This is a genomic window from Roseibium album (genome assembly GCF_001404515.1).
GTDB classification, from domain to species: domain Bacteria; phylum Pseudomonadota; class Alphaproteobacteria; order Rhizobiales; family Stappiaceae; genus Roseibium; species Roseibium album.
On the sequence record NZ_CXWE01000004.1, the window covers coordinates 171,413 to 227,392 of the forward strand.

57 protein-coding genes (1 of these 57 running past the window's edge) are annotated in these 55,980 nt (G+C 55.7%); 29 read left to right on the top strand and 28 right to left on the bottom strand.

The features are described 5' to 3' along the window. Together LA5095_RS14055 and LA5095_RS14060 are read right to left on the bottom strand one after the other, a co-directional pair. Positions 1–1,264: the 5' portion of a sugar ABC transporter ATP-binding protein gene (locus LA5095_RS14055; protein WP_055115981.1), read on the bottom strand. Its footprint begins 254 nt before the window's first position; 1,264 of the gene's 1,518 nt are visible here — the first part of the coding sequence; its start codon is at positions 1,262–1,264; the stop codon falls past the left edge of the window. Between the two features lie 56 nt (positions 1,265–1,320). Then, the gene (locus LA5095_RS14060; RefSeq protein WP_159100743.1) at positions 1,321–2,400 is read right to left on the bottom strand and encodes a sugar ABC transporter substrate-binding protein; all 1,080 of its coding nucleotides are present in this window, start codon (positions 2,398–2,400) and stop codon (positions 1,321–1,323) included. A gap of 144 nt (positions 2,401–2,544) precedes the next feature. On the opposite strand from LA5095_RS14060, the gene LA5095_RS14065 reads away from it, so the two are divergent. Beyond that, on the top strand, positions 2,545–3,570 hold the full coding sequence (locus tag LA5095_RS14065; RefSeq protein WP_055115985.1) for a LacI family DNA-binding transcriptional regulator: 1,026 nt from the start codon (positions 2,545–2,547) through the stop codon (positions 3,568–3,570). Positions 3,571–4,004: 434 nt separating this feature from the next. Here the strand turns inward: LA5095_RS14065 and LA5095_RS14070 are convergent, their stop codons facing one another. Beyond that, positions 4,005–4,193, bottom strand: a complete 189-nt coding sequence (locus tag LA5095_RS14070; protein ID WP_144435990.1) for a hypothetical protein — start codon at positions 4,191–4,193, stop codon at positions 4,005–4,007. 134 nt (positions 4,194–4,327) lie between these two features. Between LA5095_RS14070 and LA5095_RS14075 the strand changes: the two genes are divergently transcribed. The 6 genes from LA5095_RS14075 to LA5095_RS14100 all read left to right on the top strand — a co-directional run bounded on the left by LA5095_RS14075 (position 4,328) and on the right by LA5095_RS14100 (position 10,235). Beyond that, positions 4,328–5,164, top strand: a complete 837-nt coding sequence (locus LA5095_RS14075) for a MurR/RpiR family transcriptional regulator (RefSeq protein WP_055116833.1) — start codon at positions 4,328–4,330, stop codon at positions 5,162–5,164. A 65-nt stretch (positions 5,165–5,229) separates the two neighbouring features. Next, positions 5,230–6,312: an ABC transporter substrate-binding protein gene (locus LA5095_RS14080; protein WP_408008777.1), complete on the top strand. Its 1,083-nt coding sequence runs from the start codon at positions 5,230–5,232 to the stop codon at positions 6,310–6,312. A gap of 90 nt (positions 6,313–6,402) precedes the next feature. Beyond that, on the top strand, positions 6,403–8,133 hold the full coding sequence (locus tag LA5095_RS14085; RefSeq protein WP_235808756.1) for an ABC transporter permease: 1,731 nt from the start codon (positions 6,403–6,405) through the stop codon (positions 8,131–8,133). Positions 8,134–8,142: 9 nt separating this feature from the next. Further along, a complete protein-coding gene (locus LA5095_RS14090; protein ID WP_055115992.1) occupies positions 8,143–9,201 on the top strand; it encodes an ABC transporter ATP-binding protein in 1,059 nt (352 codons plus the stop codon). Then, positions 9,201–9,800 carry a histidine phosphatase family protein gene (locus LA5095_RS14095; protein ID WP_196876669.1) on the top strand — a complete coding sequence of 200 codons (600 nt, stop codon included), beginning with the start codon at positions 9,201–9,203 and terminating at the stop codon, positions 9,798–9,800. Before LA5095_RS14090 ends, LA5095_RS14095 begins: the two co-directional genes overlap by 1 nt. Positions 9,801–10,016: 216 nt before the next feature. Then, the gene (locus LA5095_RS14100; RefSeq protein WP_055115997.1) at positions 10,017–10,235 is read left to right on the top strand and encodes a hypothetical protein; all 219 of its coding nucleotides are present in this window, start codon (positions 10,017–10,019) and stop codon (positions 10,233–10,235) included. A gap of 329 nt (positions 10,236–10,564) precedes the next feature. Here LA5095_RS14100 and LA5095_RS14105 read toward each other — a convergent pair whose 3' ends face one another. Continuing rightward, positions 10,565–10,960 carry a nuclear transport factor 2 family protein gene (locus LA5095_RS14105; protein WP_055115999.1) on the bottom strand — a complete coding sequence of 132 codons (396 nt, stop codon included), beginning with the start codon at positions 10,958–10,960 and terminating at the stop codon, positions 10,565–10,567. A gap of 285 nt (positions 10,961–11,245) precedes the next feature. Between LA5095_RS14105 and LA5095_RS14110 the strand changes: the two genes are divergently transcribed. Continuing rightward, complete coding sequence (locus LA5095_RS14110; RefSeq protein ID WP_055116837.1) at positions 11,246–11,890, top strand: LysE family translocator; 645 nt, start codon at positions 11,246–11,248, stop codon at positions 11,888–11,890. A gap of 128 nt (positions 11,891–12,018) precedes the next feature. Here the strand turns inward: LA5095_RS14110 and LA5095_RS14115 are convergent, their stop codons facing one another. From LA5095_RS14115 to LA5095_RS14140, 6 genes are all read right to left on the bottom strand, one after another. After that, the gene (locus LA5095_RS14115; protein ID WP_055116001.1) at positions 12,019–12,537 is read right to left on the bottom strand and encodes a ricin-type beta-trefoil lectin domain protein; all 519 of its coding nucleotides are present in this window, start codon (positions 12,535–12,537) and stop codon (positions 12,019–12,021) included. A gap of 27 nt (positions 12,538–12,564) precedes the next feature. After that, entirely contained in the window at positions 12,565–13,146 is a 582-nt protein-coding gene (locus LA5095_RS14120; protein ID WP_063832825.1) for a cupin domain-containing protein, read from the bottom strand. Between the two features lie 10 nt (positions 13,147–13,156). Next, complete coding sequence (locus LA5095_RS14125) at positions 13,157–15,049, bottom strand: TRAP transporter permease (protein WP_055116004.1); 1,893 nt, start codon at positions 15,047–15,049, stop codon at positions 13,157–13,159. Between the two features lie 77 nt (positions 15,050–15,126). Next, complete coding sequence (locus LA5095_RS14130) at positions 15,127–16,053, bottom strand: TAXI family TRAP transporter solute-binding subunit (protein ID WP_055116006.1); 927 nt, start codon at positions 16,051–16,053, stop codon at positions 15,127–15,129. A gap of 128 nt (positions 16,054–16,181) precedes the next feature. Then, entirely contained in the window at positions 16,182–16,451 is a 270-nt protein-coding gene (locus tag LA5095_RS32405; RefSeq protein WP_144435991.1) for a hypothetical protein, read from the bottom strand. A gap of 149 nt (positions 16,452–16,600) precedes the next feature. Next, the gene (locus LA5095_RS14140; protein ID WP_055116009.1) at positions 16,601–16,981 is read right to left on the bottom strand and encodes a tautomerase family protein; all 381 of its coding nucleotides are present in this window, start codon (positions 16,979–16,981) and stop codon (positions 16,601–16,603) included. Positions 16,982–17,075: 94 nt separating this feature from the next. Here LA5095_RS14140 and LA5095_RS14145 point away from each other — a divergent pair, with 94 nt between their 5' ends. Together LA5095_RS14145 and mscL are read left to right on the top strand one after the other, a co-directional pair. After that, positions 17,076–17,933 carry a LysR family transcriptional regulator gene (locus LA5095_RS14145; protein ID WP_055116011.1) on the top strand — a complete coding sequence of 286 codons (858 nt, stop codon included), beginning with the start codon at positions 17,076–17,078 and terminating at the stop codon, positions 17,931–17,933. A 242-nt stretch (positions 17,934–18,175) separates the two neighbouring features. Beyond that, the gene (gene mscL / locus LA5095_RS14155; protein ID WP_029061701.1) at positions 18,176–18,610 is read left to right on the top strand and encodes a large conductance mechanosensitive channel protein MscL; all 435 of its coding nucleotides are present in this window, start codon (positions 18,176–18,178) and stop codon (positions 18,608–18,610) included. Between the two features lie 66 nt (positions 18,611–18,676). On the opposite strand, the gene adhP is transcribed toward mscL, so the two are convergent. The 5 genes from adhP to cyoA all read right to left on the bottom strand — a co-directional run bounded on the left by adhP (position 18,677) and on the right by cyoA (position 23,695). Next, positions 18,677–19,693: an alcohol dehydrogenase AdhP gene (gene adhP / locus LA5095_RS14160; protein ID WP_055116839.1), complete on the bottom strand. Its 1,017-nt coding sequence runs from the start codon at positions 19,691–19,693 to the stop codon at positions 18,677–18,679. Between the two features lie 122 nt (positions 19,694–19,815). Further along, the gene (gene cyoD, locus LA5095_RS14165) at positions 19,816–20,121 is read right to left on the bottom strand and encodes a cytochrome o ubiquinol oxidase subunit IV (protein WP_082442405.1); all 306 of its coding nucleotides are present in this window, start codon (positions 20,119–20,121) and stop codon (positions 19,816–19,818) included. A gap of 9 nt (positions 20,122–20,130) precedes the next feature. Then, the gene (gene cyoC / locus LA5095_RS14170) at positions 20,131–20,736 is read right to left on the bottom strand and encodes a cytochrome o ubiquinol oxidase subunit III (RefSeq protein WP_055116015.1); all 606 of its coding nucleotides are present in this window, start codon (positions 20,734–20,736) and stop codon (positions 20,131–20,133) included. Beyond that, positions 20,736–22,775, bottom strand: coding sequence for a cytochrome o ubiquinol oxidase subunit I (gene cyoB / locus LA5095_RS14175; RefSeq protein ID WP_055116017.1), 2,040 nt, complete (start codon positions 22,773–22,775; stop codon positions 20,736–20,738). Before cyoB ends, cyoC begins: the two co-directional genes overlap by 1 nt. Further along, entirely contained in the window at positions 22,775–23,695 is a 921-nt protein-coding gene (gene cyoA, locus LA5095_RS14180) for a ubiquinol oxidase subunit II (RefSeq protein WP_055116019.1), read from the bottom strand. Before cyoA ends, cyoB begins: the two co-directional genes overlap by 1 nt. Before the next feature lie 496 nt (positions 23,696–24,191). Between cyoA and LA5095_RS14185 the strand changes: the two genes are divergently transcribed. The 4 genes from LA5095_RS14185 (at position 24,192) to LA5095_RS14200 (ending at position 28,180) form a co-directional block, all read left to right on the top strand. After that, positions 24,192–25,691: a sulfatase-like hydrolase/transferase gene (locus tag LA5095_RS14185; RefSeq protein WP_055116021.1), complete on the top strand. Its 1,500-nt coding sequence runs from the start codon at positions 24,192–24,194 to the stop codon at positions 25,689–25,691. Positions 25,692–25,771: 80 nt separating this feature from the next. Beyond that, the gene (locus tag LA5095_RS14190) at positions 25,772–26,602 is read left to right on the top strand and encodes a trypsin-like serine peptidase (protein WP_055404271.1); all 831 of its coding nucleotides are present in this window, start codon (positions 25,772–25,774) and stop codon (positions 26,600–26,602) included. Positions 26,603–26,734: 132 nt separating this feature from the next. Next, complete coding sequence (locus LA5095_RS14195; protein WP_055116025.1) at positions 26,735–27,547, top strand: NAD kinase; 813 nt, start codon at positions 26,735–26,737, stop codon at positions 27,545–27,547. A 42-nt stretch (positions 27,548–27,589) separates the two neighbouring features. Beyond that, on the top strand, positions 27,590–28,180 hold the full coding sequence (locus LA5095_RS14200) for an Hpt domain-containing protein (RefSeq protein ID WP_208992693.1): 591 nt from the start codon (positions 27,590–27,592) through the stop codon (positions 28,178–28,180). 5 nt (positions 28,181–28,185) lie between these two features. Here LA5095_RS14200 and LA5095_RS14205 read toward each other — a convergent pair whose 3' ends face one another. The 5 genes from LA5095_RS14205 to LA5095_RS14225 form a co-directional block, all read right to left on the bottom strand. Continuing rightward, positions 28,186–29,079, bottom strand: a complete 894-nt coding sequence (locus tag LA5095_RS14205) for a DMT family transporter (protein WP_055116030.1) — start codon at positions 29,077–29,079, stop codon at positions 28,186–28,188. A 144-nt stretch (positions 29,080–29,223) separates the two neighbouring features. Beyond that, a complete protein-coding gene (locus LA5095_RS14210; protein ID WP_055116032.1) occupies positions 29,224–30,378 on the bottom strand; it encodes a DUF2336 domain-containing protein in 1,155 nt (384 codons plus the stop codon). Between the two features lie 100 nt (positions 30,379–30,478). Further along, complete coding sequence (locus LA5095_RS14215; protein ID WP_144435992.1) at positions 30,479–31,765, bottom strand: transglycosylase SLT domain-containing protein; 1,287 nt, start codon at positions 31,763–31,765, stop codon at positions 30,479–30,481. A 308-nt stretch (positions 31,766–32,073) separates the two neighbouring features. After that, on the bottom strand, positions 32,074–32,676 hold the full coding sequence (locus LA5095_RS14220; protein ID WP_055116034.1) for a flavin reductase family protein: 603 nt from the start codon (positions 32,674–32,676) through the stop codon (positions 32,074–32,076). A gap of 1 nt (position 32,677) precedes the next feature. Beyond that, positions 32,678–33,274: a nitroreductase family protein gene (locus LA5095_RS14225; protein ID WP_055116845.1), complete on the bottom strand. Its 597-nt coding sequence runs from the start codon at positions 33,272–33,274 to the stop codon at positions 32,678–32,680. Between the two features lie 318 nt (positions 33,275–33,592). Between LA5095_RS14225 and LA5095_RS14230 the strand changes: the two genes are divergently transcribed. Next, the gene (locus LA5095_RS14230; protein ID WP_055116036.1) at positions 33,593–34,690 is read left to right on the top strand and encodes an RgsD C-terminal domain-containing protein; all 1,098 of its coding nucleotides are present in this window, start codon (positions 33,593–33,595) and stop codon (positions 34,688–34,690) included. Positions 34,691–34,749: 59 nt separating this feature from the next. Here LA5095_RS14230 and LA5095_RS14235 read toward each other — a convergent pair whose 3' ends face one another. The 3 genes from LA5095_RS14235 to LA5095_RS14245 form a co-directional block, all read right to left on the bottom strand. Then, positions 34,750–35,598, bottom strand: coding sequence for a lysophospholipid acyltransferase family protein (locus tag LA5095_RS14235; protein WP_055116846.1), 849 nt, complete (start codon positions 35,596–35,598; stop codon positions 34,750–34,752). Positions 35,599–35,746: 148 nt separating this feature from the next. Further along, positions 35,747–37,717: a threonine--tRNA ligase gene (gene thrS, locus LA5095_RS14240; RefSeq protein ID WP_199485837.1), complete on the bottom strand. Its 1,971-nt coding sequence runs from the start codon at positions 37,715–37,717 to the stop codon at positions 35,747–35,749. 160 nt (positions 37,718–37,877) lie between these two features. Further along, positions 37,878–38,324: an Lrp/AsnC family transcriptional regulator gene (locus LA5095_RS14245; RefSeq protein ID WP_055116041.1), complete on the bottom strand. Its 447-nt coding sequence runs from the start codon at positions 38,322–38,324 to the stop codon at positions 37,878–37,880. A gap of 130 nt (positions 38,325–38,454) precedes the next feature. Here LA5095_RS14245 and LA5095_RS14250 point away from each other — a divergent pair, with 130 nt between their 5' ends. After that, the gene (locus tag LA5095_RS14250) at positions 38,455–39,354 is read left to right on the top strand and encodes a DMT family transporter (RefSeq protein ID WP_055116044.1); all 900 of its coding nucleotides are present in this window, start codon (positions 38,455–38,457) and stop codon (positions 39,352–39,354) included. On the opposite strand, the gene LA5095_RS14255 is transcribed toward LA5095_RS14250, so the two are convergent. The 3 genes from LA5095_RS14255 to LA5095_RS14265 all read right to left on the bottom strand — a co-directional run bounded on the left by LA5095_RS14255 (position 39,349) and on the right by LA5095_RS14265 (position 42,068). Further along, on the bottom strand, positions 39,349–41,130 hold the full coding sequence (locus LA5095_RS14255; RefSeq protein ID WP_055116046.1) for a B12-binding domain-containing radical SAM protein: 1,782 nt from the start codon (positions 41,128–41,130) through the stop codon (positions 39,349–39,351). The genes LA5095_RS14250 and LA5095_RS14255 overlap by 6 nt on opposite strands. Positions 41,131–41,228: 98 nt before the next feature. Then, positions 41,229–41,585: a membrane protein insertion efficiency factor YidD gene (gene yidD, locus LA5095_RS14260; protein WP_055116048.1), complete on the bottom strand. Its 357-nt coding sequence runs from the start codon at positions 41,583–41,585 to the stop codon at positions 41,229–41,231. A 30-nt stretch (positions 41,586–41,615) separates the two neighbouring features. After that, positions 41,616–42,068, bottom strand: coding sequence for an iron-sulfur cluster assembly scaffold protein (locus LA5095_RS14265; RefSeq protein ID WP_055116050.1), 453 nt, complete (start codon positions 42,066–42,068; stop codon positions 41,616–41,618). Between the two features lie 287 nt (positions 42,069–42,355). Here LA5095_RS14265 and folE point away from each other — a divergent pair, with 287 nt between their 5' ends. The 10 genes from folE (at position 42,356) to LA5095_RS14315 (ending at position 50,493) form a co-directional block, all read left to right on the top strand. Beyond that, positions 42,356–42,991: a GTP cyclohydrolase I FolE gene (gene folE / locus LA5095_RS14270; RefSeq protein WP_055116052.1), complete on the top strand. Its 636-nt coding sequence runs from the start codon at positions 42,356–42,358 to the stop codon at positions 42,989–42,991. A gap of 43 nt (positions 42,992–43,034) precedes the next feature. After that, on the top strand, positions 43,035–43,502 hold the full coding sequence (hisI, locus tag LA5095_RS14275; RefSeq protein WP_055116055.1) for a phosphoribosyl-AMP cyclohydrolase: 468 nt from the start codon (positions 43,035–43,037) through the stop codon (positions 43,500–43,502). Between the two features lie 398 nt (positions 43,503–43,900). After that, positions 43,901–44,422 carry a ferredoxin-type protein NapF gene (gene napF / locus LA5095_RS33520; protein WP_055404274.1) on the top strand — a complete coding sequence of 174 codons (522 nt, stop codon included), beginning with the start codon at positions 43,901–43,903 and terminating at the stop codon, positions 44,420–44,422. Next, on the top strand, positions 44,419–44,721 hold the full coding sequence (locus LA5095_RS14285) for a chaperone NapD (RefSeq protein ID WP_055116058.1): 303 nt from the start codon (positions 44,419–44,421) through the stop codon (positions 44,719–44,721). Before napF ends, LA5095_RS14285 begins: the two co-directional genes overlap by 4 nt. Further along, positions 44,708–47,200: a nitrate reductase catalytic subunit NapA gene (gene napA / locus LA5095_RS14290; RefSeq protein ID WP_055116060.1), complete on the top strand. Its 2,493-nt coding sequence runs from the start codon at positions 44,708–44,710 to the stop codon at positions 47,198–47,200. The genes LA5095_RS14285 and napA overlap by 14 nt, the downstream gene beginning before the upstream one ends. Positions 47,201–47,229: 29 nt before the next feature. Then, positions 47,230–48,042, top strand: coding sequence for a ferredoxin-type protein NapG (gene napG, locus LA5095_RS14295; RefSeq protein WP_055116062.1), 813 nt, complete (start codon positions 47,230–47,232; stop codon positions 48,040–48,042). Continuing rightward, positions 48,039–48,971: a quinol dehydrogenase ferredoxin subunit NapH gene (gene napH / locus LA5095_RS14300; protein ID WP_144435993.1), complete on the top strand. Its 933-nt coding sequence runs from the start codon at positions 48,039–48,041 to the stop codon at positions 48,969–48,971. The genes napG and napH overlap by 4 nt, the downstream gene beginning before the upstream one ends. Continuing rightward, positions 48,968–49,420, top strand: a complete 453-nt coding sequence (locus tag LA5095_RS14305) for a nitrate reductase cytochrome c-type subunit (protein ID WP_055116064.1) — start codon at positions 48,968–48,970, stop codon at positions 49,418–49,420. Before napH ends, LA5095_RS14305 begins: the two co-directional genes overlap by 4 nt. 32 nt (positions 49,421–49,452) lie before the next feature. Beyond that, the gene (locus LA5095_RS14310; protein ID WP_055116066.1) at positions 49,453–50,160 is read left to right on the top strand and encodes a NapC/NirT family cytochrome c; all 708 of its coding nucleotides are present in this window, start codon (positions 49,453–49,455) and stop codon (positions 50,158–50,160) included. Positions 50,161–50,226: 66 nt separating this feature from the next. After that, entirely contained in the window at positions 50,227–50,493 is a 267-nt protein-coding gene (locus LA5095_RS14315; protein WP_208992696.1) for a hypothetical protein, read from the top strand. A 94-nt stretch (positions 50,494–50,587) separates the two neighbouring features. Here the strand turns inward: LA5095_RS14315 and LA5095_RS14320 are convergent, their stop codons facing one another. After that, positions 50,588–51,019 carry a CBS domain-containing protein gene (locus tag LA5095_RS14320; protein WP_055116068.1) on the bottom strand — a complete coding sequence of 144 codons (432 nt, stop codon included), beginning with the start codon at positions 51,017–51,019 and terminating at the stop codon, positions 50,588–50,590. A 113-nt stretch (positions 51,020–51,132) separates the two neighbouring features. Continuing rightward, on the bottom strand, positions 51,133–51,918 hold the full coding sequence (locus LA5095_RS14325; RefSeq protein ID WP_055116070.1) for a rhomboid family intramembrane serine protease: 786 nt from the start codon (positions 51,916–51,918) through the stop codon (positions 51,133–51,135). Between the two features lie 578 nt (positions 51,919–52,496). Here LA5095_RS14325 and LA5095_RS14330 point away from each other — a divergent pair. From LA5095_RS14330 to LA5095_RS14350, 3 genes are all read left to right on the top strand, one after another. Next, positions 52,497–53,141, top strand: a complete 645-nt coding sequence (locus tag LA5095_RS14330) for a PAS domain-containing protein (RefSeq protein WP_029061669.1) — start codon at positions 52,497–52,499, stop codon at positions 53,139–53,141. 334 nt (positions 53,142–53,475) lie between these two features. Next, positions 53,476–54,105 (top strand): PilZ domain-containing protein, encoded by a 630-nt coding sequence (locus tag LA5095_RS14335; RefSeq protein WP_029061668.1) that lies wholly within the window; start codon positions 53,476–53,478, stop codon positions 54,103–54,105. Between the two features lie 742 nt (positions 54,106–54,847). Then, positions 54,848–55,363, top strand: coding sequence for a hypothetical protein (locus tag LA5095_RS14350; protein WP_144435994.1), 516 nt, complete (start codon positions 54,848–54,850; stop codon positions 55,361–55,363). The last annotated feature ends 617 nt before the right edge of the window (positions 55,364–55,980 follow it).

A 55,980-nucleotide genomic window follows, 5' to 3' on the forward strand; every position in this document is an offset into this window, starting at 1 on the left:
CAAGCAAAAGGCAGCGTGGCTTGATCGCAAGCCATTTCGCCAGAACAACCTTCTGCTGGTTACCACCCGACAGTGACGACACCGGCAGCTCCAGGCCGCCATGCTTCAGTTCAAGCCGGTCGAGAGTGCTCGTGTAAAGCTCTGGATCGGACGCATCGAGGTCCTTAAGTCCGAGTGCGGCGAGTTGCAGGTTTTCCAAGATGCTCTGCTCCTGGATCAGACCCTCGGTTTTGCGATCTTCGGGAATGAACGCCAGAGCAATGTCAGGCTGCTTGGCCGCCTTCGGACTTGAGTACGAAACAGGTTTTCCCGAGACCGATATTCTTCCTTCAGCACGCCGCAACAGGCCGAAGAGACCCATCAGAAAAGCCCCCTGCCCCTGTCCGTCCAGGCCACCGAGTCCCACGATCTGGCCTTCGCGTACGCTCAGGCTAACGTCAGCAAAGCGTCCCTCCCATGAAAAGTTTTCAACCTTCAGGACTTCCTTTCCGGTCGCTGAGACCGGTGGCTTGGGCGGAAACAACTCCCCGATCTTCTGCCCTACCATCATGTTGATAATCTCATCGTAGGAATGTGCGCCCTGGTCAAAGGTGGCGACGCGGCTGCCATTGCGGAAGACTGAAATCCTGTCGGCCAAAGCTTCGATTTCGTGAAACCTGTGCGAGATGAACAAGACACTCGTGCCCTGATCCCTTTCCGCACGGATCAGGTCAAAGACCTTGGCCACCACCGAGGCATTGAGAGCGGATGTCGCTTCGTCAAGAATAAGAAGTCTTGGAGCACGCATCAGCGCCTTGGCGATCTCGACCTGCTGGCGCGACGGCAGCGAAAGATCGGAGACCCGCGTGGACATCTTGATGTGCCCGCCATCGATGCGAGTCAGTACATCCTGTGCCTTTGCCAATGCTTCCGACCTGAGCCATCCAAGACCGCTGCCGGGTGCGCCAAGAAGCAGGTTCTCTCGCACAGTCAGGTCAGGCACCAGGGAAAGTTCCTGAAACATGCAAACCAGTCCGAGATCCTGAGCGGTGCGCGGTGTTGCAAGCTTGACGTCCGTATCGTCCAGAATTATCCGCCCGCCGGTCGGCTGAAGAACGCCGGCGATCAGCTTCATGAGCGTTGACTTGCCGGCACCGTTTTCACCTAGAACAGCGTGGATCTCGTGCGATCTGCACGCGAAGTCGACGTCTTCAAGTGCTTTGGTCGCGCCAAAGTGCATTGAAATGTCCCGCATTTGCAACAGGGGCACATCATGTTGGTTCATCGGGCGTTTCCACTTTTTTCCGGCGGCATTTTGAAAACGCCGCCGGACTGTTGGTATTATGTGTTGTCTGGATCCTGGCCTGTGATTTCCTCAGGCGTAAAGGGTGCAAAGCATTCGGCAAAGCCTGTGCCCGTGTTGAAGGACTTCGGAAGATCGGGGAAGTAATTCACCCCGGCCTCCAGGCCTTCAGCCTTGACCTGCGGAATTGGCAGGTAAATGGTTTGTGGCAACTCATTGCCTTCAAGCAAGGCGACGGCCGCTTCAAGTGCAATCGCAGACATTGCAGGTGCCTGGCTGGCCGAGACACCCGGTATGTCGAGTTCATCCATCAGAATGCGAACACCGTTTTCACCATCGACACCCATGGGCACAATTGGATGCCCTGCCGACTGCATGGCATTGATCGTTCCCGCCGAACCGTGCTGCGACACAACCGCGTCGAACTCACCATGTGTGGCAAGGGCGTCACCCACCACTTTCTGGCTGGTGCCAGTGTCCCAGTTTCCGACGACTTCAACGATTTCCAGTCCGTCAACCTGTTCCAGCACGCTCATCATGCCCAGGCGGCGGTCACGATCTGTCGCGTTGCCAGGCAATCCGTTGACCATCAGGACCTTTTTGGCGTTGCCGCCCAAAATATCCATCACTGTCTGCGCCTTCAACGCGCCAAGTTCCTTCTGGCTTTCGTTGACCTGGACGACTTTGTCGGTGTCGAGAACATTATCGAAGGGAACAAGAATAGTACCGGCGCGCTCGGCACGCCGGATGACCGGCTCGAATGCCGTCGGATTGACCGCGATGAAGGTTATCGCGTCATAACCTGCGGCAATGAAATTGTCGATTGCCGCAATCTGGGCTGCACTGTCGTTTCCAACCGACACAATGGAGAACGTATCGACCTTGCCTGCATTCTCTGGGCGTGCAGCCCATGCCTTCGCGGACTGAATTGCCTGGATGCGCCAGTCGTTGCCCGCAAAGCCGTTCACAAACGCTAGTTTGTAAGGGCCGTCCTTCGCATCATATGAGATCGTGGACGTCTCGGGCGCCGGAACAAAGCACTCTGGCCGATAGGTGTCTCCAAATGCCACACCTGCGCTTGCCACCAACATGGTCGCGCTCAAAAGCAAGTTCTTCATCATATCCTCCCTGAATGACCAAAAGGCCGAATTGCTTGCCTGCAACTCCAATGTGTTTACGTAAACACACATTGATATATCTATTATGTTTATGTAAACATTCGTCAAGAAAAAAATGAACCGCGTTGAATTCCAAGACTTTCGATGTCGACCAGACGGAACAGCAAAGCCAACAAGAACCAGCCAACGATGCACGATGTCGCCCGTGTTGCAGGTGTCAGTCAGATGACTGTGTCACGGGTCATGCGGGGTGCCGGCTACATTTCGCGGACAGTGCGCGAACAGGTGAACAATGCTGCGCGTGAAATCGGTTACGTGCACAATCGCCTTGCCGGAGGAATCTCCTCCTACGACAATCCGCTTGTCGGTGTTGTGCTGCCGACGCTGCAGAACCGGGTGTTCACGGAAGTCCTTTCTGGAATAAACGAAACCCTCAACACGGCCGGCCTGCGCCCGGTCTTCGGCGTTTCGGAATATTCCCAGTCAGCCGAAGAAGAACTCGTGTTCGACCTCCTGTCCTGGCGCCCGCGCGGACTGATTTTACCCGGACTGGAACACAACGAATCCGTTCGGCGCATTGTCGAGCAGACAGGTGTCCGGGTTGCGGAAATCATGGACGTCGACGGCGAGCCCATGACCGCAAGCTTTGGCGTCTCGCACGTCGATGCTGGCCGAGAAATGGCAACACACCTGCTTGAGCGCGGTTACAGAACCTTCGGGTACATCGCCAGCCAGGGCGGACACGACCTACGTGCGACGAAGCGGTTCGAGGCATTTGCTTCCCGGGTACGTGACGCGGGCGGACAACTGATCGCGCAACGTATGTCAAACGAGCCCTCTTCCATGGTCGCAGGCAGGCAATTGACCATGGAGGTGCTCGCACATCCCGATCGACCCGACGCCATATACTACGCCAACGACGATCTTGCCGCCGGCGGACTAATGCATTGCCTGTCGCATGGTGTCGATGTCCCCGGTCAAGTTGCAATCGCCGGCTTCAACGGACTCGGTTTCCTGTCGGCTTTGCCAATGAAAATCACAACAACTCAAACGCCGCGCTATGAGATCGGAGTCTCAGCGGCTGAATGGATCTCGACCCCGCTGGATACCCCGGCCGAAAAGCTCATCGAAAAGTTGGACACAGAAATTCTCTTTGGTGAGACCACGTAGTCGAAAAGAATTGTACTCAACCATCGATTCCTGCTGCCAAAATGAGACACTGACTCGAACGCCGGCACAAGTTGGCATGCAGACGACTGATTTACTCCCCGATCATTGGTCAGTTTCCGGCCTAGGTTAAGCTTTTCTCTGCACCTTCTGATCGGGTTGGTTTGTGTCGATTGCCTGCCCTTGGACCAAGGCAGCCGGTTTGCCGCGAAAGGTTGAGTGCAGGCAATTTCGGTTTAAAATCCACCCACTTTCTAACACGGGCGTTGGCCTGGGAGCCAGATTCGCCGGTTTACAGATAGGCGCACTCCAATTTCAGGATACGCCACTGCCATTCGACAAAGATATTGTCGAAAAATCGTCCCTTGCCATCCATTTAAAACCTGGCAGTGCAAGTTTGCTTGCACGAGAGGCGAGATGCGAACGCCCACCCTCTGCTACCGGTCCGTCCATGCAAACGAGGTGAACTGCGACCCCTGATTCATATTCATGATGTCTGGCGTGCCGATTTTTTGGGGCGCTTCATTCATCACCTCCACGCAGAAATCGGCTTCCAGAGTGTTCGAGATGCGCCATGCCAACACCTGGCAAATGAACCAGCCGATGATCGCGACCAGATAGAGCAACCCACGGTGCATCGGCAATCAAGAGATGCCGGACGTCCAGACCTTCGGTAACGGGCAGATGAATTAATTTGCAAGAAAAATTGCAATTGTATTTGAATCATGCAAATTTACTTGCACAACGATGAAGGATGATCATGTCGCTCCTTGAGAAAATTTCAGACCAGGCAACCACACTCACTCCCGGTGAGCGCAGGCTGGTTGAGAACGTGATCGACAGCCCGACATCCGCAGCGCTCGGCACCGCCGGTGAGCTGGCTCGGGCTGCAGGCGTTCACGAAGCTACGGCATCACGACTTGCCAAAAAACTGGGGTTTGTAAGTTACGCCGCCTTCCGGGACGCATTGCGCGACGAATTCATCGCGACGCGCGAAACCGCTACCAGGTTTGAAAAAACCATCGCGGAAAGCACATCCGATACGATCCTTGGCGAATTGGCCAGGGAAGAAACGCAGGCGCTCGGACGGATCGAAGAATTCATTACGCCGGAGCAGATCTCGGAGGCAGCACAGATTTTGATGAGAGCGAGACGGATCTTTGTCTACGGGTATGGCAATGCGGAAGTGCTCGCGCTCCTGATGGTCAAACGGTTCCGCCGCTTCGGCAAAGATACCCACCAGCTCGGCACAGACCCGCGCGGCCTGGCTGAACAGATGCTGGGTCTCGATTCAGACGACGCTGTTTTGAGCTTTGCCTTTCGTCGCCCGCCTCGCGGGTATGCTGCATTGATGGAAACCGCAAAAGAAGTGGGTGCAAGAACCGTCATGATTGCCGGCAAGTCGGGCGCATTGCTGACGCCGCGCCCCGACCGCCTTTTGGCCGCACCACGATCAGGTGATCAGGATGCCTTCCAGACCCTGACCGTACCGATGACAATCTGCAACGCCATCGTCATCGCGGCCGGACTGACAGCGAAAGAGGAGTCGCTGAAAAAACTCGATCGACTGGGGCAGCTGATCGAGCGTTTTGAATAACAAAAGAAACCCTTAGGGAGGAACACATGAATGTTCTCGAAGCAACACGCCTCGGCGTGATCGGAATGTTTTTGTCTTCGGCCGCCTTGGCTGACGGGCATCTGAACGAAATGGGACCTGAGGAATTGCTTCCACTTGCCCAAGCTGAAGGCAAGGTGACCGTCTATTCCTTCACCAGCCGGATAGGTAAGGTAGAGGCCGCGTTTGAAGAGGCCTATCCAGATATCGACCTGCAAGGTTTCGACATTTCATCAACGGAACAGATCGCACGTCTCCAGGCGGAATCGCAGGCCGGTGTCACCAACGCCGACGTTGTCTACATCTCGGATACACCTGTCGTGCTGACGGAGCTTCTTGAGACCGGCATCATCGCGCCTTTCGTGCCGCCACGCATAGCCGACCGTGTTCCCTCGGAATATCAATCGCCGTTGTTGGCGCAACGTTTGTCAACCAAAGTGCTGATGTACAACGAAGAAGCCAATCCGGACGGTGCACCGGTCACAAACCTGTGGCAACTGACAACCGGTGACTGGCGCGGTCGTGTGGTCATGGTCGATCCCTTGCAAAGAGGCGACTACCTCGATCTGATGACAGAAATCGTTTTGCGTTCCGACGCTATGGCCGCTGCCTATGAAGACCAGTTCGGAAAAGCAATCGAGCTGGGAGATGCTGCCAATGCCGGTGAAAAATTCATCATGGATCTGTTTGCAAATGATGTGATCCTTGTCGGCTCCACCGATGATGTGAATGTCGCCGTGGGCGCAAAGGGTCAGGAAAGCCCGCCTGTTGGTTTTACCAGCTATTCCGACCGCCGGGACAACGAGGAAGAAGGCTGGGCCCTTCAGGTGGCCAACAGCGTCAAGCCTGCACCGGGTATCATCTTTCCGGCAGTGCTTGCTCTGGCCGCAGAGCCTAACAACCCTGCTGCAGCTCGGCTCGTGATCGACTTCCTGATGGGAGATGAAAGTGAAACCGGTGGCGCAGGCCTCGCACCGTTTTATGTTGCCGGCGATTATGTGACCCGCACTGATATACCGCCTCACCCCGACGCCGTATCACTGAACGATTTCACTGCTTGGCGGATTGCGCCGCATGAGACCGCCAAGATCAGATCCGAGATCGGAGACCTGATCCTGACACTGCAGTAAAACTCCCACCAGGAGCAGGCGTGGCCATACGCCTGTTTCCTGTCTACCCTGAAAAGACCAACAAGGATGACGTTGATGGTGGATGTCACCATGAACAGGCAAGGAAGACGTGTGCTTTTCAAGCACGGATCGGTGCTGAAAACGGTCGTGCTGGCACTGCTGATCGCACTGATCGTTTTGCCGCTTCTCAGAACAGTCCTGTTCACATTGCAGCCTGACACCATCAAGGCGTGGTCGGACGTACTGACGGGACGCCTGTCGACCAACCTGTTCTACAAACCACTCGGCAACACGCTTCTGATCGGCGTTGTGGTGGCAACGGGGTGTGTATTTCTCGGCGGTTTTCTTGCCTGGCTCGTCGTCATGACCAACGTGCCGTTCCGCAAGACGATCGGCGTCATGGCCACGCTGCCGTTCATGATTCCGTCCTTCGCGGCGGCTCTGGCCTGGGGGGCGCTCTTCCGCAATGACCGGGTAGGAGGTCAGGTTGGCTGGCTCCAGGGCATGGGCCTCGATATTCCGGACTGGTTGGCTTGGGGCATAACGCCGACACTGATCGTTTTGACGCTTCACTATTTCAGCCTTGCGTTCACGATCATCGCCGCAGCACTTGCCACCGTGAACTCCGACCTTGTCGAAGCCGCACAGATTGCAGGTGCCAAAGGAGGCCGGATCCTGATGGGCATTATTCTGCCGGTCACGACACCTGCCCTGGTCGCTGCCGGGTCGCTTTGCTTCGCCGGTGCGGTTTCGAACTTCGCGACCCCGGCGCTGCTTGGTTTGCCTGTTCGAATGCAAACCCTGTCGACACGCCTGTTCGGCATGATCGAGGTCGGCCAGGTTGGACGTGGTTATGTCATCGGCATTCTGCTCGTGCTCATTTCCGGAGCCTTCCTCTGGGCAGGGAACCGGATTGTGTCGGGGCGCAGGTCCTACGCTACAATTACCGGCAAGGGAGGCCGCGCAAAACGTTTGGACCTGCGTGGTGCGCGTTGGCCGCTCTGCGCATTGGCAATGGTGGCTCTGGTCAGCTCCACCGTTCTGCCGGTCGTCATTTTGTCCGCTTCAAGCTTCGCGCCATCGTCCGCAAATCTGTTTTCGAACTGGACGCTGCACTACTGGGTCGGTCTCAGCAGTCAGTCAATCGCACAGGGCATTCCCGGCATTGTTCACAACGAAGATATCGTGCGTGCGCTATCCGTCACCTTGGCCCTTGGGCTGGCCGTGGCACTTGCGGGCATGTTGGTGGGGCTCTTGACGTCCTACACCACGGCGCGGTTTCGCAAAGGCTGGATGTCGGCTGTCATCACACAAGTCAGCTTTCTTCCGCTGCTGGTGCCCGGGATCGCATTTGGTGCTGCATATATCGCCTATCTGGGTGCCCCCATCGGGCCGTTTCCGGCGCTCTATGGAACTTTCGCGCTGCTCGTCATCGCAGGGACTGCGTATCTGCTGCCATTTTCTGTGCAGACAGGGCGAGCCGTCATCCAGCAAGTTGGCGGCGAACTGGAAGAAAGCGCTCGCCTTACCGGCGCAAGCTTTGCCCGCAGGTTGTCTGCCATCACTGTACCGCTCGCGATACGCGGCCTGACGGCAGGTGGCATTCTGATCTTCGTGAAAATTATCCGTGACCTGTCGCTGGTCGTTCTGCTCTTCACGCCAACGATGCCGGTGTTGTCCGTTCTGGCCTATCGCTATGCGTCTGAAGGGTTCGGACAATTTGCCAACGCGATCACTGTCGTCATCCTGTTCATCTCTATCGCAGCCTCGCTGATCGCAAACTGGCTACAGGCCAAATCGCAGCCCTGGCTGAAAAACTGAAGGTAATCCATGCTGGAAATTTGCAACCTGTGCAAACGCTTCGGTGCTTTCGAGGCTGTTGGAAATGTATCTCTCAATGTCCCCGATGGCGCTTTCCTTGTTTTGCTGGGACCATCCGGTTGCGGCAAAACAACCTTGCTTCGAATGTTGGCGGGACTGGAATTGCCGTCCGAGGGGCAAATTGTGTTCGACGGCGAGACCGTGTCGGACGGCGACCGGAGCTGGGCCGTTGATCCGGCGAAACGCAACTCGGGACTGGTTTTCCAGTCATATGCGCTTTGGCCGCACATGTCCGTGCGCGGCAATGTTGAGTGGCCGCTGAAGGTCATGAAGATGCCGAAGATCGAGCGCGCTGCCCGGATCAACGAAGTTCTGAACTTGCTTGAGATCAGTCAACTGGCCGACAGGTATCCAAACGAGATTTCGGGCGGTCAGCAACAGCGGGTCGCCATTGCGCGCACAATTGCTCCCAAACCGTCTGTTTTATTGTTTGACGAACCTCTTTCAAATCTCGATGCCAAGCTTAGGGTCGAAATGCGCACGGAACTGATGCGTCTGCATCGCGCAACCGGAGCAACAACTGTCTATGTTACCCATGATCAGATTGAGGCCATGACGATGGCCACCCATGTGGCGGTCATGAACCACGGCAAGGTGCAACAGTTCGGAACACCAGCCGATTTGATCAACGCTCCAGAAACTGCGTTTGTCGCGACCTTTGTTGGCACACCTCCCAACAACATGATCCCTGTCGTCAAGAATGGCAGCGGCTACAAGGTCGGTGGGCGGGCCATGCAGCTGTCACCGCCCTCGGACGATTGCCTGGCCATGTACCGGGCTGAAAAGATATCCGTAAGCGAAACAGAAAGCGCCATGACATTGCCGATGGAACTGGTCGAAACCAGCGCCATTGCCGGGCGCACCATGGTCACGGGGCTGCGCGACGGTCTGCGCCTGACCGCCATTGTTGACAGTACGCCGCCTGTCCGAATTGGCGACACTGTCCAGTTTTCACTGCCGCCTGAACCGGATTGCTGGTTTAGCCGCACTGGCGAGAGGCTTGGCTGATGCGCTTGCTGCTCGTTCGACACGGACAATCAGAGTGGAACGCCTCCAGGCGTCTTCAGGGACAGGCCGATATCGGGTTGTCCGAGCGCGGAAGATCGCAAGCCGATGCGCTGCGGAGTGTCATCACAGGCATTGGCCATTGCCGGGCGGTGTCCTCGGATCTCAGGCGTGTCAGTGAGACGGCTCAGCGAATTGGGGCGGAAAAACCCAGGTTTACAGAAGATCTGCGGGAAATTGACGTCGGCGACTGGACCGGACGCCCGATCGATGACATTCGAGCCGAGGACGAAGCTGCCTATCTTGGATGGCGGGCGGGCACGTTCGTGCCGCCTGGAGGCGAGGACTGGGCCCCCTTCGCAGACCGTGTTTGCGCTGTCATAGAGGATGAGCTGCGAAATTCCTGCCAGAACCTGCTCGTTGTTTGCCATGGCGGCGTCATTCGCGCGATCTTGCAACGCTACCTCGGTCTTGCTCCTGCCTGCGTGATACCGGTCGCTCCGGCCAGCCTGAGTGCATTGCGAATGGGAAATGGCAAGCTTCCGCGACTGGAACTCTTCAACTATCTGCCCGACAGCCTGGAATTCGGAGCACCTGACTGATGCTGACGGAATTTCTGTTCCTTGTCGCTGGCTGCGCCTTGCGTTTCTATGGAGGTGACTGGCTCGTGAACGGGATCGCAGGCCTGGCCAACAGACCCTAGATCGCTGTCAGCAATATTTTCCTAGAGCGTGCGGCCTCAGTAGTTTTACAACACTTGAAATAACAACTTGAAGGCGAGTAAACTGCGCATTCCTCGACAAGGAGTGCGTTTAGACATGAAAATTCTGAAGCTGGCAAAACAAGACAGCAACGAACAGATTTACATTGCCGCCGATAAAGTGGTTTCGTTTGAAAAGAAGGGAACAGGCACTCTTCTACTCTTGTCATATGGCAAGGGACTTGGTTTTGAGGTCACTCTTCCCCCGGAAGAAATCCATAAACTCCTGGATCCCGACAACACTCCTGGTAACGGTGGCGGTGGCGGATGGGGATAATATGCCTCTTGTTACAAGAAACAAACACCGCACATCTGCACAATACCAAGTCAGGTTAATACAGTCTGATTTCCTGTGAGTTTTGCTCACTTAGAGACGACCACCACGAATAACTTTTTGATTTTATTGGAAGGTAATGACATTCACAATCTCGAAGTCGCGGTTCTAGTCCTGCTGCCGATACCAGCTTGTGAATATTTTGACGATGCTGTTCGAAAAGGCCAGGGAAACGCGCCGTGCGCCAATCTGGCAGGGATGAAATCCTCCGAAGACCTCTCCCCGTACTGCCGCAACGCAAATGGCGTGGACCGAACGGGACCGTGCAGCCGTCAGGTTCCCGCAACCTGCCGATCGTAGTCTTCCGCATCATACCAACCAAGCGATTTCGTCACCTTGAGATCGTCATCGAGATCCCATTCTTCCCATCCGGAGAAACGGACTTTGTTTCCACTTCCCTTGTGGCGACCTTCGAAGGTCCAGGCATAAATCATGTGGCGATCCGCAACGAGAACCGTATCAAGTGCAAGAACGAGATCTGGAAAGTCGGCCATGAATCCCGCCGCCATGTCGGCAATCTGGGATCGGCTCGTCATTGGATCGCCGCCATTCATGCTCATGGTCGTTTGTTCAGCGTAACGGCCAGCAACCATTTCGGGAGACTGGTTGGTCCAGGCAGCGCAGTGGTCCTGGGCAATTTGGTAGGCCGTAACTGGATCGGGTATCATCGAATGGTCCTGCAGCAGTGAATTGGCAATCTCACCGCATGAACGTTAATGTGACCGGCATATGCAATCAATACAGCCTTCCACAAAGCAAAGTTTCCCTCGCACGGCCGGCTTGCGTGATCAGCTCGCCGACCACTGACGTCCCGGTATCAGTGCCGCCTGCTGCCATTTGATACAATGATCGTTGCAGTTTCATGTTTCTGCAAACGACCACTTGCCAGCACGAGCAGCGATGACCGAATGTTGCTGCCAGAATGCAACCCTCTTTTGAAAAGCGAACACTCAATGACCGAGCTCTTCAATCATCTGCCGGGCGTGCTTTTGATCTACGGTGTCTTCCTGCTTCAAAACGCGACACCCGGACCGAATGTCCTCGCGGTGATGGGGACATCGATGTCCGCCGGCCGGCGCCCGGGTCTGGCAGTCAGCCTCGGAGTAGCCGCCGGCACACTCACCTGGTCCACGGCCAGCGTTCTTGGTCTCTCGGCAGTCATTGCGAGCTATGGCCAACTGCTGATTTTCATCAAGATCGCCGGCGGCTGCTATCTGTTCTATCTCGCATACAAGGCGTTCAGGTCTTCATGGTCCAGCATGGACATGGATGATCCTGCCGTGTCTCGCGCCAAACGGTCTTTTGCCGGCAACTTTCGCAAGGGATACTTGTTGAACCTGACAAATCCAAAGGCCGCGCTTGGCTGGATTGCCATCGTTTCACTGGGTCTGGATGCAAATTCACCTGTGTGGGTGTCTAGCGCCATCATCGTCGGAACGACATCGCTCTCTCTCGGGGTTCACGTCCTCTATACGCTTGCATTCTCGACACAGAAAATGGTCTCGATCTATGCAAGAGCACGCCGCCCGGTTCAAGGAATTCTGGGCAGCCTTTTTTCAATCGCAGGCTACAAGCTCCTCACGGCGAAGGTCGACTGACCGGGTTGGAGCCTTCGGGGCAACTTCAGCACCAATCAGAGAGTTGGCTGGCGATTGTGATGACGCCACTTGCGGCTCTTGGCTGGCAAATTGGATCTCGCTTGAAAGACAGTTCCCGGCACGTCCCCTCACCGCTTCTCGCGCCAGGTGATCAGTGCCCGGTTCGCCGAAGCGCAGGCCATGAGAACCAGGTCACGTGACATGAACGGCCCCGCACTGCGACTTGATTCGCCAACCGCGACACAGGCGTCAGGCTGGTTCGCCGGGGCGATGCGTCCATTCGCAAGCTCAAAGGCAAAAACCTGAGTTTTCGCGTCCGAACAATCCCTCAGTCCAAATGCGATTTTCTCGCCCGGGGCGATCAGTTCCATGCACTTGCCGGCGAAGGCAACGGATTTGATCTGGCCCGTTGTCTCGTCAAAGGAAAACTGGACATCGCCGCCCTGCGGCTTGCAGGAATGGGCGTGAAGATTTTCGCCAAAGCCCCGTCCTTGCGTATCGATGCACCAGCCGAGACGGTCGGCCTCGTCCAGATTGTCGGCGAGATAAATCACCGGAGCAGGCGTTTTGAGGTCCGGGGCTTCCGCCAGCGCCGGACTTGAGGCGGCAATCGCAAGGCATGCCGGGATTAGGCCAAGTACGCGCATTTCAAATTCCTTCTTCCGTCAAAGCCTTTAGCGGTGCGGAACACCCTTTTGATTCTCTTTTGCAGCGCCGCGACGGGTGACCCCGTCCACGAGCACGAAGGCAATGGAACATGGCTCTGTGCCCCTGTTGGCCCAGGCATGGTTTGTTCCGCGCTGGATGACGACATCGCCCGCCTTGAGCAGAACATCGTCTTCATCCATCAGCATGTAGATCTCGCCGGTCAGGACAACCGCATAATCGACGCTGTCAGTCCTGTGCATCCAGGGATGACGCGCATCTTCCACGATATTGTCGCCCGCGCCCATTTCGGCAAAGGCGGCCTTGCCGTCGAGCATTTTCATCACCTCAGGGTCCTCCGGCATGAACTCGACCACCCGGAAAACGCTGCCGTTTTCCGGTGGATGCAAAGTGAAGGGCCCGTCGCAGGTTTCCGTAGCCGCGTCATATTCGGCCGGTGTTCCGTCCGACAACCAGAAATTGGTCAGCGTCACACCCGGCCTGTTCTCTCGCTGCAAGCGGTGCGTCGCGATACCGTCGCTCTCGACAATCGCCACACCGTTTTCGTCGTGCCCGGTGACAACGCGTCTGAATTCTCTCGCCATGGTCATTCCGTTTGCTTCAGGATTTCAGGGAAACTTGCCGGGCAGCCCGCTGCTGGATAAAAAGCCAGCCGAGCAATACCGCGCCGACAAGTGCGGTGGGCCAGAACTGCGCAAGCAGACACAACCCGGCGCCCAGTGCGACAGCACGGTTTGCCGCCGAAAGCGGCGAAAAGAGACAACCGACCACACCGGCAGCAACAGCTCCGACACCGGCAAAACCGGTGATCACGGCAAGAAGATTGCCGAAAACATCGCCCTGCATCAGGAGACCTGGTCCGAAGACAAAGGCAAAGGGCAAGACGAAACTCGTCGTGGCATAGGAAGCTGCCGTCCAGCCGACCTTGTTGACGTCGGCTCCGGCAATACCGCCAGCAACATAGGACGCAAGCGCAACCGGCGGCGTAATGGTCGAGATGCAGCCGTAATAGAAGACAAAGAAATGGGCCGTCAGCATCGGAACACCGAATTTGACCAGCGCCGGGGCAACCACCGTTGCCAGGATCAGATAGGCCGCCGTCGTTGGAAGCCCCATCCCCAGTATGATCGACGCAACCATTGTGAACAGAAGTGCCAGGATGAGCTGACCGTTGGAGGCAACGTCAATCAGAAGCGCTATCTTGGAGCCGAGGCCGGTAATCCCGAGCGTTCCCGAAATGACACCTGCCGCCGCGCAGGCCGCCGAAATGGTTATGACATTGCGCGATCCTTCCGCAATGCTGCCCGCGATTTTCCTGATCAGGTCCAGGTCAATCCGCCGCGACCTGACAATGTCCAGTCCGATCAGCGCCGCCATGCCCCACAGCGATGCCTTGAAAGGCGAAAAACCTGAGAGCATCAGTGCGAGCAACACGGCAAACGCTCCGATGAACGGAGCGCCCTGGATCAACACCCGGGAAAGCGGCCGCCCGTCGCTCTGATCATCTGCCCTCGGTTCAATGCCGGACTTTACCGCCTGCAGGTGCACAACGAAAAAGGCAGAGCCGAAGAACAACAGCGCCGGCAGAATGGCAACCGCCATGACGGTGGTGTAGGGAACCCCGACGATCTCGGCCATGATGAATGCCGCAGCACCCATGACCGGTGGCATCAGCTGCCCGCCGGTCGACGCGACGGCTTCGATAGCACCCGCCTGATGAGGCTGATAGCCCTCGCGCTTCATGATGGGAATGGTCACCGTGCCCGTGACCGCGACATTGCCGGCTGCGGATCCGGACACCATGCCGATCAGCGTTGAAAACAATACGGCGGACTTTGCACTCGCCGCGCGTAAACCCCGGGTCAGGCGAATGGAAATCTCGAAGAAGAAGTCACCGGCTCCGAACCGGGACAACATCGCGCCGAATATCGTGAAAACGATTATATAGGTTGCGGCAACGCCGATCGGGATGCCGTAGACCCCCTGCGTATCAGTGGTCAGGAAGAGCACCATTCGTTCAAGGCTATAGCCGCGCCCATTCAGAATTCCCGGCAGATAGGGACTGATGAAGGGATAGCAGAAGAAGACCAGCGTGATGATCGCAAGGATCAGCCCAATGCCTCGGCGCGCGGCTTCGAAGACCAGGATGAGAATGACAAGACCGGCATAATAGTCCCCATCCGTCGTCAACCCGCCGCTGAAGGCAATCGACTTCCAGCGCGAGATGAGCCAGAGGCTCGCTCCGAGAATGGCAAGGATCAACACCCCGGTAAGAGCAAGATCTGTCTTTGTGCCCGCCAGACGCTTCGAGGCCGGCTTCAGGGCGAACAGCAGCGAGAATGCCATCGCGACGTGCACCAGGCGCAATGGCATCGTTGAAATCGAGATCACGCCGGAGACGGCTGCAAGATGAAAGAGACCAAGGCAGAACGCCGCGACAAGAATCGCGGTTCGCTTGTCTAGAAGGGATGTCCCGGGCTCCCGCTCCTGCACGCGGTTTTCCTTTCCTCATGATAGCTCACGAGCCCGCTCTTGCGGGCCCGCGGCGATTTTTGCACGCTGATTTCCGGTTACTTGTTGAAGTAACGTGCCGCACCTTCGTGGAGCGGTATGGCAAGGTTCAACGAATTCGCAGGATCGATCTGCTTGGCATTGGCATTCTCGGCCTGGAACTCCTCCAGATTGTCGAAGACCGCCGTCACGATCTTCTCAACGACATCCGCAGACAGGGAATTGGGTACGATCAGCATGTTGTTGACACCGATAACAGTCCCCGGTTCCGCCGTTCCATAAACATCGGCCGGTATTTCAACGGGCTTGAAGGCTCCGTTCTTCTCCAAGGCCTTGTCGAGAATACCGTCCGAAAAATCGATGAACCTCAACTTGTTGCCGGCCGCAGCCTGCATGACCGCCCCGGCTGGATAGCCTGACAGGGCAAAGGCCGCATCGACATTGCCGTCGCTCAGCTGGCTGAAACCGTCCGAATAGGAAAGGAAACTCGGCACGATATCGTCCATTGACATGTCGTGCAGCGGCAGCAGGAAATTCATGAATCCAAGCGTCCCGCCACCAGCCGGCCCGACCGCGACCCGTTTGCCCTTGAGGTCCTCGATGGTCTTGATGTCGGATCCTTCCAACACGATCATGTGCAGCACACTCGGGTGAAGCGCAGCCACTGCACTCATGTCAATCGCACCGCTCTTGTAAGGGCCCTTCCCGTTCAAGGCCAACACAGCCAGATTGTTGTTGGTGATGGCGATTTCGACCTCACCACTGTCAATGAGCCTGGGATTCTGAACAGAACCGCCGGTCACCACGGGGACCATCGAAATGTCATCGCCCGCGTATTTGTTGACCAGGTTGGAGATACTTTGGCCCATCGGATAGAAGGCTCCACCCAGGCTCGCTGTCCCAATACGCAGTTCTTCGGCCTGCGCAAAGGTTGCCGAAAGAAGCAGTCCACAGGCAAGGCTTGCAGATTTTATCATGTCAAACATCGTGTCCTCCCGATTTTGTGATCAGAATAGACGATATTTATCTTGCTTCAACATTTTTATCGATATTTTCGCTTCAGGTCGCTATTCGATTTGCTTATTCAGCGCCATCGGGACCTCGCCGCGTCAGTTCATTCGACATTGCCGATGTATTTTGCCTGATCGATCAGTTCCTGGCATTTCTGTTCGTTGCCGGATTTACGTTCCTTGTTGGCATCTTCCAGCAAAGCGCGCATCTTTTCCGCAACCGTGATGTCTATTCCGGTACGCTTTGCATGATCGATTGCGTATTCCACCTTGCTGATGTCCTGGGCACAGGTGGCTGAGGCGCTGTGGGCGGAAAGCCCCAACACGACAAAAGAAATAAGCAGCAGACCTTTGAAACCGGTGAGCACACGCATCAGGATTCTCCTTCGGGTTGAACAACCGCGATGCTGACAAGTGATTGTGAAAAACTCTTGTTCATGCTCCGGAAAAATCGACGGGTCTGCCGCTTTTTCCTCGTAAGCCGGGCAGCCGGTCATCGTCAGATGACCTGGCACGGGTGAAGTCATGCATATTGGGCAATACCGTTGCCGAGTGACCAGTTCTCCTTGTCGACTTCCACCAGGCTGACAAAAACATCCTCACGTCGGATTTCCGGATTGTTGCCGAGCAAGTCGGCGATACGCCGAAAGAGCGCTTTTTTCTGTTCGGAAGTTCGCGTGTTGTTCGCAGTGATCTGGATGAAGACAAGATCATCGCTTCGGGCAATATCGAGATAGGACGCGCCGTAGCGGAAATTGGCTGCTGTGTGCTCGGTGATTGTCATGAACTGGTCGTCTTCAGGCACGTTGAATTCTTCGTTCATCGCACGGTAGACGCCATCGAAAATAGCTTGCCGGTATGCTTCTGATTTTCCGGTTCTGAGTGAAACATGGACGAGTGGCATTCTGGGATCCTTTCCGAATTGTCGGTTTCACCCTAGAGAGATCGCTTACATTAAGATATACAATGAAAAACGATATCAAAAATTGAGAAACTAAATGAATGATCGCCCACTCGATCTTGATGCAGTCAGGACCTTTGTCCGAATTGCCGAGCTCGGCAGCTTCACGCGCGCAGCAGAAGCAACCAGTGCAACCCAGTCGACTGTCAGCCTGAAACTGAAACGACTGGAGGAACGCCTTGGTTGCAAGCTGATCGAAAGGACACCGAGATATGTGCACCTGTCGGCACAGGGCGCAACGTTTCTGGAGCATGCCCGCGAACTGCTGAAGAAACACGACAGCGCCCTGGCTGCCCTGACCGGGTCCCGCCAACGCCTGACAATCGGGATAAGCGATCACGTCGCAGGTCCTGAATTGCCATTGTTGATCTCCCGCATGAATGCGCAGGATCGTCATCTTCTCATCGAGATCCGGATCGGATCATCCGGCGAGTTGTTGAAATGCTATGACCGGTACGAACTCGATACGGTGATCGTACGGCTGAACGACGGGCGAAGCGACGGCAGGTTTCTTGCGGAGGAGAAGTTCGGTTGGTACGCCGCACAGGGCTGGCAGCATCACGCCAATGAGCCGTTGCCGGTGGCAACCATGCCGGAACCCTGCGGTGTGCGTATCATTGCCGGCAAACTCCTCGATGAGGCAGGTATTGCATGGAAGGAAGTGTTCTCCGGTGGTGGTGTTACCGCAGTATCCGCTGCCGTCATGGCCGAACTGGGTGTGGCAGCCCTGGCCAGACGCATGTTGCCACTGGGAGCTGTCGAGGTCGGTTCAAAACTCGACTTGCCGGAACTGCCTTCCCTGCCGATTGTTCTTCACACCAGAGTGCGTGAGGGCAGACCGAGCGACGCCATCACCGCATTGTCTGCGGCTCTCAGGAGTGCAGTAAAGAATTGAACCAGTCCAGCGATATGATTACGTACATCGGCCGTGCGACCGTCTGCTGAGCACTTTTTCTACATCCTGTTATTGATCAAGGCAGAGGGAAACAGAGAACTGGTTGCCGACAAACCGCAGGCCCGTGAAGGATGCCCGGCCGGATTTAAAAAAAATCCACAGGTGCTGACATTTTTTGTAGGCTCCATTGATCGCAAGTTGGACAGGAACTTGCTGCCTTGTGCAAAAATCGGGAGGGAAGTGTGATTAATGAATTCAAGGATTTCATTGCCAAGGGCAATGTCATGGATATGGCCGTCGGTATCATTATCGGAGCAGCATTCACAGCGATCGTGACATCGCTGGTAGGAGACCTGATCAATCCGATAATCGGACTGGTGTCAGGCGGCGTGGATTTTACCAATAACTACGCCGTCCTTGCCGGCGATGTTCCCGAAGGCGCTTCGCTAGAGGCCGCCCGTGAAGCCGGAGCATCGGTTTTCGCCTATGGTGCTTTCATCATGGCGGTCATCAATTTCCTGATCATCGCCTGGGTGGTTTTCATGCTGGTCAAGTCCGTCAACAGGATCAAGGATGCAGCGACCCCGCCGGAAGAACCTGCGCCCGAAGAACCCAAGGGGCCAACGGCAGAAGAACTTCTTGCAGAAATCCGTGATGCCTTGAAAGCGAAAGCCTGACGCCCGGTTTTCCTCACGTGGCCAGCAGCTTGCAGAAAAGTTGCTGGCCACGATGGATACACATCGTCAGATCGCCATGACGATCCTGCCGTCGATTGTCCCGGCCTTCATGCGATCAAAAATGCTGTTGACGTCGGAAAGCGTCTCTTCCGAATAGTGTGCGCTGACCTTTCCTTCCGCGGCAAACTGCAGGGATTCAGCCAGGTCAAGACGCGTGCCAACGATCGATCCACGGATCGTTTTCCGGTTCAGTACAGTGTCGAAAATGGAGAGTGGAAAGTCCTCGGGCGGCAAGCCGACAAGGCTCATGGTGCCACCGCGTGCCAGCATCCCGACACCCTGCTCGAAAGACTTCCCTGCGACCGCCGTCACCAGGACGCCTTCTGCGCCCCCACCGGCCTGCACTTCCGCAACCGGGTCGGTCTCCAGCGCGTTTATGGTCATGTCGGCTCCAAGAGACCTGGCAAGCGTGAGCTTGTCTTCAGCGATATCGACCGCGATAACATGCAGCCCCATCGCTTTTGCGTATTGCACCGCCATGTGTCCGAGCCCGCCGATGCCGGAAACAACGACGGTTTGTCCCGGACGGGTGTCCGTTTCCTTCAAACCCTTGTAGACGGTTACGCCAGCGCAAAGAACGGGTGCTGCCGGTGCAAACTCCAGCCCGTCCGGAATGTGTCCGACATAGTCCGGATCTGCCAAGACATAGTCCGCAAAACCGCCATTCACGCTGTAGCCGGTATTTTGCTGATCGGTGCAGAGTGTTTCCCAACCGCCGGTGCAATGCTTGCAGTGTCCACAGGCGGAATGCAGCCAGGGAACACCAACACGATCGCCTTCCTTGACGGATGTGACGCCCGCCCCAACTTCGGCAACATATCCCACGCCTTCATGTCCGGGAATGAAAGGAGGACTTGGTTTCACGGGCCAGTCGCCGCCGGCGGCGTGTAGATCGGTGTGGCAGACGCCGGAGGCGACCATCTTGACGACGATCTTGCCGTTTGCAACCTCAGGCTTTTCAACTTCGCAAAGATCGAGCGGTGCTCCGAATTCGCGGACGACAGCGGCTTGCATTGTCGACATGAGTGTCCCCTTTGCCTGGTTCAAGACAAGGGCCAATTTCGCACGAAATGCCACCACCGTCATTGACCCAACGCAATTTTTAGGCGCAATCGGGTAATATTACATCTTCTTCCCGCGGATGGTCACATCATGCGATGATGCAGATCCATCATGATCCAGAGACTGCCGCCGACCATGATGAAAATCAGAACAGCGGCAAAACCGAGGAAGAAGAGATTTTCAGCAGGCGTCGACCTGAGGTTGAGGTGCAGAAAGAAAACGAGATGCACCACGACCTGCAGCACGGCTGCCACCGCGATGACATAGTAGACCGCAGGCCCGGTCAGCAGTTCGCCCCAGACCAGGGCGAATGGAATCGCGGTCAAAACGACCGCGAGCACGAAACCGGTAAGGTAGGTCGAAAGAGTGCGTTCGGCTGAATGATCCATGGTCCGCTCCTACATCACGCCCGGCAGGTAAACGACCGAGAAGATCCCGATCCAGACTATGTCGAGAAAGTGCCAGAACAGGCCCAGTCTGAAGAGCCGGGACCGGACCGGAATCGTCAGCCCTTTTACAAGAACCTGGCCGATCATGACGCAGATCCCGATGACCCCGAACGCCACATGAAGGCCATGTGTCCCGACAAGCGTGAAGAATGCCGACAGGAAACCGCTCGTCTCCGGTCCCGCGCCCTGTCCGATCATGCCACTGAACTCGATCATCTCCATTGCCAGAAAACCAAGACCGAGCGCCAGCGTTACGAAGAGCCATTGCACCACCCGGCCAGTCTGTCCCAGCGACATGGCAATCGTCGCAAGGCCGAAGGTCAGGCTTGAAAACAGCAACAACGCGGTCTCGCCGGCAGTATGACTGAGATCGAACACGTCCTTTGACGTTGGCCCTGCGGCGGAGTTCTTGGAAAGCACGACATAGGAAGCAAACAGAAGCGCAAAGATAATCGCATCGGTCATCAGATAGACCCAGAACCCGAATTCTCGCGATTCCAGTGATTTTCTTTCCTCGTGCTCGAGGAGGTCTTCGTTCATGGTCGTTTCTGACATTACGCCCTCCCCGCCAATGGTGTGCCGGAGGCAGCCCCGCGCGGTTCGAAATCCCGCATGTCGTGCATGTCCACTGGAGTTATCTGGGCAAGGTGCGCCGCCTCGATCCTGGCTACTTCGGCTGCCGGCATCACGAAATCCGTATCATCGTCACAGGCCCTTATGCCGATGCAAATCAGTATGAGAACGAGTGAAAGCGCCACCAGCCACCATATGTACCATACGAAGGCAAATCCGAGCACGAACGCCATTGCACCGATTACCGGTCCAAGGCCGCTCTTCCTTGGCATGACGATATCTTCGTAATGTGCAGGTGGACGGTATGCGGTTCCGTGAATTTTCATGTCATGAAAGGCATCGACATCCCGGACCTCGGGAAGAACCGCGAAATTATACGGAGCCGGCGGCGAAGACGTCGCCCAGTCCAGTGTGCGGCCGTTCCATGGGTCTCCGGTCACGTCACGTGCGGAGCCCCAGTTTTTGGCTGAAACATAGAGCTGGACGCCAATGCAGATGATGCCGCAAAGGATACAGAGCGCGCCCAGCGCGGCAACGATCAGATAAGGCTGCCAGTTCGGATCCGCATAGTGCTCCATGCGCCGGCTCATTCCCATGAAGCCAAGGACATAAAGCGGCATGAAAGCGAGATAAAAACCGATGAACCAGAACCAGAACGATCGGATACCCCACTTGGCATCCAGCTTGAACCCGAAAGCCTTGGGAAACCAGTAGTTCAATCCGGCAAAATAGCCGAAAAGCGCTCCTGGAATCAGCATGTTGTGAAAATGGGCAACCAGGAACGTTGAGTTGTGCATCAGGTAGTCGGCCGGAGGCAAGGCAAGCAATACGCCCGTGACCCCTCCGATGACAAACGTCACCATGAAGCCGATGGTGTAGACCATGGACGGGTGAAACTCGATCCGCCCGCGGTACATTGTGAACATCCAGTCGAAGATCTTCACCCCGGTCGGCACGGCTATGATCATCGTCGCTATGCCAAACACGGCATTCACGTTTGCCGATGATCCCATGGTGAAGAAATGGTGCAGCCAGACGGTGAAGGAAAGGATTGCTATGCACGCTGTCGCGTAAACCAGCGACTTGTAGCCGAACAGGCGTTTGCGCGAAAATGTTGCCACCACTTCTGAAAAGATGCCGAAGGCCGGAAGGATCAGGATATAGACCTCCGGGTGTCCCCAGATCCAGATCAGATTGGCAAACAGCATCATGTTGCCGCCATCGCCGTTTGTGAAGAAATGGAAGCCGAGTGTGCGGTCCAGCGTGAGTTGCGCCGCGACGACGGTCAACGCCGGAAAGGCAAACGCGATCAGGACCGAAATGCACAGCGCCGTCCATGTGAACAGCGGCATACGCATGTAGGTCATCCCCGGGCACCGGTTCTTGACGATGGTGACAATGAAATTGATACCGGACGCCGTACTGCCGACGCCGCTCACAATCAAGGCCCAAAGCCAGTAGTCGACACCAACACCTGGGCTGAACTCGACGCCGGAGTAAGGGGGATAACCTGTCCAGCCGGCCGTGGAGAATTTGCCGACGACCAGCGACACAAGGACCAGACCCGCCCCGGCGGCCGTCAGCCAGAGACTGACGGAGTTCAGGAAGGGAAAGGCAACGTCTCGCGCACCGATCTGTTGCGGCACGATGATATTGATCAGACCGGTCAGGAAGGGCATTGCAACGAAAAAGATCATGATCGTGCCATGCGAGGAAAAGATCTGCTCGAAATGTTCGGGCGGCAGATAGCCTTCGCTGTTGAGCGCAATCGCCTGCTGGGCGCGCATCATCAGGGCATCGACAAATCCGCGGACGAGCATCACAAGCGCCAGCACGACATACATGATGCCGATCTTCTTGTGGTCGACGCTCGTCAGCCAATCCGTCCAGAGCACTTTCCATGCACGCAGATAGGTAATCAGCAGAAAAACCGCGAGCCCGCCGCAAACAGTAACCGCAGCACCGCCCATGGCGACCCAGGAATAAAGCGGAATGGCTTCGATTGTCAGGCGTCCCAGCATCACGCAGCCCCCCTGCAGATAAGTTCAGCCGCCTTGCTTTCATATGGACCGACGATCGGTGAATACTTGCGCAGGATCAGATTGAAGAGATCTGTCTCGTAAGCGGAATAGTAGGTCACGGGATTTGCAGTGCTCTGTTTGTGAAGCTGCAGATAGGTTTCTGCATCTAGCTTCGCTGTTTCTTCGGCGACCTTGTCCTTCCAGCTGGAAAATCCGTCTCCGCTCAAGGCGTGCGCCTTGAAATGTTGATCGGCAAAACCGTCGCCTGAGTACATAGTGTTTCGCCCCATGAAGACGCCGGGTTCGTCAGCGAGAAGGTTGAGTTCGGAGCGCATGCCCGCCATCGCGTAAATCTGCCCGCCAAGCGCCGGGATCATGAGGGAATTCATGACAGTGTCGGAAGTGATCTCAATCGAGAGCGGACGATCTGCCGGAAAGGCGAGTTCGTTGACGCTGGCCACACCGAGTTCGGGGTAAAGAAATAGCCATTTCCAGTCGAGGGCGACAGCCTGCACCCTGAAGACCGGTTTGTCGGACACGAGTTCCTTGTATGGATCAAGCCTGTGCGTCGACTGCCAGACCAACGTTCCAAGAACAACAATGATTGCCGCGGGAACCAGCCAGACAACCGATTCGATTTTCCAGGAACTGTCCCAATCGGGCGTATACGCTCCCTTGCCGCCGTCCCTGCGATAACGCCAGACGAAATAGAGTGTCAGGACAATGGCGGGAATGGCCACAATCATCATTACTGCAAAAGCGGTGAACAGCAGATTTCGCTCCGCAAGCGCAACCGGCCCCTTCGGAGAGAGTATCGGTGCGTCCGAAACGCCGCATCCTTGCAGGAGAAGGCAGACGCCCAGAAGACCCGCCATCCAGAAATGATTGGAATTTTTGAGGATCGAGCGCGGTATGGTCACTTCAGTAAATGCTCCCCCGAGACGGGACCGCGTGTCCCGTTTGCGATTAATTCAGTGTCGAAAACAGTCTGAAGCAGCCTACTTTCTGCTCAACGCACTGAGCCGATGTCAAAACGATGAACCTGATTGCAACGGAGCCTAGCCGAGCAAGCCTGGGTTTAAAAGAGGACCGACGAGCGAAATCACCCCGCGTGAGAGATCTACCCACAAAATCGAAACTCTCTCTGGAAAACTGAGATCCGGGCAGTTGCATCTATATCGTTTTGCGACGCGGGAAACGTCTGCGAATCGCAGTCGGCGGCACGACGACTCAATGAAGTTAAACCGAACGGTGCGGCACCATGCCCGGCGTCCAAACGCCGGCTTGCAGGTCTTGTCTGTCATCTGACGGAAACTCTGCACGAGACCTTCATCGTGGACTTGCCAATTGATCACGGAATGTGTCTGTTCGATCTCAACTGCCGCGAGACGGCCGCCAAGTCATCTGGATGCATTCATGAGCAATCGCCCGAACATTCTTCTCATTACGGCAGACCAGTGGCGAGGAGACTGCCTTGGAACAGTCGGACATCCGGTCGTAAGGACTCCAAACCTTGATGCATTCGCTGAAAATGCAACGGTGTTTGAACAGCATTATGCGGCCACTGCCCCCTGTTCTCCGTCAAGAGCATCGCTCTACACCGGTCTGTACCAGATGAACCACCGGGTCGTACGCAACGGCGCGCCCCTGGATGACAGGTTCGACAACATAGCCAGAGCCGCTCGAAGAGCGGGATATACGCCAACTCTGTTCGGTTATACCGACACCTCACCTGACCCCAGGCAACACGATCCGAATGATCCTGCCCTAAAAACCTATGAAGGTGTTCTGCCCGGGTTTGCCGTCCGCCAGAGCCTGCACGAAGACGACAAACCCTGGCTCTCCTGGTTGACAACTCGTGGTTATGATCCGGCTGAATTCGACAAGATCCATCAGGTCGAGCAGGAAGAAGACGAGCGTGTTTCCCTGGCTCCGCCCCGCTATTCCCACGATGAGACTCAAACCGCATTCCTGACGAATACATTCCTGACATGGCTCGAAGAACAGAAAGGAGAAGATAGGCCCTGGATGGCGCACGTTTCCTTTCTCCGGCCGCATCCGCCGATCGCTGTTCCAGCGCCTTACAACACCATGTACGATCCTGAGGAAGGTCCTGACTTTGCCGGAGCCGAAAGTGCGGAAAAGGAAGCCTCGGCACATCCTGTCATTGCCGCCTTGCAGGACGTTCAGCGGCTAGCGAGCCACATTCCCGGGGCTTCGGGTCTGGTACGGGATCTTGCCAGGCGGGATCTGGCCCGGATCAGAGCGCTCTACTACGGGATGATCACCGAAGTGGATGCTCAACTGGGGCGGATTTTTTCAGTCCTGGACTCGCTCGAGAACACGATGATCATCTTCACGTCGGATCATGCTGAAATGATGGGTGACCACTGGATGCTCGGCAAGGGTGGTTATTACAAGGAAAGCTATCACATCCCGCTGGTCATCCGCGCACCTTATGCAACCAAAGGAAATCGGGTTACCTCATTCACATCTTCAACAGACGTTTTTCCCACTCTTCTTGACGTCCTGGAAATCGACCCGGAACACGCTCCTGACGGGAGAAGCCTGGCCCCATTCCTGGTTGGTACGACACCAACTGTCTGGCGCGATGCCGCGTTGTGGGAGTTCGATTGCCGCGAGCTGATGAAACGGTGCCCCCACCATTTCCCTGACACCTCCAACCATACCCCGCCCGCGCTTCTGGTGCGAATGGGAGCGGACTGGCAATATGTCCATGTGACAGACCTGCCGGGCATCCTCCTGAAGGACGCCGGCGCGACCGACATTGAAGATTACTCAGATCAATGCCAGGACATAGTCTGTGCCAACATAGAGGCGCTTTTGACCACGCGCCTCAGGCATAATGACGAAACACTCGCAAGGACGCTGGTCTGGGACTACTATGGCCAGTAGAAGGCTTCGCGCTGGATTTTGGTCTTTTTGAACTGCGCAGCCAAAACGTGGCGTGTTTAACAGGACCGGAACCAGAAGTAATGAGTCGAATTGTAATCCGCAGCCAACCGGTCATTTCAGCGCTTCATAAGCTGGTTCGGCTCGCAGTCATATGCCTCGTGGCGGCATCCGCAATCCAGAACTCTTCTGCCGAAGACGCGGAACTCACGGTCATCGACAGCACCGACTATCCCTGGCATTCCATCGGCCGTGTCAATCGCGCGGGATATCGGTCGGTGTCGAGCTGTACGGGCACATTGATCGCTCCCAACAAGGTTCTCACCGCCGCGCACTGCATTGTTTCCAGCAAGACCCAGGAAAAGTTGCCTGCCGACGAAGTCCTCTTCATCGCCGGGGTCCGCCGGGACAAATATGCTGCCAGGCTGGAAGCCGAATGCCTGCTGACAATCGACGGCTACGTCGCCCGCAATCGTCCGAAAGTGGATGAAATTCGCAAGGATCTTGCCCTGATCATATTGAAGGAACCCAGCACACTTTTCCCCTTGCCGCCTTTGACGCCGCAAGAATCGAGGCGCCTGCGCAAGACGACCAGATTCCTGTCTGTCGGATATCGTCGCAGCCGCCCCTACCTGCCGACCGTTGTCCCGTCCTGCTCGGTTCTCGGTAGCCAGGAAGATGTCTGGGTAACCGATTGCAACACCGAGAGCGGCGCATCGGGTGGACCACTCATGGTCAATACGATTTTCGGGCCACGGGTCGCCGCGGTCATGGCTGCCAAAATAAACGATGAACGCTCCATAGTGGTGCCTTTTACGCAATGGCAGGACCTGATCCAGAACGCGTCCTGTGACGGGGCCGAAGAGACCGCGCCACCGGCAGCAGCACAAGAAACGCAAGAGCCGACAAACTGAAGTCGCGGAAAAAAGTCACTGCCCCTTCTTGCAAATCCAGTTATGGTGGTCACCCAGAAACCAAGAGGCTGTGCGTTTCAAAATGGCGCAGCCGGTTGCGGAGACGCTGTCCGCCCAAAAGACCGTTGGACTATGAATCAATCTCCCCTTCCCTTGAAATCAAATGTATTTCGCCCTGGTTCGACGGAAAAGCTGGCATTTGTTGCCAGCGATACCGAGGAGGCGCAACGCGCGGTCGAAGACCTGTCAAATCGCTACGGCAATGTTGACGCCGACGAGGCTGATGTCATTGTGGCGCTTGGTGGAGATGGTCTGATGCTTCAGACGCTTCATGCACATATGGGCAGGGGCAAGCCGATCTATGGCATGAACCGGGGATCGGTCGGCTTCCTCATGAACGAATACCATGAACACGATTTGCGCGACCGGCTTGCAAATGCCGATGTCACGACAATACGCCCGCTGGAACTGACTGCCATAGACGAGACCGGGAAGACACATACGGCACTTGCGATCAACGAGGTCTCGCTGCTTCGACAAACCTCACAAGCCGCGCGTCTGAAAATTTCAGTCGACGACAAGGTTCGCCTCGAGGAACTGGTCTGCGACGGCATCATTGTCGCGACACCGGCCGGCAGCACAGCCTACAATTTGTCGGCACATGGCCCGATCCTCCCGATCACTGCGCAACTGCTTGCGTTGACACCGATCAGTGCCTTCCGTCCCAGACGCTGGCGCGGCGCCCTGCTGCCAAACTGGGCGAAGGTGGACATCGAAATCCTGGAAGCACACAAGCGCCCGGTCAGCGCGTCTGCGGACCACACCGAAATTCGGCATGTCACACATGTCACTGTCAGGGAATCGTCCAAGGCGCAGGGGGAGATCATGTTCGATTCCGATCATGGCTGGGACGAACGCATTTTGACGGAAATGTTCCGTTACTGACAGGAATTCGCCCGAAAATTGATCCTGGCAAGAGCCTGTTAAGTGAGTTCTCCGATACTGTGCACTGGAATTCTCTTCATATCCGCGACGGAGACAGAAGCTGCCATGGCCGAAACTGCCCAGGACCAGAATTACGAAATCTTGACGCCACCGGATGACTTGCGCAGAAAGGTTCGTGAACTGACGCCAAGGGAAGCGAAGAAATTTGATCCGATAAAGGCAGCAGAAGCAGCACTGAACCGTCTGTCCGGTCATTTCGGCAGCTGGATGATCAATGAGACGGTCACCTTGTTGCGTGCCTGGGAAACCGCACAGACCGAGGGCATGACCGAGGAAACTGTCGCCCCGTTGTTCCAGGCCGCACACAATATCAAGGGCCAGGCGCTAACCTTGGGATTCCCATTGGTTGGCCGGGTTGCTGCCAGTTTTTGCCATCTGATAGAAACCGTGCCGTCTCCGGAGAAACTTCCACTACAGCTTACCGAACGTTACGTCGAAGCTATCCGGGCAATGGTCATGGAAGGCGCAAAAGATGACGACAACAGGACCGGCGTGGAATTGCTTGAAACGCTTGATATCGTGACCACTGACTTCCTGAAACAGTTTTCACCGGACACCGGGGGGAACGAGTAGTCCGTTCAATTGGTTTCTTCCGATTGCAGCTTTTGTTCGCGAAAGACAATGTAGCACCCGCTCAATATGATGATGCCGGCGCCGACATAGGTAAGCATGTCCGGTATTTCATCCCAGATGATCCATCCAAGCAAAGTGGCCCAGATCAACGCGCTATATTCGAACGGCGCAACCGTGGCAGCCGACGCGAACCGAAACGCCTGCGTGATCAAGGTGATGCCGGCTGTCCCGAAAATTGCAATTCCGATGAACATCCAGATATCCCCGGATTGAATTTCAACCCAGGCAAAGGGCACGGCAAGTGCGCTCAACAATGCGCCTGCACCGACGAGATAGAGCATCAGTGTCCAGACGCTCTCACGTGGGTCGACCCACCTGGCGCTGATCATCAGGACTGCATACAAGAAAGCCGTGGCGATCGGCAGAAGCGATTCATTTTGAAACGTACCCGCGCCGGGTCTGACAATGACCAGCACACCGGCAAATCCTGCAAGTACCGCAAGCCAACGGCGCCAGCCGACCGTTTCTTTCAAAAACAGAGCTGAAATGGCGGTTATGAAAACTGGAGCCACGAAGACAAGTGCAGTTGCCTCCGCAATTTCAAGGTGTTTCAACCCCGTGAAGAACAGCACCGCCGCCAGCAGCCAAAAGATGCCGCGCAGCAGATGGGCCGCCGGTCTGTAGGAGCGCAACGCGCCCGGTCCGCCCATCGACAGGGCAATCACGATCGCGAACGGCAACGCAATGAGATTGCGTATGAACAGGATCTGTATCGGCGAATATCCGGCGGTCAGAGCCTTGGCAATTGCATCACTGACACTGAGGCTCGCAATGCCCACACTCATGAGCACAATTCCGATGGTTGCCTGCGCGCGTGCGTCGAGCGTTGTGGAGGGCATGGAGCCACCTCGTTCACTTCAAACGCTCACATAATCACCGGTGAAATTGCACAGCAAGGTCGAATCGCCAGCGAGCTGTTCGGGACACGCTGGCATGAAACCAGCCCGGCAAACACATGATATTTTGAGGATAAGGACGAACGACTATGCAGCTCTGGTGACCTGCAACGACCCATTCTTCACCATCAGACGCGCTTCCAGCCTGGCGACTTCAATGGCAAAGCGGCGCAGGAAGGCAGCAACGTCCTCATCTGCACCAAGAGCACCGTCCTGCATTTCTTCCAGCAGTGTCTCCGTCAACATTCTGGCCTCGTCCAAGGCAAGGTCATAGGTGAAGTCGGCATGCGCCTGACGGGCAATATCGATCGATAGCAGGAATGCCTGATGCGCCCGAATCGGAAGACCGGCCTTGCGGAGAATCGCCTGAAGGGCCGACCGGCGAACCGTGACCAGAAGCTTGCAAAGCCTTGGAAGCGGCACCTGGCCGAGATTGGCCAGCGCTGCCGCAAAGAACCGTAAACGGCCACAACACACAGCACGCAACAAAAGCCGGGTGTTCAGCTTGCCGCGCGAGCGCAGGTGTTCGACGAAATCCGGAAGCTCGTCTTCACTCGCCTCAAGCGCCAACCGCAAGACCACCTTGTCTTCCGCGTCACTCAGGAAAGTGTGTCTTTGATGTTCGGGCACCCGCTCCAGCACGATCGGATGATCGTCCAGGTTTGCCGCCAGGCGCATCAACAATTCATAGCGATTGGCAAGAGGCAGGTCCCGGGTTTTCAGCAACTGGTCGCAGATATCCGGTCGGTCCTCAAATCTCTGAGCAAGCCTCAGGAGAGAGGATTGGAGTATCTGCGCGCTGGAATTGTTCAACAAAGCCTGGCAGGCGTCTTCGCTGCCCACTTCACAAAGCGCTGCACTGATCGCTGCCGATAGGCCGTGGCGTTCTGCAATGGCACATTGAACCGCTTCACTGCCACCCGCCAGCAAATCGACCAGCTCGGCATCAGAAAGCAGCGGCGATGACTTGAGTATGATCACCGAAACTTCATCGATGTCACTGGCAAGGCAGCGCACGACAAGTCCGGGGGCAAGTGGGCTGGTTGCCAAAACCCTTGCTATCGCCTTGCGAACGCCCCGGCTCGGGTCGTCCAGGAGAACTGTCAGTGCCGTTGCCATCTCTGCCTGTTCCTGACTGTCGTCCTCGGCGGCAAGATATCGTTCCGCGAATTCCCGCGCGGCGAGAATGTCCTGAATACGATCGTCATCTTTGTTCAAATGCAAAAGGTCATATTTGGTCATGGCGGCAATCGGTCTTTTCTAGGGTCAGCTTGTATCCTGACACCAAAGACTTAACGATCTGTTCACCATAATTTTGCCAATACCTGAAAAAGTCGAACGGTCAGGCAGGTGGCAATAAATCCTTTTGCTCCTCTTCTGCTTTCAGTCTGAGAAATCTGGTCAGATCCAGCGGACCTCCCTGGTCTGCGAGCGCCAGTTCCTGTGCTGCGACCTGGTTGGAAGCCCCGGACAGGGCGCTGAACATCGCCGCTTCTTCAACAGCCGCAAATGCGGACGCAAAGCGGGGATTCACGCCTGCCTGGGAAGATCCCTGATCGTTTCTGAACAGGGCTTCAAACGGATTGGCCGTTTCTGCGGCCTGGAAAGCGGACAGCACGCGCGAGGTTGGCGCGCTTTCATCGCCTCCGTTGATTGAGGCCTGGCGTGGATCTTGTGGCGCCGGTTTTTCAGCGGAACTGACAAGTGTTTCGGAGTTTGCACTGCCCGCCATTTGCGATTGGCGTGCACTGCCCTGTGGTAATGGAACTGATGATTCGGCCAGATTGACCGGATTTCCCGTCGCGAGCTCTGCAGCAGCAGTCACCTGTCCCGGTGCCGGAGGCTTCGCGCGCATCGCGAATGCTGCGGCTGGATCACCGGCCAGATGATCAAAATTCTGATTATCAATCCCGGGCATCGCGTTTACCGGCTTTGCAGTCGGAAGAGCGGCCACGTTTGTCAGCGCGCCTGACGTCCGCAGGTTCGTCTTGCCGCTCGCTTCGGCAATCATGGTCACGGCGTCATGTTTCGATACGATGACCTCATAAACTTCCTGCATTGAACGGGCTTTGCCGTTGCCGTGAAAGAAGATTGGCTTGTTGGCCCGGGCTTGCGCAGAAAACATCTTGTCTGCACGCATATCCGGACTGGCATTGGTCGCATCAATCAATCGGCTGGCCCCGTTGGCGCCAAGAAAATGGGCCATGTAAAGCTCACCATCGGTTGGTTCCCTGCCGATCTTCTGCTCCAGATAGTTTGCATTTTTCTGTGTGAGGGCACCGGCCATCATGGACGAGATCCCCGGATCCTTGCGCAGGTCGAGTATCTCCAGTCGAGCCTGCGGATCCTTGACAAAATATTTGCCATTCTTGGAACGTTGAATTTGGTCGGAGTATTTTTCCAGGCCGTGCCTGGGACCAGCCTCTTTCATCGTCTCCAGCCAGGTCGACTCGATGAACTGGAACAAACCGGTTGCGCTCGACGTCTTTGCCTTCGCAGACGGGTTGAACGACGACTCGCGTGCAGCGGTCTTCACCAGGTAGTCGAACGACGTTCCTGTTGAATTACTCGCAGATTGAAACGCAAGCTCGATCCGAGACGCGACCGAGGGTGTGTCAGCGACATGCATGACCCTGTCTCCTCGACGGAACAAATTATTACTTCGTTAACTTTCGCGTCCAAATGGTTAACAAATACTTAACGACACCCTGTCCCGGTGCCTTTACGGGCTTTGGATGCTGTTTTTCTTCCGGCACACGGCAGATCTCACGATACGTTCTGCCGAAAAAGTGGAAATCGCCTGTTTTTCTCACAAAATCTTGGGAAATCGAAAGAAGCGCGCATCCATGCCTTTGAAACAGAAATGCGCAAACTTGTGAGTCGGTTGCCCATGGCAGCGCTCACAAGGCATTGCCCGTTGACCAGTGATTGGAGGCCTCAAATCGTCGGACGAGACATTTCGAACACTTCCGTTATGGCAGCGTACTCCATGTATCCAAGACGGGAGAGCGGTTTGTAGCGTGTGACGTCGACCTTGCCGTTCACAATGATGCTGTCGTCGATATGTATCCCGACCACCTGACCGAAAACGATCCAGTTGTCCGTCTCTGCTCCCTCAAGATCTGTCAATTTGATCGTCTGGAGATGCTTGCATTCAAGTGCCGTCACTGCCCTGGCGACACGTGGTGTCCTGACTAGCCGGGAGGCTGCCATATCCAATCCCGACAACTCAAACTCACTGGTCTCGCTTGGCACCGCCGCTGACGAAACATTCATTTCGTCTTTCAGGTCCCAACTGGCCATGTTGCAGACGAATTCGCCGGTCGCCTCAACATTTGCCGCACTATCCTTGTAGCCGGATGACGAAAACATGACGATCGGAGGACGATCACCTACCGCGTTAAAGAAACTGTAGGGAGCAAGATTTGTGCGCCCTTCGGCATCGAGTGATGAGATCCACCCGATCGGCCGCGGAGAGACGATCGCCTTGAAGGGATTGTGAGGCAGTCCGTGATTATTGCTTGAAGTTTCGTAAAACATGTCAGTCGGTGTTTCTCCATTCACGGACAAGATCAGAAAGATCGGGGCGTGGTCTTTCAACCGGTGGCTGGCTGGGCGTTCCTATGTGGATGAAACCGGAAAACTTTTCGCTCCCCGCAACTCCCAGAAACGATGCGGCTTCCTGATCGAAGCTGTACCACTCCGTGAGCCACTGCGACACGAATCCAGCCGCGGATGCCGCAGTCACCAGGTTCATGCAGACCGCCCCGGCAGAGAGTTGCTGTTCCCAGACAGGAATTTTCGGGTGCGCTGCAGCGGTGCTGACAACACCGACAACAACCGGTGCACGCATGAAGCGGGTCGATTCCTTCTGCCGTTGTTCGTCGTCGAGCGGGCCGTTCCTTCTTTCGCAGATTTCAGCAAGCCGGTCGCCGATCACACGCGCTTGTTCCGGCCGATATACAATGAAGCGCCAGGGGGTCAGTTTGCCGTGATCCGGCACTCGGGCCGCGATTGTCAGCATGTCGGTTAGCTCATCTTCATTCGGCCCTGGTTCCGACATCGTCACGGACGGGTGAGAGCGTCGCTTCCGAAGAAATTTCAGCGTTTCGGGGGAACCGTGGCTGAACGTGGACATGACGTTTTTCTCTTCGAACAGTTGCAATTGTGACAATCCACCTAATTCATTGACCGGAATTGTCAACTTTAGTTTCGATGTCTTGAATTCGCCCGATTTTCAAGTCCTTTAGGAGCACTGGAAAAGCTGGCTTTGCCAGGGTCCCGCATGTTTGCCGGGCACTGGCCATCACTCGGCAATGGTCCAAAGGGGGCTAATTGACCTGTCGCATTGTGCAGTCAATCGATTGGGTTTAAACCGGTGTACCGTGGCAACACGAATTGGTATAAAAGACAAAAGACTGTAACTTTTAGCAGTTGATAAGATAACGAAGTGGGCATGTTGGATTTAGGATCAGTTTCAATCGGCGCGGCGACATTGCGTTTTTTGAAAAACGCGACCTGTGCGCTCCTGATAGCTGTCCCGGCAATCGTGATTGAGAGCGCCCCCTTGTCCGCTCAGACAGTCGAAGCACCAATGCCACCGGGCCCGAAACCCGATCCGAATGCGCCGTCTGTCCCCCGTGAAGATCAGATCATCAACCTGCTGGACCGCGAACCCGAACCGCTGTTTTCGGACGCCAAGTTGCCACTCGTGCCGACCCATTCCACGATGACCGGCTTCAGTGACGGGCTGGATCAGGGTGCTCTTTACCTGATGGCAAAACTGACACAGGACAGCCCGCCTCTTGATGACGGTCTGGTCTGGAGGATCTATTCCGAAACCACCAATGCCAACGGCCGCCTTGAACTGGTGGCGACGGCGAATGGTGGCGATGCCGAATTCAGGCTCGATCCCGGTGCTTATCTTGTCCACACCGCCTTTGGTTACGCGCAGTCAACAAATCGCGTTGTCATCGGCAAGGAAGTACAGTCGAAGATGCTGACGCTGAATGCCGGAGGGATCAAATTCGGTGCTGCCATGAAGGACGGAAATGGCATCGATCGGCAGCAGGTCACGTTCGACGTTTACGGGATGACGTTCGACGAGCGTGGTGAACGCAACAAGATCGTCGGCGATGTCAAACCCGGGTCCATCCTCCGCCTGAGTGCGGATACCTATCATGTCGTAAGCCGCTACGGCGACGTGAACGCGGTCATCCGTGCAGACATCCAGGTCCTGCCGGGCAAGCTGACCGAAGCGACAATTCTGCACAAGGCAGCCGATATTACCCTCAAGCTCGTGAATGAACGTGGCGGCGAAGCAATCGCCAACACCACATGGTCCGTTCTGAGTGCTGGAGGTCATGTTGTCGTGGAAGCCACAGGCGCATTTCCCGATTTTGTTCTGGCCTCGGGTGAATATGAGGCTCTGGCAAGGAACAACGGCCGCACCTACCAGCACACCTTCGAAGTTGTGCCCGGCGAAGACCGGGAGGTCGAAGTCGTCACGTCGGTTAGCGAACTCGCTGCCCAGGAAGCAGTCGTAAACAACTGACCAATCGACTGATTTTCAGTCACAGAAACTTCGGAACGCCCGGGTGTTCAGGCACTTTTTCATAGGCGGCGCCCGAGAAGGCGTTTTGCGGTTCGCGACGGCGCCATTTCCATGACCTTGGTTTGCAGGAAATCCATGATTTCCTTCTGGTCCTTGAATCCGCCGAGTGTCTCGAACGGAATTGCTTCCCCCGCCCGCGCCGTCATTACGGATCCGAGAATGCGCCTGAATTCACGCACGAGCAGCGCCAGGCGAAGCGTCAGCGAATACCTGCTGACCAGGTGAAACAGCCATGAATTCTGGCCGTCAAAGTAGAGCGGCAACACGGTCGCCCTGGAAGACCGTATCATCTTTGCCGTGAACGTCTTCCAGGGCAATTCTTCTGCGCGCCCGAAGGGCTTCGCGGCAGTTGCAACACCCCCGCCCGGGAAAACGATAATGGTCGTGCCTTCTTCAAGCAGCCGCAATGCCTCTTTCCGGGTCTGCATGTTTGTCTTGAGGGCCTGTTTGGTCTCCTCGAAATCAACCGGCAGAGAAAAGGGTCGGACTTCCGGAACCTTGAGCAATTCGTTGTTGATCAGGATCTTGAACGGACGGTCAAGCTGTTCGGCCAGTGACAGAATGGCCAGTCCATCACCAATTCCATAGGGATGATTTGCAATCAGGACAAGCGGTCCATCCGGAAGGTTTCTTGGCGGCCATTCGCCGTTTTCGACAGAAACGTTCAGATTGATCAGACCGAGCAGGTCACTCCAGATGTAGTTCGAAGTGCCAACCATTGTGTGCTTCCACACTTCGTAGACGTCGAGGAGCTTGCCGCGGCCGGACAAGCCCTCGATTGCCCTGATCGTCCACCTCTTCAGTGGTGGATGTTCCGAATTGGCGTAGCTGAATTCTGTGTAATCCACGGCGGCCGTCATCTCTGAATTAACGTTCGATCCGGTAAATCTGGAACCAGATACCAGAAGAATTGCTAAGCTGGTGTGACAGCACACTGCCCCAGAGGAAGGGCAGTGTACATAATGTCGGATTTCCCAAAGATCGGGTCGTTCAAGTTTATTTCAAGTCCGGCGGTGTCGCTTCCTCGACAAATGCTGCAAGGGCCTCATCCAGACCCATGGACCTCTGGTCTTTCGACCCGAGGCGGCGGACATTGACGGTTCGTTCTTCCGCTTCCCGCATACCACACACGATAATCACGGGAACCTTGGCAAGCGAGTGTTCGCGGACCTTGTAGTTGATCTTCTCGTTGCGGAAGTCGGTCTCTACCTTCAATCCGCTGGCTTTCAGAAGATCTGCGACTTCCTGACCGTAGGTGTCGGCTTCCGAAGTAATGGTGGCAACAACAATCTGCAACGGAGCGAACCAGAGCGGGAAATGTCCTGCATAGTTCTCGATCAGAATGCCGAGGAACCGTTCCATTGACCCGCAGATTGCGCGGTGGACCATCACAGGCGTTTTTTTCTCGCCGTTATTGTCGACGTAAAACGCACCGAAACGCTCCGGCAACGCAAAGTCGACCTGCGTCGTTCCGCATTGCCATTCTCGACCGATGGCATCGCGCAGCGTGTACTCGAACTTGGGACCATAAAACGCCCCCTCGCCCGGCAGGACGTCGGTTTTCACCCGACCTTCGGACTGAGCCTCAATCTGTTCCAGAACATCAGCCATGACGGCTTCGGCGTGATCCCACATTTCGTCGGTGCCGACGCGTTTCTCTGGCCTGGTCGAGAGTTTGACCACGACTTCGTCGAAACCGAAATCCTTGTACACCGACAGGATCAGGTCGTTGATCTTCAGGCACTCGTCCGCCAGCTGCTCTTCGGTACAAAAGACATGTGCATCGTCCTGGGTAAAGCCGCGCACACGCATCAGGCCATGAAGAGCACCCGACGGCTCATACCGGTGAACCACGCCGAATTCGGCCAGACGCATCGGCAGGTCACGATAGCTCTTCAGGCCATGCTTGAAGATTTGCACATGTCCGGGGCAATTCATCGGCTTCAGGGCATAGACGCGGTCGTCCTCGGAATCCGGATCGGCGCATTGCACGGAGAACATGTTCTCCTTGTACCAGGTCCAGTGACCGGAAGTTTCCCAGAGCGAGGTATGCAACACCTGCGGCGCATTCACTTCCTTGTAGTCTTCCTTCAAGATGCGGCGCTTGTAGGCGATAAGGTTCTGGAACATGTCCCAGCCCTTCGGATGCCAGAAGACAACGCCGGGCCCTTCCTCCTGGAAATGGAAGAGATCCATCTCGCGCCCAAGCTTGCGGTGATCACGCTTCTCGGCCTCTTCCAGCATGTGAAGGTAACCTTTCAGCTCCTTCTCATTGTGCCAGGCAGTTGCGTAGATGCGGCTCAGCATTTCGTTGTTCGAGTCTCCGCGCCAGTAGGCGCCGGCCACTTTCATCAGCTTGAAGGCATCGCCAATCTGACGGGTCGAGACCATGTGCGGTCCACGGCAAAGGTCAAGCCATTGACCTTGTTTGTATATCTTGAGTTCCCGATCTTCGGGAATCGCATCGACCAGCTCAACCTTGTAATGCTCACCCTTGGCGGCGAAATAGGTTTTGGCTTCCTCGCGGCTCCAGATTTCCTTGGTGAATTGCGCACCACGGGCGATGATCTCGCGCATCTTCTTCTCGATAACGGCAAGGTCATCGGGGTGGAAAGGCCAGTCCTCTCCGGAATCCGGATGCACCCTTTTGAAATCATAGTAAAAGCCGTTTTCAATGACCGGACCGATCGTGACCTGGGTTCCCGGCCACAATTCCTGTACCGCTTCGGCCATGACGTGTGCGGCATCGTGCCGGATCAGTTCCAGCGCGCGCGGGTCGTCACGTGTCACTATCTCGATGCTGTGGTCAGCCGAGATGGCGTCGGAGAGGTCTTTCAGTTCGCCATCCAGCGCCACTGCGACCGCCTTTTTGGCAAGCGACTTAGAAATGCCTTCGGCAATGGCAAGACCGGTGGTACCTGCCTCATACGGCCGCACGGAATTGTCGGGAAAAGTCAGTTGGATCATCATGTGTCTCCTGCTCACTCCTGCAGACAAGGCAGGTAAGCTGTTCGATGGAAATTAGACCGCATGCTGATAGGGTATTCGAAGGCAAACGGCAACCCTTTCCGGCAGAGTTCCGCCATACCGGGATTGCAAAGCTGGCGTGAAACGGACGCCCTCGCGCCTAGTTCACGACCAGAGGCGGCGGCCGGCGGCGGATCGGCTGGGATTTGACGATCGACGTGCTTGTTTCCGCCTTGTCGGCAATCCTGTCCAGAATACCGTCCAGTTTTTCGATCGATGGCAACGCAAGGCGTGCAATGAAGCAATCGTCACCCGTTACCTTGTCGCATTCGCAGAATTCCGGAATTTCCTGGATCAACTGTTGAACGATGTGGAGTTTGCCGGGCAGCGGTCTTATTCGCACGATGGCCTGCAGGCTGTAGCCAAGTGCCTTGGGCTCGATTTCGGCCGAAAACCCGAGTATGACGCCACGCTCCTGCAGGCGGCGTATTCGCTCCGATACGCCCGGAGACGACAATCCGGCACGCTTTGCCAGATCCTTCAGGGACATGCGGCCATCCTGGATCAGTGCGTCCAGTATTTTGGTATCGGTCTCGTCCAATGTCATGATTGCAATCCAATTTCGCAGTTTTCGTTTCGATAGTAAGGCAATTTTGATATTTTGCCTAATTTAACGAATGGAACCATGTCACTCCCTTTGTCATCCTCGAAGCCTTGAAACACATTGCGAGGCAGAAATGGACAAGACTGTGCGTGGCGCTGCCGAAATGATGGCGGCTATGACCATCCTTGGCACAATCGGTTTTTTTGTCGTGATCTCGGGACAGGCTGCAATCGATGTCGTCTTTTGGAGATGTGCGTTCGGTGCATTGGCCTTGTTCGCGATTTGTGCGGCTCAGGGCCTCTTGCGCAGATGGATATCGCTCAGGCAACTGCTGCTGGCTGTCCTTGGCGGTATCGCTATCGTCATCAACTGGGCGATGCTCTTCACGGCCTATGGCGAAGCTTCGATCGGAATAGCGACAGCCGTCTACAACACACAACCATTTATTCTCGTCGGCTTCGGTGCGCTTTTTCTCGGTGAACGCATAACAGCAACCAAGATTTCATGGCTGGTGATCGCTTTCGCAGGTGTTCTTTTCATTGTTCAGGCAAAGTCCGGCGCCAACCGATCCGACGGCACCGACTATGCACTCGGCATCGCGCTTGCCCTTGGCGCTGCGTTTTTCTGGGCGATTGCCGCACTATTGACGAAAAAACTCACCGGTACACCGCCGCAACTGATCGCGCTCGTGCAGGTCTGCGTCGGCGTTTTGATGCTCGCTCCGTTTGTCGGCTGGTCTGAATTGCCTGACACAGGCGTTGCCTGGGGCGCATTGGTCACGCTCGGCGCCATCCACACGGGCCTCATGTACATCCTGATGTACGGCGCGGTTCAGAAACTTCCGACCTACCTGCAGGGCGCTTTCTCATTCATCTACCCGGTGGTCGCCATCGTCGTCGATTATGCGGCATTCGGACAGGAACTTCACATCGTGCAGCTTTTGGGTGCTGGGGCCATCATCCTTGCGGCCGCAGGCATGACACTCGATTGGAAACTTGTGAGGAGAAAGAAACAGCCTGCTTCCACGCTATGAGGCCACGGCCCTTTCCTTGGCTGCCTTGACGATCGATGCATCGCGCGCCGTCTTAGCAACCGCCTCGACACCGCCGCGCGTTTCCTGGATCATGGCAAGAGCCTCCTCGCCGTCCTTTTCGATCTCCTCGATGGCAATATCCGAATAGCTATGCCGCTCCGGCGAAGACTTGACCTTTCGATAAATCCGGTAAACCCGCAAGGTCGACGAGACATAGGCCCAATGTTTGGCGACAATCTCCCACAAATAGCCCGGATAGAATGACAGGGCACTTTCGACCGGCAGGTTGCTGCGGCGATCCTTGCGGAATTTCAGGCGGAAATAGCCACCCTCCAGGGGATGAACACCTTCGCACTGGATCATCAGCTTGAACCACATCATGAGGAACAGCTTGTTACCGGGCCGGCCTTTCCTGTGCGATGCCGCCCTTCGCAGCACGGTTTCGACATGGGTATCAGAATAGTAGCTTTCCCAGGCTTCCTGGTAAGCTTCTTCCCACTCCGCATCAGTCATTTTCGGATGGTGTGAAACCCGGTGATTGAGATCGTACTTGTTGAGATCCGGGTCCATCCAGCTTCTCTTGGACAGCAGAACCTTGTGGTCCTCCGACCCGGGCAGCGGTGTCAGGTAGAAAAACTCCAGAAGATCGAGCGGCAATTCGTTCTTGATGATTTCAACGTCTCGCAGAACCGATTCCTTGGTATCTCCCGGAAAACCGATGATGTAACCGGCATAGGTGGTCGCGCCATTTGCCCGCCACTTTTGCAGCATCTCCCGATATTCGGTGATCTTGTTCTGGCGCTTCTTTGCCGCCAGCAGATTGTCGGGATTGATGTTCTCCAGACCGATGAATACGCGGTTCACCCCTGCGCGCGTGGCTTTTTCGATGAAATTCTCGATCCGGTGGCAGAGCGTATCCACCTGGATGATGAACTTGATGTCGAATTTTTCTTTCTCGCGCAAGGAAATCAGACGGTCGAAAAGCGGTTCCCATTCCCTGTTGCGAGCAAAATTGTCGTCGGTGATGAAAAAGCGGTTGATGCCCTGTTCGTAGTTGTCACGGATGATCTGCTCCAGGTCGTCGGCGGAGCGGAACCGGCTCTTGCGGCCCTGTACGTTGATGATGGTGCAAAAGGAACACTGAAACGGGCAGCCGCGTCCAAGATCGAAACTGGAATGTGATCCCGCGGTAAATTGAATGTGCTTGGATGGCAGGATCGGGGTCGGTTCGCCTTCGAGCGACGGCAGATCAGCCATGAAGTTGTAGAGCGGTTTCAGATCACCGTTCCAGGCGTCGCGGAAGAACTGGTCGAGACGACGGTCCTCGGCCTCGCCGGCAAAGTAGCTGACGCCTTCTGCCTGCAGTTCGACCATTTCGTCCGGCATGTCGTCGAGCATCGAAATGCAGCCGGACACATGAAACCCGCCAATGGCGGTCTGCAGTCCTTCCTTCAGGAACCTCCGGGCAAGGTCCGTTGCACGCGGAAACTGATTGGATTGAACGCCAACAAGTGCGATCAGGGCCTTTCCGCCTTGCCGTTTGATGTCCCGCGCGATCTTTTCGGGGCGCACCCGCTTGTTGGTTTCGTCATAGGTATGAAGGTGTATGCGAACGTGTTCTCCGAGCGCATTGCGATCGCGGGCAGCTTCTGCCAGACCGTTCAGACTGGCGAGTGTGTTTGATGGAATGGCTGATCGAAGCCACTGGATCGGATAGCCGTCGTCGTCATAGTGAGTCGGCTTTATCATCACGAAGTGGAAATCGCGCGCGTCCATGTGCCCTCCCCGGCCTTTCGGCTGATACGGAAACGTCGCATCCGGATGACGTTAGGTCAATGGCAGACAGAGGCTATACCGAACAGGCTATTTCATGATTATTGGTCATCCAGCCGGTATTTTTCCGGAATGTGCCGTCCCGTCCAACGCCCATAGCGCCATGGCATGAACCAGTGCGTCTTGTCAGGAAGCGTTTCGGGAACAGGATCAAACCCGGATGCGCCCCAGGGATTACATCTGAGAATGCGCGCCAATCCGATCCATCCACCGGTCCAGAAACCGTATTGCCGGATAGCCTGCTCGGTATAGTCCGAACAGGTCGGTGCATATCGGCACCCTCGTCCCATGAACAGGGAGAGGGAATGGCGGTAAATCCAGATGAGACCAATCGCCACACGACCGGGAACAGACAAACGCCTGTTCCGACGGGATTCGGTGTCTGGCCGCTGGCACATGGTTCTAACAGACCGGACGTTTGAGAGGAGTTATGCCGCCGCTCCGTCTTTCTCGGCCTTGGCTTCAATCTGGTCGAGCGCATCGACGACGGCGTCGAAAATCAACATCGTGGAGGCGTGGCGTGCCTTGTATTCACGAACCGGTTCCAGAAACTTCAGATCTTCGAAACGGCCCTTGGGCGGATCGCCACCTTCCTTGAGCATGGCACGCATGGTTTTTTGTGCATCCCGCAACTCGGCGACGCTGGCTCCGACGACATTCTGGGCCATGATCGAGGAAGATGCCTGTCCCAATGCACAGGCCTTTACGTCATGAGCGAAATCGCTCACCACACCGTCCTTCACACATATGTCAACGAGAACCGTCGAGCCGCAAAGTTTGGAATGTGCCTTCGCCGTTGCGTCAGGTTGCTCAAGACGGCCGATTCGGGGGATGTTTCCGGCGAATTCAAGGATCTTCGCGTTGTAGATGTCGTCAAGCATTCTCGCCTCTTCGTGAAAGCCTGTGATGCGCGACACATTGATGGCGCTTTGCTTTCCTATATATAGATCAGACGCCACGGCAATTTCGCAAGGGGCAGAGTGGTCGCAGTTGGTAGTATACGGCGTCGTATGTGCGCTGGAAACCGGCTCAACCCGCTCAGAAACTGTGCGTTCGCTTTTTGTGTGGAGTATGATAAGGGTCCCCGGCCTTCAAGCGAGGACTTCATGATCTGTGCAAGAACGGGCGCCGTATGACGAGTGACAAGGGTAAATTTGCGAGGATCCCGATGGACGCTGTCCTCAAGCCGGTTGAAAAGAGATTTGAGAGAAAATCGCCGGAGCAATTGCTTCGGCCGAGTCGCGAGGAAGTTGAAGCCGCAGTTCGGACAATTCTTGCCTGGACGGGCGACGACCCGGACCGTGAAGGTCTGGTCGAGACGCCGAAACGGGTCGTCAAGGCACTGAGCCAGCTCTATAGCGGCTATTTTGAGGATCCGGCCGAGCACCTGGAGCGAACGTTCGAGGATGTCGGTGGTTATCAGGACATTGTTCTTGTGCGCGGCATACCGTTTCATTCGCACTGCGAGCATCACATGCTTCCCTTTATCGGCGAAGCGCATATCGCCTATTATCCGGCTGAAGGCGTCGTCGGTCTGTCCAAGCTTGCACGTGTTGTCGATATCTATGCCAAGCGTCTGCAGACACAGGAAAACTTGACTGCGCAAATTGCATCGGTCATTGACGATACCCTCGCGCCGCGTGGTTTGGCGGTAATGCTCGAAGCAGAGCATCAGTGCATGACCATGCGCGGCGTTCAAAAACCGGGGGTCTCCACGATCACCACACAGTTCACCGGCGTTTTCCAGGATGATCCGGCCGAACAGGCCAAGTTCATGACCATGGTGCGCAGCAAGGGTCTCTGAACGAGGGCCCTTGCCCACTTGAGTTAGGCAAGGGCTACTTCCCATGTGCAATCCCCAATTATCCGATCGCGGTGACAAGGAAACCGTCGAAAACGGCACATTACTCATGCCGAAATTCGACAGTGACGGTCTGATTGCCGCAGTAGTGACCGATGTTGCATCCGGGGAAGTGCTGATGGTCGGCTACATGAACGAAGAAGCCTTGAAGCGGACAATCGTTACAGGCGAAGCCTGGTACTGGAGTCGCTCGCGCAAAAGTTTCTGGAAAAAGGGAGAAACCTCCGGTCAGGTTCAGACCGTGCACGAAATTCTCACCGACTGCGACCAGGATGCGTTGGTGTTGAAGGTCTCGGTTGCAGGCAACGGCGCCACCTGCCACGTCGGCTACCGGTCCTGCTTCTTCCGGAAAGTGGTAACATCGCACAATGGTGCTTCAGGGGTGCCTGTCGGGCTGGTACCTGTCGAGACCGAAAAAGTTTACGATCCGGCCGAGGTTTACAACAAAGACTGAGACCTTGTTTCCGTTTCGACACTAATTCAGGATAATCATCTCTTCGTTGGATTTTTTATATATAAAAATCAACTAATTATCATAAATTCGAATTTATATATATAATTTAATACGTAGTTTCCCTTATACCCCATGAGGTGTTCAGCAGCCTAAGCTCGGTCTCAAGGCTAAAAGACTCGAACAATAGCCGTCTCTGTCTGTCCATGCTGAGGGAGAGGTTATGGCAGAAGACAGTGATACCGATCACTGGAATGAACGCCACGCGTATCGTCTGCAGTCCGTGGTCTTGGCTTCCGCACGTCAGGTAGTCGAAGCTGCAATCCAGCGACGCTCCATACCAATATCAGTTACCTTACCAATATCAGTTACCTTGCAAACGCCAGGGACGGGTTGACGCCATGTCCAGCCGGCCAGATGTATCAGTGAGCAGGCGAGCGTTCCTGAAATTTGCCAGCCAACCGAAATCAGATTCGATCAGACCTCCCTGGTCCGACGAATCGTCCATTCTGGCACATTGTACGGAGTGCAAGGAATGCGTCGCTTCCTGCCCTGAAAAAATCATAAAACCAGGAAACGACCGCGGTCCGGTGCTGGATTTTTCAAGTGGTGCCTGCACCTTTTGCGGTGCGTGCGCAGAAGCCTGCCCCTCAGGTGCGTTGGACCTCTCCCGTGAGTTAGACTGGCCATGGAGAGCCGACGTTTCGGACAAATGTCTGTCGCTTCAGGCAATCACCTGCCGTGCCTGCGAGGACGCGTGCGAACCGCAAGCGATTCGATTCAAGCTTGCGATTGGCGGCGCATCGGAACCAATCGTTGATATTGATCAATGCACCGGTTGTGGTGCGTGCGCTTATGGCTGTCCAGTCGCTGCAATAACATTCAAGCGGCTCCAGCCGGAGCAACAAAAGGACCCGACATGAATATTTGCGGCTGTCTCGTTCATGCGACTGCCCCGGCGGTACCCGAAGTGCGCAAGCGGGTTGAAGCAATGAAGGGTGCCGAAATTCATGCGTGTGACGATGACGGTCGTCTTGTCGTCGTTGTCGAGGACACTCCGGAAAAAAAGGCTTCCGAGCTGATCATGGAGATGCATCAGATCCCGGGCGTAGTTTCTGTCACCCTCACTTATCATCACTTCGAAGATCTAGCGGCGGATGATGCCGCCTCTCTGCCAGCCAAACCTAGCCAAGCCGGAGACCAGACCCATGACAACCTCTGAATCCCGCAGGACCTTTCTGAAGGCGACCGCGGCTGCCGCGACGGCTTCCGCAGCCGGTATTTCTCTCGGCAACGAGGCAGCTCAGGCGCAGGTCCAGTCCACCGGTATACGTTGGGACAAGGCAGCCTGCCGCTTCTGCGGCACAGGCTGCTCTGTTCTCGTTGGCACCAAGGATGACCGGGTGGTTGCAACCCAGGGGGACCCGGATGCACCGGTAAACCGGGGCCTGAATTGCATCAAGGGCTATTTCCTTTCGAAAATCATGTACGGCAAAGACCGCCTGACCCAGCCGCTGTTGCGCAAGACCAATGGCGTCTACGACAAGAATGGTGAGTTTGAACCGGTCAGCTGGGACGAAGCCTTCGATGTCATGGCCCAGAAATGGAAAGAAGCACTCGCCAAGAAAGGGCCGACCTCGGTCGGTATGTTCGGCTCCGGACAATGGACCGTCTGGGAAGGCTATGCCGCAGCCAAACTGATGAAGGCCGGCTTCCGCTCCAACAACATCGATCCGAATGCACGTCACTGCATGGCCTCCGCTGTTGTCGGCTTCATGCGGACCTTTGGCATCGACGAGCCAATGGGTTGTTACGATGACTTCGAGCACGCTGATACATTTGTGCTCTGGGGCTCCAACATGGCGGAAATGCACCCGATCCTCTGGTCGCGCCTTACCGACACCCGCCTGACCAAGCCCGGCGCCCAGGTACACGTTCTCTCCACGTTCGAGCATCGTTCCTTTGAACTTGCCGACAACGGCATGATCTTCAAGCCGCAAACCGATCTTGCCATCCTGAACTATATCGCCAACCACATCATCTCGACCGGTCGCGTCAATGAAGACTTCATGTCCAAGCACGTGAACATCACCAAGACCGCGACCGATATCGGTTACGGCCTGCGACCTGAAAACCCTCTTCAGGAAGCAGCCGCAAATCCGGATTCCGGCAAACTGGAAGGCATGAGTTTCGACGAATATGCAGCTTCAGTCGCGGAGTATTCGGTGGACAAGGTGTCCGAACTGTCTGGCGTTCCTGCTGAAAAGCTTGAACTTCTGGCAGAACAATACGCCGACCCGGATCGCAAGGTGATGAGCCTGTGGACCATGGGCTTCAACCAGCATACCCGCGGTTCCTGGGTCAACTCGCTTTGCTACAATGTGCATCTTCTGACCGGCAAGATTTCCGAGCCAGGCAACTCCCCCTTCTCTCTTACCGGTCAGCCGTCTGCTTGCGGCACTGCCCGGGAAGTCGGAACCTTTGCCCATCGGCTGCCCGCGGACATGGTGGTGGCCAACGACAAGCATCGCGAGATTTGCGAGACTGCCTGGAAGATCCCTGCGGGGACGATCCCGCCGAAACCGGGATTCCACGCCGTCCTGCAGCACAGAAAACTGAAGGATGGTGTTCTCAACGCCTACTGGGTTCAGTGCAACAACAACATGCAGGCCGCCCCAAATATCAATGAGGAAGGCTATCCCGGATACCGCAATCCGGAAAATTTCATCACTGTCTCCGATCCCTATCCGACAGTCACCGCAGTGTCCGCGGATCTGATCCTGCCGACCGCCATGTGGGTCGAGAAAGAAGGCGCATACGGCAACGCGGAGCGCCGTACCCAATTCTGGCGTCAGCAGGTGTCGGCGCCGGGAGAAGCCAAATCAGACCTGTGGCAACTCATGGAATTCGCCAAACGCTTCACCGTTGAAGAAGTTTGGGGCGAAGAATTGCTCGCCGAAATGCCCGAACACCGGGGCAAGACGATGTTCGATGTGCTGTTTGCCAACGGCCAGGTCGACAAGTTCCCGTTAAGCGAAACCGCGGAAGGTTTCCAGAACGACGATGCCGAACACTTCGGCTTCTATGTTCAAAAGGGTCTTTTCGAGGAATATGCAGACTTCGGGCGCGGTCACGCCCACGACCTCGCACCCTTTGAGACTTATCATCAGGCGCGCGGGCTGCGCTGGCCGGTCGTCGACGGCAAGGAAACACTTTACAGATTCCGCGAAGGCTATGACCCTTATGTGCCCGAAGGCGAGGAAGTCCGCTTTTACGGCCACAAGGACGGCAAGGCCAAGATCATTTTTGCGCCGTACGAAGATCCGCCTGAGATGCCGGATGAAACTTTCGACCTGTGGTTCTGCACGGGCCGTGTTCTTGAACACTGGCACTCCGGATCCATGACCCGTCGCGTCCCGGAGTTGCACCGGGCATTCCCGCTTGCGGTTGTGTTCATGCATCCATCCGACGCCGAAGCACGCGGATTGAGAAACGGTCAGGAAATCCTCGTTTCAACACGTCGCGGCGAAGTGCGCAGCAAATTGGCGACACGTGGTCGTAACAAGGTGCCCCAGGGACTGGTGTTCATGCCGTGGTTTGACGAGGGTCAGCTTACGAACAAGCTCACGCTTGACGCAACTTGCCCGTTGTCGAAGGAAACCGATTTCAAGAAGTGTGCCTGCAAGGTGGAACGCGCCTAGGCGCGTCCACCCGGACCCGGATCCTTGCCATGGCAATGCCACAGCTTTCACATTCCCGCCGTCGCTTTATGACCGACACCGCGCGTATGGCTTGCGGCTGCGCGGTCGCGGGGCTCGGGCTCGGGTATGTGGCAAGTGATGCGCGGGCATTGCCGGCCGATGCTCTTCGGCCACCTGGCGCCTTGCCGGAGACGGATTTCCTGAGCGCCTGCATTCGCTGTGGCCTGTGCGCGCGCGATTGTCCGTTCGACACTTTGAAACTCGCAGATCTCGGCGAAGAAGGTCCGGCGACGGGAACCCCCTATTTTACTGCTCGCAAGGTTCCTTGTGAAATGTGCGATGACATTCCGTGCGTCGCGGCATGTCCGACCGGCGCACTTGATCCAGCACTGGAGGATATTGACGACGCCCGCATGGGAACAGCAGTCCTGGTGGATCAGGAAAACTGCCTGAACTTCCACGGCCTGCGTTGTGATGTCTGTTATCGTGTCTGCCCGTCGATTGACGAGGCGATCTCGCTGAAGGCATCGCACGACGAGCGCTCGGGCCATCACGCCATTTTTGCCCCGACAGTGCATGCGGATCATTGCACGGGCTGCGGGCTCTGCGAGAAAAGCTGCGTATTGCCAGAGGCAGCGATAAAGGTGTTGCCTGTGCGACTGGCGCGCGGCGAGGCCGCTGATCATTATCGCCGGGGCTGGGAAGAAAAAGAAGCAAATGGCGCTCCCCTCGTCGAAGGCTTGATCGACCTGCCCGATCGCCTGCCGGGGCCGGGCACCGACAATCTTGCCGCGCCCGGTGGTTTCGAACCGACCTTCAAACTTCCCGGAGGCGGCCAATGAGTGTGGAGACGCACCGTCCCGTGGGATTTGAAGCCCTGGAAGAGAAGGGCTGGATCGGCTCCAGGCGCTTCCTGCTGCTGCGCAGGGCAAGCCAGCTGTTGTTCCTCGCGCTCTTTCTGACCGGTCCCCTGTTCGGTCTTTGGATCACCAAGGGAACACTCGCCGGTTCCATGACGTTCGACATCCTGCCGCTGACCGATCCCTTTGTGGCAACACAAAGTTTTGTCGCCGGCCACTGGCCTTCGGCAACTGCGTTGCTCGGCGCCCTGATCGTAGTTGTCGCCTATGTTCTCCTTGGCGGTCGGTCGTATTGTTCCTGGGTTTGTCCCGTAAATCCGGTGACGGATGCAGCTCACTGGGTACACCGCCGCCTTGACCTGCCGAAAGGCTGGCAACCAAAACGTTCTACCCGTTTGTGGCTTGTTGGGATCGTGCTGGCAGTCTCGCTGCTAACGGGAACGATTGCCTGGGAAGCAATCAATCCGGTCACAATCATACACAGGGGCCTGGTCTTCGGCCTTGCCTCGGCGTGGATTGTGGCAGCGGGGGTCTTTCTTTTCGATCTCTTCGTCGCACGTCGGGGATGGTGCGGCCATATTTGCCCAGTCGGCGCGTTTTACGGCCTGATCGGGAAAGTGGCACTCGTCCGCGTGAGTGCCGCAAACCGGGATGCCTGCGACAATTGCATGGACTGCTATGCCGTTTGTCCGGAAAAACAGGTCATTTCCCCTGCCCTCAAGGGCGCTCCCGGCAGTTCGCCGATCATCCTTGCAGGTGACTGCACCAATTGCGGTGGCTTTATCGACGTCTGTGCACAACACGTTTTTTCCTTCACCCACCGGTTCGACGAGCGGATTGTCGAACCGAGCCCTCAATCCGCGCCTGAACAGAGCGCCGCAAGCAAGATACACAAGGAGTGTTCTCAATGAAAAAGTCGGTACTCGCGGGTGTCGCCGCCCTCGCAGTTCTTGTTGGCATTGGCGGGTTTGCCGTCGCTCAGCAGGATCAAGTCAAGGCCATGCGATCTGATCCTGTAGACGAGTTGAACAGGCTCGGCCCGGATTTCAAATGGGCGGAAAAGGAAGGCCGAATGCAGAGGAATTACCGCCAGCAACCGCCGCTGATCCCACACTCCATTGCGCAGTACCAGATCGACATTCGCACCAATCAGTGTCTGTCATGTCATGACTGGACCAAGGCTGGTGAACGCGGTGCTCCAACGCTCTCGATGACCCACTATCTCGACCGTGAAGGCAACGAACTCGATCACATCGCGGGAACAAGATACTTCTGCAATCAATGCCATGTGCCGCAAGCTGATGTTCCAGCCCTGGTCGACAATCAGTTTGAACCGTCCGCTCCCATCCAAACCCGCTGACGCGCTGAACCGTTACAAGGAGCCTTCGAAAAATGGCTGAAAACTCAGAAAACGGAAAGCCGGGAAACCCGATCCGCCGCGCCTGGAACTGGTTCTGGACTCCGACCGCAGTACTGAGCGCAGGGTTCGTGCTGCTTGCGGGGTTCCTTGGAGGAATCATGTTCTGGGGCGGTTTTCACTGGACACTGGAGCTCACCAACACAGAAGAGTTCTGCACCAGCTGCCACACCATGGAAACCAACCTCGCCGAATACCGTACAACCATTCACTACAGCAACCATTCAGGCGTGCGCGCGATCTGCTCGGATTGCCATGTTCCTCACGAGTGGCAACACAAGCTGAAAGCCAAGATCATGGCAGTGAAGGATGTCTATCATGAAGTGGTCGGGACAATCAGCACCCCGGAAAAATACGAGGCGCACCGCGGGGATATGGCTGCAGTTGTCTGGCGCAAGATGAAACTGTCCGATAGCCGCGAGTGCCGGAACTGCCATAACTTCAAATACATGGACTTTACGATCCAGGAAACGCGCGCCGCAGCGGAGCACCAGCGCGCTCTCGACGAAAACCTGACATGTATCGATTGCCACCAGGGTATCGCGCACGACCTGGCACCTGGATATCAGGAACGTTACCGGGAAGTTGTTGAGGAATTGCAGGCAAGCAACGCCCTGCCCGTTGACCCGTCCGAAGATGTCGCCGCGATCAGGTCTTACGTCGCTGACTTGTCTGAAAAATAACTTGCCCGGCGCCGGAACACGAATGCCGGCGCCTGCTCACTCTCATTCGTTGGAAAAGGCTGAAGCATGCTTGGTATCCTCGACTTACTTGGAACAATTGGTGGAAACGTTTTGAGCCTGCCGGGGATTCTGGGTCTAGCGCTCGGCATGATGACCCGGAACTGGATGTTTGCGGCCGTCATGGGAGGTTTCGTCGGTATTGCGGAGACACTGGTGTTTGCAGGTTTCAAGCTGGCAGAAGTTCAGATGATCGACCTTTTCATAGCGGTTCTGGTCGGTGTGCTTGCAAGCAGCGTCGGGTGTGCCATCCGGCACAAGGGGGCGACTGTCTGAAACTTCTGCCGCGGAGCTATGAATTGCTCGGTATCAAAAAACACGAAAGGCTGGCGCACGAGCCAGCCTTTTTACACATGGAACACGTGTTGTCTCAGGACATGGAAATATAGTTTCGCATCTGCTCGGCTTCGAGTTCAACCTGGGCAATCTTGTGCTTCACCACGTCGCCGATTGAGATCACACCGGTCAGTTTGCCGTCTTTCACCACCGGCATGTGACGGAACCTGCCTTGTGTCATGCGCGCCATCACTTCATTGACACTGTTGCCCTCGTTGCATGTCACGACCTCCTTGGTCATGACGCTCGTGACCGGCAATTTCAGCGCAGATGGTCCCTGTGTCCCGATCACGCGCACAATGTCGCGTTCTGAAACAATTCCCTCAATGGCCTTGTCCCTGGAACAAACCACCACTGCGCCGATCTTGTGTTTTGCCAGGGTTTCGCAAATGTCGCTCAGCAGTGCATCACTGCTTGCTGTAATGGTGTCGTGGCCCTTCCCACTCAGAATTGCGGCAACGGTCATCTAACAATACCTCCCTCAGCGTCAACCAGCCCGTGTTAAAACCGGATGCAGGTATCATGGCAAAAAAATGGGATCACGCAAACCATTAACACTGCGCCATTTCGACCGGCAGGTCAGAAACGCCGCCTCGGTACAGGATCAAAAAACGGGAACAGCGCGAGGCCGGCGGCAAAGCCGCCAATATGTGCCATCCAGGCGACACTTGCCGGCTGTCCGGCAACCGGACCGCTCATGAGACCGAAAAAGAGATTGAGCCCGAACCACACGGCAACGAAGACCAGGACCTGCTGATTGCGGAAACAATCGGCCAGCGGCTTCGCCGGCACCATGTAGGCTTCGCGATCGGTACGACGGATGGCACCGAGCGGGCCGCCCAGTTCGAAGACAAAGCGAATCGCGGCTGCCATCTGACCGGAAATCGCTGCCGACGCGCCAATCATCGGAACGCCCTCGCCCCAGTTCGTCGCCAGGTGTGCAAGTGCTCCCCCGACCGAACACAGCGCCGAAAAGAGCAGAAACCGGCTGACGCCGAACCTGCGTGCAACCGCGCTGCCGAAGATCGCCATCCAGAGCAGATTGAAAATGATATGTGTCGCACTGCCGTGCAGCAGGGAATAAGTGACAAATGCCCAAAGCGCCGAAGCCATGTCCAGCGCGGAGAGCCCCGCAAAAATCGAGTATTTCACCGGCCAGAAAGCAAAAAGGACGAGGATGAGATTGTCCCAGACAACCGGGAGCAGGAACACCCGTACGAGATGAATCGCAATCAGAATTCCACTGAGCCAGATGATGATATCAGGCAGATTGATCGCAGGCGGGCCGGCAGGTCTTCTGGGCGGTTGCTGCTTTTCGGCTTGTTCACGCCGGCTGCGTTCTTCGTCGAATTTGTATACGTTCATGGAATCTCGCTCTTTCCCCTATTTCTTCTAAGCAAGATCCCGGACAAAACAAGGGCGGCTTGATGATCAGGCGATCATTTCCTTCAAATGGTGAATGTCTTTTCAGATTGCCGCAGCGGATTTGCGCGAAAAAAGCAAGGACGCCGGTGCAAATCGAGATCGGATGAGATCCCGGGCGCCGGCGTCCTGTCTTCCCCCCAAAAGGTCGGTCGCGTCCCCACGCGCTCTTGTCAGGTCACTGTTCAGTTTCGAAGAACTTCAGCGCTCAATTGTGTTTGCGCGCTTGCGTCCTGCTTCGCTCCATTGCCGGGTTTTCGGCTTGAACCGCCGAGGCTGTTTGCCTCGCCATATATCTGAACAGAACGTTAAGCTGCCAGCACCACCGACTGAAGACAAGCAACACCGAAAATTAACCTTAACACCTGCCCCACCTCATTGTTTCATATCCATCAGCCACTTGGCACGCCCCATGCTTAGTAGAGGTCAGTCAAACACAGGATCGGACAAGCGCCCCATTTTGAAACAGTAGTGTCTTGAGACGATACACGGGGCGAATAATGGCGATGAGGCGAAGCAAGATGAAACACGGCGTAACGCAAACTCTTTATTCTTACTGGGACAACCTGCGCGGCGCCCGTCCAGCCCCGAACCGCAGTGAAGTCGACCCCGGCGAAATTCGCGGTCTGTTGGGAGATACCTTTATTCTGGAAACAAAAGGACCCCAGGACGTGCGTTACCGCCTGGCCGGAACGCGCCTTTGTTCAGCCCATTGCCGTGAACTTAAAGGCAGGAACTTCCTGCGTGGCTGGAGCACGAAGGATCGTGAAGCTCTGGAAAGCCTTGTTGCTGCCATTACGGAAGACGCGGCAGCGGCGGTCATTGGCGTTAGCGGTCACACCGAGCGGGATCAGGTTCTGCATATGGAAATGCTGCTCGTCCCTCTCAATGTGCCTGGAGAAGGCCGGATCCGCATCCTCGGAAGTTGTACACCGATGGAAAAGCCCTATTGGATCGGCCTGCACCCGATCCTGAACCAGTCGATCAGCAGCCTGCGTCTTGTCTGGCCCGACGAGCGGCCCTTCTTTGCCGACGCACCGGCAGCGGTCAATCCTATCCTGCCACGCTTCACGGCAGAAGGCATGAGCATGCCGGCGCCCACCCTGCCCCAGGGTGCCGAGCGCAAGGTCGGTCATCTGACAGTCTATAGCGGCGGCAAGTCCTGACCGCTTCGCACAAGACGCATCAAACACGCCCCACTATCCGAAAACCCGGAATCAACCGGGTTTTCTAACGCGGCGTCACAATTCTCGCCTCAAACTTGATGTCGACACCTCTCTCTTTTTCCAGGAGTGGTAATTTTTCCCGATGCAATTTATAGGAAGTTGCGCACTTTCGTTGCGCCGCTGGAAAACTGATGAAATTTTTAACGTCGAAAAGCAGTTGAGTGTCCCAATTCTTACACATCGTTAACCTCATCTGCCTAATGTATGAGTGAGACGTTTGGGGATTCGGGTTTCGGCCACTTGGTGCGGGACACACTGTTTGGATAGAGCAGGCATGGACGCCGGATTGGCAACAGCACCAGAAGGAAGCAAACCGCTTCAAGTCACGGACCGCCGGCGGCATCAACGTGTTCAGGTCGATATACTTGGCCGTTTCATGTTGGAGGACCGCCGGGAATACCCCTGTCAGATCATCGATATGTCACCAGGCGGAATGGCCATGATCACTCCTGTCGAAGGGCGTGTTGGTGAACGGGTGATTGCTTATCTTGATCATTTGAGCCGCGTCGAGGGACGTATTTCGCGGGTGATTGACGGCGGTTTTGCCGTTGAACTGCGCAACACCGCCCGCAAGCGCGACAAGATCGCGAACGTCCTGACCTGGCTCGCCAACAGGGATGAGCTCAATCTTCCAGAAGATCGCCGCCACGACCGTTTCGTGCCGAAAAATCCCATGACGAAGATGATCCTGCCGGACGGTTCGGAACATGTCTGCCGGATAATCGATGTGTCCCTTTCCGGGGCAGCCATCGCAACGGACAGCAGTCCCGAAATGGGTGATCCGATTACTCTCGGCAAGATGCAGGCCCGCGTCGTCCGGCGCATCGAAGGCGGCATTGCCGTCGAATTCGCCGCCGTCCAGAGCCGCGAGTTGCTGGAACACCATATCTCTGCGCCTGACTGAAGCTATTCCTGCCCCAGCCAGAAGATTGAGAGAGCTGCGTTTTGAACGGCTCCCTCGAGACTTAACTTACTGATTTGCCAGGTTACTTTTTCGTGGTTGCACGTACACTCGTGCACAGCGATGCGGCCGTCAGAGCTGCGATACCCACTGGTTTGTATTGGCTTTCCAAACTGCCAGCCACCTGCGGTCCCCGGTTCGGACGGGAATTTCGCGCTAACTTGTTCCTGCGTTCTTGATTCATGGCAGTTTTCAGGTCTTCAAGAAGAATGTTCATTTGTCTGCCTCCAGTTCGTGTGTTCTAGAGTCAGGAATACAAGGAACATGCCAAATGACAGGAAACAAGAAAACATCACTTAAACAATATCTTAGCGAAAATTCCTATTTCCAGAACCCGTCTGTCGCCTCCCAATGACAGAACACGATTCCCATTTTGGGTTGTATTTTGATCGATTTCGAGAATCTGGTGTACTTCGTGTGAATGCGGGCACCGCAGCGATAAACACCTTGACGTTGACTGGCCAATGCAATGTTTGCCCCTATCTGGATTGACGGGAATTTCGTCTCTCTTGGCCGCAATTGAAATTCCAGTCGTTTCCGCCCGGTCTTCATGCCATCTTTCACCTCATGGAAACCGTGGTCACCGCGTCGGATCATTTTGGACCGCGAAGCGCTTTCCTGAATAGTCAGCTGCGACGCTTTCAGAATAAGTGTTATGCTGGGATATCAAACGAGGGAGCCGGCCATGAGCAGATCTCTTGCTGCCCTGTGCTTGTTGTTGTTGATGACGACAACCGTAAAGTCCGACGTCAGATTCTGGTATCAGGACGGCAACTGGACAGTCTGGAATGAAAAAACCAAATGCAAGGCGGTCAATCGGCCGGTCATCGAGACCAGCCACGCTCCGTACATGTCTTTCTGGTTTGTTCATGATCTGGCCAATCCAGGCGTTTCGATCGACGCCTATTTTTGGCCCGGTGTCTTTGTCCAGGGCACGAAATTCAACATCAACCTTCTAGTGTCCTATGGCGATGAGCAGATAACGGTTCCGGCTGAGGCCGGACTTGATTTCGCCTTGAGGACGGACAGGCCACTGTCACAGACGGAAATCGATCTTCTCGTGAAGCAAACCCTGTTGATCGTCAAACCGGAGAATTCGTCGTTCAGTATTGCAGTTGATGCCGTCAAGATTCCGATTGTTTTACAGCAGCTGAAAGTGTGTGCTGATGTTCTCGGGAGAGCGGCGCAGAACCCGGAGTGATCTTCGGACGTGGAAGTTTTGCGTCTTCTTGCAGGACTGCTCTACCAAGATCTTCGAAAACACCCGGGAAAGCGTCACCCGGTCAGGTGAACGGGTTACATTCTCGGCAGAGCGTACCTTTCTGTGGATTGCCAGAATTTCGCGGATGAGACTTGGCCGTTTTTGACCCATGACGAGTTGGAGTTCACACCTGAGCGCCCCGTTCGCAATGCTCTTGATCCATTTCCAACTCAGCTGACCTTTCCGGATTGGAAGTCGTGAACATTTGGATTGTGATGACAAACGCCGAAGATACGTCACCAAGCGCCCCTTTTTTGGGAGAACAATGCCGCTACGGTTTCCCGGTTTGAAATTCACTGGTGATCACGCGGCAGTCGATCAACACTCAAGACGAACACAACATTAAAACGTTCACCGCCACCAATTACAGTGTCCGGTCCATTTGCAGTAAATGTAAAATTGGAAAACAAAAAAATAGCTAGATTCTGCATGTATACGCGTGAGAATTTATCTTTATTAATATTTCTTCGTGCTCAGATTTTATAAAAAATCAGAAAATTTTTGCAGTAGCGTATGCTTCCATTGCAATTTAAACATTGCAGATATTTAACAAAATT

Excerpts from the sequence above, each read along its gene's own strand:
- LA5095_RS14060 (WP_159100743.1), bottom strand. The coding sequence starts at position 2,400 with ATGAAGAACTTGCTTTTGAGCGCGACCATGTTGGTGGCAAGCGCAGGT.
- LA5095_RS14065 (WP_055115985.1), top strand. The coding sequence starts at position 2,545 with ATGTCGACCAGACGGAACAGCAAAGCCAACAAGAACCAGCCAACGATG.
- LA5095_RS14075 (WP_055116833.1), top strand. The coding sequence starts at position 4,328 with ATGTCGCTCCTTGAGAAAATTTCAGACCAGGCAACCACACTCACTCCC.
- LA5095_RS14080 (WP_408008777.1), top strand. The coding sequence starts at position 5,230 with ATGTTTTTGTCTTCGGCCGCCTTGGCTGACGGGCATCTGAACGAAATG.
- LA5095_RS14085 (WP_235808756.1), top strand. The coding sequence starts at position 6,403 with ATGAACAGGCAAGGAAGACGTGTGCTTTTCAAGCACGGATCGGTGCTG.
- LA5095_RS14090 (WP_055115992.1), top strand. The coding sequence starts at position 8,143 with ATGCTGGAAATTTGCAACCTGTGCAAACGCTTCGGTGCTTTCGAGGCT.
- LA5095_RS14095 (WP_196876669.1), top strand. The coding sequence starts at position 9,201 with ATGCGCTTGCTGCTCGTTCGACACGGACAATCAGAGTGGAACGCCTCC.
- LA5095_RS14100 (WP_055115997.1), top strand. The coding sequence starts at position 10,017 with ATGAAAATTCTGAAGCTGGCAAAACAAGACAGCAACGAACAGATTTAC.
- LA5095_RS14105 (WP_055115999.1), bottom strand. The coding sequence starts at position 10,960 with ATGATACCCGATCCAGTTACGGCCTACCAAATTGCCCAGGACCACTGC.
- LA5095_RS14110 (WP_055116837.1), top strand. The coding sequence starts at position 11,246 with ATGACCGAGCTCTTCAATCATCTGCCGGGCGTGCTTTTGATCTACGGT.
- LA5095_RS14115 (WP_055116001.1), bottom strand. The coding sequence starts at position 12,537 with ATGCGCGTACTTGGCCTAATCCCGGCATGCCTTGCGATTGCCGCCTCA.
- LA5095_RS14120 (WP_063832825.1), bottom strand. The coding sequence starts at position 13,146 with ATGACCATGGCGAGAGAATTCAGACGCGTTGTCACCGGGCACGACGAA.
- LA5095_RS14130 (WP_055116006.1), bottom strand. The coding sequence starts at position 16,053 with ATGTTTGACATGATAAAATCTGCAAGCCTTGCCTGTGGACTGCTTCTT.
- LA5095_RS32405 (WP_144435991.1), bottom strand. The coding sequence starts at position 16,451 with ATGCGTGTGCTCACCGGTTTCAAAGGTCTGCTGCTTATTTCTTTTGTC.
- LA5095_RS14140 (WP_055116009.1), bottom strand. The coding sequence starts at position 16,981 with ATGCCACTCGTCCATGTTTCACTCAGAACCGGAAAATCAGAAGCATAC.
- LA5095_RS14145 (WP_055116011.1), top strand. The coding sequence starts at position 17,076 with ATGAATGATCGCCCACTCGATCTTGATGCAGTCAGGACCTTTGTCCGA.
- adhP (WP_055116839.1), bottom strand. The coding sequence starts at position 19,693 with ATGTCGACAATGCAAGCCGCTGTCGTCCGCGAATTCGGAGCACCGCTC.
- cyoD (WP_082442405.1), bottom strand. The coding sequence starts at position 20,121 with ATGGATCATTCAGCCGAACGCACTCTTTCGACCTACCTTACCGGTTTC.
- cyoC (WP_055116015.1), bottom strand. The coding sequence starts at position 20,736 with ATGTCAGAAACGACCATGAACGAAGACCTCCTCGAGCACGAGGAAAGA.
- cyoB (WP_055116017.1), bottom strand. The coding sequence starts at position 22,775 with ATGCTGGGACGCCTGACAATCGAAGCCATTCCGCTTTATTCCTGGGTC.
- LA5095_RS14185 (WP_055116021.1), top strand. The coding sequence starts at position 24,192 with ATGAGCAATCGCCCGAACATTCTTCTCATTACGGCAGACCAGTGGCGA.
- LA5095_RS14190 (WP_055404271.1), top strand. The coding sequence starts at position 25,772 with ATGAGTCGAATTGTAATCCGCAGCCAACCGGTCATTTCAGCGCTTCAT.
- LA5095_RS14195 (WP_055116025.1), top strand. The coding sequence starts at position 26,735 with ATGAATCAATCTCCCCTTCCCTTGAAATCAAATGTATTTCGCCCTGGT.
- LA5095_RS14205 (WP_055116030.1), bottom strand. The coding sequence starts at position 29,079 with ATGCCCTCCACAACGCTCGACGCACGCGCGCAGGCAACCATCGGAATT.
- LA5095_RS14210 (WP_055116032.1), bottom strand. The coding sequence starts at position 30,378 with ATGACCAAATATGACCTTTTGCATTTGAACAAAGATGACGATCGTATT.
- LA5095_RS14215 (WP_144435992.1), bottom strand. The coding sequence starts at position 31,765 with ATGCATGTCGCTGACACACCCTCGGTCGCGTCTCGGATCGAGCTTGCG.
- LA5095_RS14220 (WP_055116034.1), bottom strand. The coding sequence starts at position 32,676 with ATGTTTTACGAAACTTCAAGCAATAATCACGGACTGCCTCACAATCCC.
- LA5095_RS14225 (WP_055116845.1), bottom strand. The coding sequence starts at position 33,274 with ATGTCCACGTTCAGCCACGGTTCCCCCGAAACGCTGAAATTTCTTCGG.
- LA5095_RS14230 (WP_055116036.1), top strand. The coding sequence starts at position 33,593 with ATGTTGGATTTAGGATCAGTTTCAATCGGCGCGGCGACATTGCGTTTT.
- thrS (WP_199485837.1), bottom strand. The coding sequence starts at position 37,717 with ATGATCCAACTGACTTTTCCCGACAATTCCGTGCGGCCGTATGAGGCA.
- LA5095_RS14245 (WP_055116041.1), bottom strand. The coding sequence starts at position 38,324 with ATGACATTGGACGAGACCGATACCAAAATACTGGACGCACTGATCCAG.
- LA5095_RS14250 (WP_055116044.1), top strand. The coding sequence starts at position 38,455 with ATGGACAAGACTGTGCGTGGCGCTGCCGAAATGATGGCGGCTATGACC.
- LA5095_RS14255 (WP_055116046.1), bottom strand. The coding sequence starts at position 41,130 with ATGGACGCGCGCGATTTCCACTTCGTGATGATAAAGCCGACTCACTAT.
- yidD (WP_055116048.1), bottom strand. The coding sequence starts at position 41,585 with ATGTGCCAGCGGCCAGACACCGAATCCCGTCGGAACAGGCGTTTGTCT.
- LA5095_RS14265 (WP_055116050.1), bottom strand. The coding sequence starts at position 42,068 with ATGCTTGACGACATCTACAACGCGAAGATCCTTGAATTCGCCGGAAAC.
- folE (WP_055116052.1), top strand. The coding sequence starts at position 42,356 with ATGGACGCTGTCCTCAAGCCGGTTGAAAAGAGATTTGAGAGAAAATCG.
- hisI (WP_055116055.1), top strand. The coding sequence starts at position 43,035 with ATGTGCAATCCCCAATTATCCGATCGCGGTGACAAGGAAACCGTCGAA.
- napF (WP_055404274.1), top strand. The coding sequence starts at position 43,901 with ATGTCCAGCCGGCCAGATGTATCAGTGAGCAGGCGAGCGTTCCTGAAA.
- LA5095_RS14285 (WP_055116058.1), top strand. The coding sequence starts at position 44,419 with ATGAATATTTGCGGCTGTCTCGTTCATGCGACTGCCCCGGCGGTACCC.
- napA (WP_055116060.1), top strand. The coding sequence starts at position 44,708 with ATGACAACCTCTGAATCCCGCAGGACCTTTCTGAAGGCGACCGCGGCT.
- napG (WP_055116062.1), top strand. The coding sequence starts at position 47,230 with ATGGCAATGCCACAGCTTTCACATTCCCGCCGTCGCTTTATGACCGAC.
- napH (WP_144435993.1), top strand. The coding sequence starts at position 48,039 with ATGAGTGTGGAGACGCACCGTCCCGTGGGATTTGAAGCCCTGGAAGAG.
- LA5095_RS14305 (WP_055116064.1), top strand. The coding sequence starts at position 48,968 with ATGAAAAAGTCGGTACTCGCGGGTGTCGCCGCCCTCGCAGTTCTTGTT.
- LA5095_RS14310 (WP_055116066.1), top strand. The coding sequence starts at position 49,453 with ATGGCTGAAAACTCAGAAAACGGAAAGCCGGGAAACCCGATCCGCCGC.
- LA5095_RS14315 (WP_208992696.1), top strand. The coding sequence starts at position 50,227 with ATGCTTGGTATCCTCGACTTACTTGGAACAATTGGTGGAAACGTTTTG.
- LA5095_RS14320 (WP_055116068.1), bottom strand. The coding sequence starts at position 51,019 with ATGACCGTTGCCGCAATTCTGAGTGGGAAGGGCCACGACACCATTACA.
- LA5095_RS14325 (WP_055116070.1), bottom strand. The coding sequence starts at position 51,918 with ATGAACGTATACAAATTCGACGAAGAACGCAGCCGGCGTGAACAAGCC.
- LA5095_RS14330 (WP_029061669.1), top strand. The coding sequence starts at position 52,497 with ATGAAACACGGCGTAACGCAAACTCTTTATTCTTACTGGGACAACCTG.
- LA5095_RS14335 (WP_029061668.1), top strand. The coding sequence starts at position 53,476 with ATGGACGCCGGATTGGCAACAGCACCAGAAGGAAGCAAACCGCTTCAA.
- LA5095_RS14350 (WP_144435994.1), top strand. The coding sequence starts at position 54,848 with ATGAGCAGATCTCTTGCTGCCCTGTGCTTGTTGTTGTTGATGACGACA.